Source organism: Longispora sp. NPDC051575, from assembly GCF_040681875.1.
Classification (GTDB): Bacteria; Actinomycetota; Actinomycetes; order Mycobacteriales; family Micromonosporaceae; genus Longispora.
The window spans coordinates 512,917-569,184 of sequence record NZ_JBFAZP010000004.1; the positions used below are offsets into that span (position 1 = coordinate 512,917).

Annotated in this window: 50 protein-coding genes (2 of these 50 cut by a window edge); 28 read left to right on the plus strand and 22 right to left on the minus strand. The window is 73.1% G+C overall.

Features of this window, described 5'->3' with window-relative positions; genetic code table 11:
* Positions 1-2,933: the 3' portion of a BTAD domain-containing putative transcriptional regulator gene (locus AB0M43_RS13185; protein ID WP_363724117.1), read on the plus strand. 97 nt of this gene lie to the left of the window's left edge; 2,933 of the gene's 3,030 nt are visible here — the last part of the coding sequence; the start codon falls outside the window, past its left edge; its stop codon occupies positions 2,931-2,933.
* A 140-nt stretch (positions 2,934-3,073) separates the two neighbouring features.
* Here the strand turns inward: AB0M43_RS13185 and AB0M43_RS13190 are convergent, their stop codons facing one another.
* Entirely contained in the window at positions 3,074-5,521 is a 2,448-nt protein-coding gene (locus AB0M43_RS13190) for a glycoside hydrolase family 15 protein (protein ID WP_363724119.1), read from the minus strand.
* A 308-nt stretch (positions 5,522-5,829) separates the two neighbouring features.
* Between AB0M43_RS13190 and AB0M43_RS13195 the strand changes: the two genes are divergently transcribed.
* The 4 genes from AB0M43_RS13195 to AB0M43_RS13210 all read left to right on the plus strand — a co-directional run bounded on the left by AB0M43_RS13195 (position 5,830) and on the right by AB0M43_RS13210 (position 10,165).
* Positions 5,830-6,915, plus strand: coding sequence for a substrate-binding domain-containing protein (locus AB0M43_RS13195; protein ID WP_363724121.1), 1,086 nt, complete (start codon positions 5,830-5,832; stop codon positions 6,913-6,915).
* Positions 6,916-6,973: 58 nt separating this feature from the next.
* Positions 6,974-7,729: an ATP-binding cassette domain-containing protein gene (locus AB0M43_RS13200; protein ID WP_363724123.1), complete on the plus strand. Its 756-nt coding sequence runs from the start codon at positions 6,974-6,976 to the stop codon at positions 7,727-7,729.
* A 74-nt stretch (positions 7,730-7,803) separates the two neighbouring features.
* The gene (locus AB0M43_RS13205; RefSeq protein WP_363724568.1) at positions 7,804-8,958 is read left to right on the plus strand and encodes an ABC transporter permease; all 1,155 of its coding nucleotides are present in this window, start codon (positions 7,804-7,806) and stop codon (positions 8,956-8,958) included.
* Positions 8,959-8,986: 28 nt separating this feature from the next.
* Positions 8,987-10,165: an ROK family protein gene (locus tag AB0M43_RS13210; RefSeq protein WP_363724125.1), complete on the plus strand. Its 1,179-nt coding sequence runs from the start codon at positions 8,987-8,989 to the stop codon at positions 10,163-10,165.
* Positions 10,166-10,397: 232 nt separating this feature from the next.
* Here AB0M43_RS13210 and AB0M43_RS13215 read toward each other — a convergent pair whose 3' ends face one another.
* The 3 genes from AB0M43_RS13215 to AB0M43_RS13225 form a co-directional block, all read right to left on the minus strand.
* Positions 10,398-11,198 (minus strand): hypothetical protein, encoded by an 801-nt coding sequence (locus tag AB0M43_RS13215; RefSeq protein ID WP_363724127.1) that lies wholly within the window; start codon positions 11,196-11,198, stop codon positions 10,398-10,400.
* 10 nt (positions 11,199-11,208) lie between these two features.
* Positions 11,209-11,781: a papain-like cysteine protease family protein gene (locus tag AB0M43_RS13220; RefSeq protein ID WP_363724129.1), complete on the minus strand. Its 573-nt coding sequence runs from the start codon at positions 11,779-11,781 to the stop codon at positions 11,209-11,211.
* A gap of 350 nt (positions 11,782-12,131) precedes the next feature.
* A complete protein-coding gene (locus tag AB0M43_RS13225; protein ID WP_363724131.1) occupies positions 12,132-14,933 on the minus strand; it encodes an NACHT domain-containing protein in 2,802 nt (933 codons plus the stop codon).
* Positions 14,934-15,287: 354 nt separating this feature from the next.
* Between AB0M43_RS13225 and AB0M43_RS13230 the strand changes: the two genes are divergently transcribed.
* From AB0M43_RS13230 to AB0M43_RS13250, 5 genes are read left to right on the plus strand one after another with little or no spacing between them, the layout of a single operon-like run.
* A complete protein-coding gene (locus tag AB0M43_RS13230) occupies positions 15,288-16,292 on the plus strand; it encodes an ABC transporter substrate-binding protein (protein ID WP_363724133.1) in 1,005 nt (334 codons plus the stop codon).
* The gene (locus AB0M43_RS13235; protein ID WP_363724135.1) at positions 16,292-17,077 is read left to right on the plus strand and encodes an ABC transporter ATP-binding protein; all 786 of its coding nucleotides are present in this window, start codon (positions 16,292-16,294) and stop codon (positions 17,075-17,077) included. Before AB0M43_RS13230 ends, AB0M43_RS13235 begins: the two co-directional genes overlap by 1 nt.
* Entirely contained in the window at positions 17,070-17,870 is an 801-nt protein-coding gene (locus tag AB0M43_RS13240) for an ABC transporter permease (RefSeq protein WP_363724137.1), read from the plus strand. The genes AB0M43_RS13235 and AB0M43_RS13240 overlap by 8 nt, the downstream gene beginning before the upstream one ends.
* A complete protein-coding gene (locus AB0M43_RS13245) occupies positions 17,867-19,183 on the plus strand; it encodes an LLM class flavin-dependent oxidoreductase (protein WP_363724139.1) in 1,317 nt (438 codons plus the stop codon). The genes AB0M43_RS13240 and AB0M43_RS13245 overlap by 4 nt, the downstream gene beginning before the upstream one ends.
* Positions 19,180-19,911, plus strand: coding sequence for a malonic semialdehyde reductase (locus AB0M43_RS13250; protein WP_363724140.1), 732 nt, complete (start codon positions 19,180-19,182; stop codon positions 19,909-19,911). The genes AB0M43_RS13245 and AB0M43_RS13250 overlap by 4 nt, the downstream gene beginning before the upstream one ends.
* 158 nt (positions 19,912-20,069) lie before the next feature.
* Here the strand turns inward: AB0M43_RS13250 and AB0M43_RS13255 are convergent, their stop codons facing one another.
* Positions 20,070-22,403, minus strand: coding sequence for an HAD-IC family P-type ATPase (locus AB0M43_RS13255; protein WP_363724142.1), 2,334 nt, complete (start codon positions 22,401-22,403; stop codon positions 20,070-20,072).
* 280 nt (positions 22,404-22,683) lie between these two features.
* Between AB0M43_RS13255 and AB0M43_RS13260 the strand changes: the two genes are divergently transcribed.
* The 3 genes from AB0M43_RS13260 (at position 22,684) to AB0M43_RS13270 (ending at position 23,851) form a co-directional block, all read left to right on the plus strand.
* Positions 22,684-22,884, plus strand: coding sequence for a hypothetical protein (locus tag AB0M43_RS13260; RefSeq protein ID WP_363724143.1), 201 nt, complete (start codon positions 22,684-22,686; stop codon positions 22,882-22,884).
* Positions 22,885-23,025: 141 nt separating this feature from the next.
* Positions 23,026-23,442 (plus strand): DNA-binding protein, encoded by a 417-nt coding sequence (locus AB0M43_RS13265; protein WP_363724145.1) that lies wholly within the window; start codon positions 23,026-23,028, stop codon positions 23,440-23,442.
* 22 nt (positions 23,443-23,464) lie between these two features.
* Complete coding sequence (locus tag AB0M43_RS13270; RefSeq protein WP_363724147.1) at positions 23,465-23,851, plus strand: hypothetical protein; 387 nt, start codon at positions 23,465-23,467, stop codon at positions 23,849-23,851.
* Here AB0M43_RS13270 and AB0M43_RS13275 read toward each other — a convergent pair.
* Positions 23,821-24,192 (minus strand): immunity 22 family protein, encoded by a 372-nt coding sequence (locus AB0M43_RS13275; protein ID WP_363724149.1) that lies wholly within the window; start codon positions 24,190-24,192, stop codon positions 23,821-23,823. The two genes, AB0M43_RS13270 and AB0M43_RS13275, sit on opposite strands and share 31 nt — an antisense overlap.
* Positions 24,193-24,330: 138 nt before the next feature.
* Between AB0M43_RS13275 and AB0M43_RS13280 the strand changes: the two genes are divergently transcribed.
* Positions 24,331-25,035, plus strand: coding sequence for a hypothetical protein (locus tag AB0M43_RS13280; RefSeq protein ID WP_363724151.1), 705 nt, complete (start codon positions 24,331-24,333; stop codon positions 25,033-25,035).
* A 39-nt stretch (positions 25,036-25,074) separates the two neighbouring features.
* On the opposite strand, the gene AB0M43_RS13285 is transcribed toward AB0M43_RS13280, so the two are convergent.
* A complete protein-coding gene (locus tag AB0M43_RS13285) occupies positions 25,075-25,749 on the minus strand; it encodes a response regulator (protein ID WP_363724153.1) in 675 nt (224 codons plus the stop codon).
* Positions 25,750-25,982: 233 nt separating this feature from the next.
* Here AB0M43_RS13285 and AB0M43_RS13290 point away from each other — a divergent pair, with 233 nt between their 5' ends.
* From AB0M43_RS13290 to AB0M43_RS13300, 3 genes are all read left to right on the plus strand, one after another.
* A complete protein-coding gene (locus AB0M43_RS13290) occupies positions 25,983-26,465 on the plus strand; it encodes a glutathione peroxidase (RefSeq protein ID WP_363724155.1) in 483 nt (160 codons plus the stop codon).
* Positions 26,466-26,642: 177 nt separating this feature from the next.
* The gene (locus AB0M43_RS13295; RefSeq protein ID WP_363724157.1) at positions 26,643-27,203 is read left to right on the plus strand and encodes an NADPH-dependent FMN reductase; all 561 of its coding nucleotides are present in this window, start codon (positions 26,643-26,645) and stop codon (positions 27,201-27,203) included.
* A gap of 303 nt (positions 27,204-27,506) precedes the next feature.
* Positions 27,507-28,292, plus strand: coding sequence for an ATP-grasp domain-containing protein (locus AB0M43_RS13300; RefSeq protein ID WP_363724159.1), 786 nt, complete (start codon positions 27,507-27,509; stop codon positions 28,290-28,292).
* 65 nt (positions 28,293-28,357) lie between these two features.
* Here AB0M43_RS13300 and AB0M43_RS13305 read toward each other — a convergent pair whose 3' ends face one another.
* The 5 genes from AB0M43_RS13305 to AB0M43_RS13325 form a co-directional block, all read right to left on the minus strand.
* Positions 28,358-28,888 carry a hypothetical protein gene (locus tag AB0M43_RS13305; RefSeq protein ID WP_363724161.1) on the minus strand — a complete coding sequence of 177 codons (531 nt, stop codon included), beginning with the start codon at positions 28,886-28,888 and terminating at the stop codon, positions 28,358-28,360.
* A gap of 116 nt (positions 28,889-29,004) precedes the next feature.
* The gene (locus AB0M43_RS13310) at positions 29,005-29,703 is read right to left on the minus strand and encodes a zf-HC2 domain-containing protein (protein ID WP_363724163.1); all 699 of its coding nucleotides are present in this window, start codon (positions 29,701-29,703) and stop codon (positions 29,005-29,007) included.
* Positions 29,700-30,242 (minus strand): sigma-70 family RNA polymerase sigma factor, encoded by a 543-nt coding sequence (locus AB0M43_RS13315; RefSeq protein WP_363724165.1) that lies wholly within the window; start codon positions 30,240-30,242, stop codon positions 29,700-29,702. Before AB0M43_RS13315 ends, AB0M43_RS13310 begins: the two co-directional genes overlap by 4 nt.
* Before the next feature lie 57 nt (positions 30,243-30,299).
* Complete coding sequence (locus AB0M43_RS13320; RefSeq protein ID WP_363724167.1) at positions 30,300-31,175, minus strand: DUF1996 domain-containing protein; 876 nt, start codon at positions 31,173-31,175, stop codon at positions 30,300-30,302.
* 142 nt (positions 31,176-31,317) lie between these two features.
* Positions 31,318-34,116, minus strand: coding sequence for an AAA family ATPase (locus tag AB0M43_RS13325; RefSeq protein ID WP_363724169.1), 2,799 nt, complete (start codon positions 34,114-34,116; stop codon positions 31,318-31,320).
* Positions 34,117-34,232: 116 nt separating this feature from the next.
* Here AB0M43_RS13325 and AB0M43_RS13330 point away from each other — a divergent pair, with 116 nt between their 5' ends.
* The gene (locus tag AB0M43_RS13330) at positions 34,233-34,772 is read left to right on the plus strand and encodes an RICIN domain-containing protein (protein WP_363724171.1); all 540 of its coding nucleotides are present in this window, start codon (positions 34,233-34,235) and stop codon (positions 34,770-34,772) included.
* Positions 34,773-34,847: 75 nt separating this feature from the next.
* Here the strand turns inward: AB0M43_RS13330 and AB0M43_RS13335 are convergent, their stop codons facing one another.
* Together AB0M43_RS13335 and AB0M43_RS13340 are read right to left on the minus strand one after the other, a co-directional pair.
* Positions 34,848-35,630, minus strand: a complete 783-nt coding sequence (locus AB0M43_RS13335) for an isocitrate lyase/phosphoenolpyruvate mutase family protein (RefSeq protein WP_363724173.1) — start codon at positions 35,628-35,630, stop codon at positions 34,848-34,850.
* Entirely contained in the window at positions 35,627-36,604 is a 978-nt protein-coding gene (locus tag AB0M43_RS13340; protein ID WP_363724175.1) for a cytochrome P450, read from the minus strand. Before AB0M43_RS13340 ends, AB0M43_RS13335 begins: the two co-directional genes overlap by 4 nt.
* 66 nt (positions 36,605-36,670) lie before the next feature.
* Here AB0M43_RS13340 and AB0M43_RS13345 point away from each other — a divergent pair, with 66 nt between their 5' ends.
* Positions 36,671-37,342 (plus strand): winged helix-turn-helix domain-containing protein, encoded by a 672-nt coding sequence (locus AB0M43_RS13345; protein ID WP_363724177.1) that lies wholly within the window; start codon positions 36,671-36,673, stop codon positions 37,340-37,342.
* Positions 37,343-37,478: 136 nt separating this feature from the next.
* Here AB0M43_RS13345 and AB0M43_RS13350 read toward each other — a convergent pair whose 3' ends face one another.
* Together AB0M43_RS13350 and AB0M43_RS13355 are read right to left on the minus strand one after the other, a co-directional pair.
* Entirely contained in the window at positions 37,479-37,979 is a 501-nt protein-coding gene (locus tag AB0M43_RS13350) for a hypothetical protein (RefSeq protein ID WP_363724179.1), read from the minus strand.
* 147 nt (positions 37,980-38,126) lie between these two features.
* On the minus strand, positions 38,127-39,044 hold the full coding sequence (locus tag AB0M43_RS13355) for a hypothetical protein (protein ID WP_363724181.1): 918 nt from the start codon (positions 39,042-39,044) through the stop codon (positions 38,127-38,129).
* Positions 39,045-39,137: 93 nt separating this feature from the next.
* Here AB0M43_RS13355 and AB0M43_RS13360 point away from each other — a divergent pair, with 93 nt between their 5' ends.
* The 7 genes from AB0M43_RS13360 (at position 39,138) to AB0M43_RS13390 (ending at position 48,013) form a co-directional block, all read left to right on the plus strand.
* Positions 39,138-40,118 (plus strand): GNAT family N-acetyltransferase, encoded by a 981-nt coding sequence (locus AB0M43_RS13360; protein WP_363724183.1) that lies wholly within the window; start codon positions 39,138-39,140, stop codon positions 40,116-40,118.
* A gap of 109 nt (positions 40,119-40,227) precedes the next feature.
* Positions 40,228-40,929 carry an AAA family ATPase gene (locus AB0M43_RS13365; protein ID WP_363724185.1) on the plus strand — a complete coding sequence of 234 codons (702 nt, stop codon included), beginning with the start codon at positions 40,228-40,230 and terminating at the stop codon, positions 40,927-40,929.
* A 154-nt stretch (positions 40,930-41,083) separates the two neighbouring features.
* Positions 41,084-41,803: a response regulator transcription factor gene (locus tag AB0M43_RS13370; RefSeq protein WP_363724187.1), complete on the plus strand. Its 720-nt coding sequence runs from the start codon at positions 41,084-41,086 to the stop codon at positions 41,801-41,803.
* Between the two features lie 169 nt (positions 41,804-41,972).
* Positions 41,973-43,505 carry a HAMP domain-containing sensor histidine kinase gene (locus AB0M43_RS13375; RefSeq protein ID WP_363724570.1) on the plus strand — a complete coding sequence of 511 codons (1,533 nt, stop codon included), beginning with the start codon at positions 41,973-41,975 and terminating at the stop codon, positions 43,503-43,505.
* A gap of 22 nt (positions 43,506-43,527) precedes the next feature.
* The gene (locus tag AB0M43_RS13380; protein WP_363724189.1) at positions 43,528-46,053 is read left to right on the plus strand and encodes a glycosyltransferase family 39 protein; all 2,526 of its coding nucleotides are present in this window, start codon (positions 43,528-43,530) and stop codon (positions 46,051-46,053) included.
* A gap of 169 nt (positions 46,054-46,222) precedes the next feature.
* Complete coding sequence (locus tag AB0M43_RS13385; protein ID WP_363724191.1) at positions 46,223-47,494, plus strand: bifunctional glycosyltransferase family 2/GtrA family protein; 1,272 nt, start codon at positions 46,223-46,225, stop codon at positions 47,492-47,494.
* A gap of 120 nt (positions 47,495-47,614) precedes the next feature.
* Positions 47,615-48,013: an ACT domain-containing protein gene (locus AB0M43_RS13390; protein WP_363724192.1), complete on the plus strand. Its 399-nt coding sequence runs from the start codon at positions 47,615-47,617 to the stop codon at positions 48,011-48,013.
* Between the two features lie 87 nt (positions 48,014-48,100).
* Here the strand turns inward: AB0M43_RS13390 and AB0M43_RS13395 are convergent, their stop codons facing one another.
* Complete coding sequence (locus AB0M43_RS13395; protein ID WP_363724193.1) at positions 48,101-48,571, minus strand: Lrp/AsnC family transcriptional regulator; 471 nt, start codon at positions 48,569-48,571, stop codon at positions 48,101-48,103.
* A gap of 110 nt (positions 48,572-48,681) precedes the next feature.
* On the opposite strand from AB0M43_RS13395, the gene AB0M43_RS13400 reads away from it, so the two are divergent.
* Positions 48,682-49,842: an aminotransferase class I/II-fold pyridoxal phosphate-dependent enzyme gene (locus AB0M43_RS13400; protein WP_363724195.1), complete on the plus strand. Its 1,161-nt coding sequence runs from the start codon at positions 48,682-48,684 to the stop codon at positions 49,840-49,842.
* Between the two features lie 140 nt (positions 49,843-49,982).
* Here the strand turns inward: AB0M43_RS13400 and AB0M43_RS13405 are convergent, their stop codons facing one another.
* Entirely contained in the window at positions 49,983-50,381 is a 399-nt protein-coding gene (locus AB0M43_RS13405; protein ID WP_363724197.1) for a nuclear transport factor 2 family protein, read from the minus strand.
* Positions 50,382-50,461: 80 nt separating this feature from the next.
* Positions 50,462-50,938, minus strand: coding sequence for a GNAT family N-acetyltransferase (locus AB0M43_RS13410; protein ID WP_363724199.1), 477 nt, complete (start codon positions 50,936-50,938; stop codon positions 50,462-50,464).
* Between the two features lie 259 nt (positions 50,939-51,197).
* On the opposite strand from AB0M43_RS13410, the gene AB0M43_RS13415 reads away from it, so the two are divergent.
* Positions 51,198-52,103, plus strand: coding sequence for a (2Fe-2S)-binding protein (locus AB0M43_RS13415; protein WP_363724202.1), 906 nt, complete (start codon positions 51,198-51,200; stop codon positions 52,101-52,103).
* Positions 52,104-52,184: 81 nt separating this feature from the next.
* Here AB0M43_RS13415 and AB0M43_RS13420 read toward each other — a convergent pair whose 3' ends face one another.
* The 3 genes from AB0M43_RS13420 to AB0M43_RS13430 all read right to left on the minus strand — a co-directional run.
* The gene (locus tag AB0M43_RS13420; RefSeq protein WP_363724203.1) at positions 52,185-53,024 is read right to left on the minus strand and encodes an NAD(P)H-binding protein; all 840 of its coding nucleotides are present in this window, start codon (positions 53,022-53,024) and stop codon (positions 52,185-52,187) included.
* Positions 53,025-53,141: 117 nt separating this feature from the next.
* Positions 53,142-54,575, minus strand: a complete 1,434-nt coding sequence (locus AB0M43_RS13425; RefSeq protein ID WP_363724205.1) for a phospholipid carrier-dependent glycosyltransferase — start codon at positions 54,573-54,575, stop codon at positions 53,142-53,144.
* 9 nt (positions 54,576-54,584) lie between these two features.
* Positions 54,585-56,268 carry the 3' portion of a tetratricopeptide repeat protein gene (locus tag AB0M43_RS13430; protein ID WP_363724207.1) on the minus strand. The gene runs 1,274 nt beyond the window's last position, so 1,684 of the gene's 2,958 nt are visible here — the last part of the coding sequence; its start codon lies beyond the right edge, outside the window — the gene reads right to left on this strand; it ends in the stop codon at positions 54,585-54,587.

The window sequence follows — 56,268 nt, forward strand, 5'->3', positions numbered from 1 at the left end:
TCCTGCACCCCGGCGAGGTCGTCGCGACCGACCGGCTGCTCGACCTGCTGTGGGACGGCGACGGCCCCGACCTGGCCCGGTCCTCCCTGCACAGCATGGTGTCCCGGCTGCGCGCGCTCGTGGGCCGGCACCGGCTCGTGGCGGAACGCGGCGGCTACCGGCTCGACGTCGACCCCGCGCACACCGACGCGGGCCGGTTCCGGGCCCTCGTCGCCCGGGCCGACGCGGAGACCTCCCCCGGCCGGCGCCGCGACCTGCTCCGGGACGCCCTGGACCTGTGGCGCGGCGAACTGCCCGAGGACCTCGCCGCCGGCGGCCTGTTCGCCGCGCTCACCGCCGAACGGTTCCGGGCCACCGGCGACTGGTTGGCGGCGGGCCTCGAACTCGGCCGGCACGCCGAACTGCTGCCCGAACTCACCCGGCTGGCGGCGGAACACCCCGACGTCGACCGGTTCACCGCGCTGCGGATGCTCGCCCTGCACCGCTCCGGCCGCACCGCCGAGGCGCTCACCGCCTACGAGGAGACCCGGCGCCGGCTCGCGGCCGACGCCACCACCCCGGGCGTGCGACTGCGGGAAACCTATCTCTCGGTACTGCGCGACGAGGCCCCCGCCACCACCCCCGCTCCCCCGGCCCGCCCACCCGCGCAACTGCCCGCCGACCCGGCCGGTTTCGTCGGCCGCACCGCCCCGCTCCGGGCCCTCGACCGCCTCCGGTCGCACCCCGTCGTCCTGGTCACCGGCCCGGCGGGCGTGGGCAAGACGGCGCTCGCGACCCGGTGGGCGCGCCGCAACGCCCGGCGGTACCCCGACGGTCAACTGCACATCGACCTCCGCGGGTACGACCGGCCGGTGCCGGCGCTGGAGACCCTCGGCCGGTTCCTCCGCGCGCTCGGGGTACCCGCCGACCAGGTGCCCGGGGAGGTGACCGAGGCCTCGGCGGCGCTGCGGGGCCGGCTGTCGGGTACCCGGACCCTCCTGGTCCTCGACAACGCCAGCTCCCCCGAGCAGATCCGGCCGCTGCTCCCGGACTCGCCCGGCTGCCTGCTCCTGGTCACCAGCCGCGACCGCCTCCCGGCCCTGGAACGTCCACCCGGCGAGGCCCCGCCCGCCGCCCCGGGTTCAGCAGCCCTTTCCGCTGGCCCGGCCAGGGAGGGGCCCGAGGGCCTCCGCCCGCTGGCCGTCGGGGCCGCACTCCCGGAGCTGGACGTCGGGCGGTTGGGGTTGGAGGTGCTCGGGGCAAGGGAGGCCGAGGAGCTGCTGGCCCAGATCGTGGGGGCCGAGCGGTTGCGGGCAGAGCCGGAGGCCACGGCCGGGCTCGTGGCCGTCTGCGCCCGGTTGCCCCTGGCGCTGCGGATCGCCGCCGCGCACCTCGCCGACCGGCCCGGGATGACGGTCGCGGAGCAGCTCGCGCAGTTGCGGGAGTCCGACGCGTTGGCCGAGTTGGCGATCGACGGGGATCCGCAGAGCGCGGTGCGGGCGGCGTTCGACCAGTCCTACGCGAGCCTGGAGCCGGACGTGCGGCGGATGTTCCGGCTGGTGGGGGTGCTGGCGGCGCCGGACTTCGGGGTGGCGAGCGCGGCGGTGCTGGCCGATGTGGAGGAGGTCGAGGCGGGGCGGCTGCTGGAGCGGTTGGCGGGGGCGCACCTGATCTCGGAGCGGGCGGACGGGCGGTACACCCGTCACGACCTGATGTTGTCGTACTCCCGGCAACGCTCGGCCGAGGAACCTGGCCTCGCCCCGGCCCGGACCCGGCTCTACGAGTGGCAGGCTCGAACCGCCGCCTCGGCGGCGGTGAGGTTCCCCGAACTCACACCGCTCTCCTTCACGGTGCCGCAGATCTCCGGCTTCGATGACCTGGAGTCCGCGCTGAGCTGGCTGGACGACGAGAGTCCCCAACTCTGGCACAGTGTGACCGAGGCCGCGGGTCACGGTCACCCGGCTCTGGCATGCGTGCTGGCCGAGGCACTCAGGCCGTATGTCGAACGTCGCGGCGAACCGTCGAACATGCTCGAGGTCTCGGAGGCCCACGTCTCCGCCGCTCACATGACGGGAAACGTGACCGCGGAGGCGACCGCGCTCGCCAACCTCGGTCAGGCCAAAAGAGAGATCAACCGCCTCGGTGAGGCCGTGGAGCACTTCGACCAGGCTCAACACCTACTCGGCGTCGCCGGAGACCGACGCGGGCAGGCTTCTCGCATGATCACCTTGGGCATCATGTTGCGCAACCACGGCCAGATGGCCAGGAGCATCGAGATCCACCGTCGGTCGTTGGCCATCCAGATCGAACTGGACGTTCCCGTCGACGCATCCGTCACCCGGACGAACATCGCTCACGCGCACGCCGAGCAAGGGCGGGCGGAAGAAGCTCTCGCGGTGGTCACTGAGTCGGTGCGCACAATGCGCGAACTGCGGAGTCCCGCCTACCTCGCGGGCGCGCTCCTGATGTCGGGCAAGGCGAACGTGCTCCTGGGGAGGCATGACCAGGCGATCGTGGAGTTCACCGAGTCGGTCACGATCTACCGTGGTATGCACCTCCGGATGCTGACAGGTTGGGCGATGGCCCAGTTGGCCGAAGCGCTCGCGCTGGGCGGTCGGGGCGACGAGGCCAGGGACATCATCGACATCGCGTTGGAACACCTCGAGCCGCGCGGCGCGATGCACCGGGCCCGGGGGGAGATTCTCGCGGGCGCGACCTTCCGTGAGTGCGGCGAACCCGATCGAGCGCGTCGACATTTTTCCCAGGGGCTCAGCCTCGCCCGCGCGGCGGGGACGCCCTATATGGCGGCGGACGCACTCGTCGGCCTGGCGGGGGTGACCTCGGGCACCGAGTCCCGTGCGCACGCCGAGGCCGCCTTGGCGATCACGCGCGAGTACGGTTACGCCAGGCTCACGGCCGAAGCCGAGCGCGTCCTCGCCGGAACGTGCGTCTGATCATCGAATCGGTGGTCGTGTTGGCGGGCCCGGGGCGGGGCGGAGCCCCGGGCCGGGCTGACGCGGAACACGGAGCGCCCTGCCCGCAGGTCACCCCGCGCAGGAGCCCCTGCGGGAACCACCCGGCTGCCGGGGCCGGGCTAGCACCAGTTCGCCACCGTCACCGCGATCGGTGCCCCCGACAGCACGGCCGACCGGTTCGGGATGTCCCCGCAGGTGGCGTCGCGTTCCACGGTCGCCCACGTCCCCCGGGTCAGCTTGAACTGCAGGGTGGCCCCGTTCGCCGGTAGGGTCACCGTCCAGTGTGTGGCGTCCACCCTGGTCAGCGCGATGCCGGCCGGGTCCCAGTCGGACATTCCCGTGCCGAGGACGCTCAGGGTCCCGGCCAGGTGGACGGTGCCGGCGGTCGACGCCGGAACGGTGGCGGTGAGGACCACGGAGCCGACCGGTCCGGCGTAGCGCGCGGCCACGACCGAGGGCCGTTCGACCGGCTTCCCCGCGTCGATGGACAACGCGAGCCGCACGAACTGCGCCATCGACCAGGCCAAGGGTGTCGCCGAGTCGGTGCCCTCGCCGAACACGAACCCGGAGGACGACGCCCGGTCCCACGCCTGCTCCGGGATCATGTAGCCACTGTTGGCGGAGGCGGCCATCGTGGCCAGGTGCGACGCGGCGGACCGCCCGGCGGCCAGCTCGTACTCGCCGCGTTCCCCGGACAGCAGCGGCCACAGGCGACCGGTGCCGCCGGTGCCGACGTACGGGCCGCCCGACGAGGTCTCGCCGTACGCGTCGTGGTTGTACCGGTACCACATGGCGCCGTTGGGGGTGTCGACCTTGAGGGTGGCGTCGAGTTCGGGCAGGGACGCCAGGATGGTCGGGTCGTCGGCGCGTTTGACCCCGAGCCGGACGAGGTCGAGGAAGCCGCCGTCGACGACGTCGCGCTCGTCCCACGTCCCGCCGCCCGAGTTGATCTCCAGTGGCTGCCCGTCGTTCGGGTTCCCGTTGGCGTCGACCCGCTGGTAGTAGCGGCCGTCGCCGAGGTGCCCGGAGGTGGTGAAGGTCTGGGAGTCGAGCGCGGCCCGCCAGGCGTCCGCAGTGGTCAGGTAGGACGGGTCCCCGCCGAGGGCCGCCGCGCACACCAGGCCGGCGATCTCGGCGGCGATGGTCGAGGGCGAGTAGCCGGCCTCCTCCTCCCAGCGTTCCTGCGGGCTGTGGGTGCCCCGGGCGCGGAGGAAGTCGGCGGACTTCTTCAGTTTCGGCCACGCGTCGGTGCGGCCGAGGTGCCAGGCGAGGATGATCGGGTACGCGACCTCGTCGAGTTGCAGGCTGCCCCAGACCGGGGTGCCGTCGAGGCGGGTGTTCTGCGGGAACGAGCCGTCGGGGCGCTGCTGGACGGTGAGCAGGTAGTCGAGGGAGCGGTTCGCGGCGGCGGCGTCGCCGGCATAGAGCTGGGCGGTGGCGACCTGGTAGAGGTCGCGCGCCCAGACCGCGTGGTAGCCGGCGGTGCCCGGGTTGTCGGCGTTGATCGCCTGGCCCCAGGGCACGGTGAGCGAGGCGACGTTCGCGCCGAGGTAGGTCTTGTCCTCGTGCGCTTTCAAGATCATCAACGCGACGTGGTACTGGGTCCCCAGCCCCGTCGACGTCACGCTGACCGGGGCGGCGTTCAGCCCGGACAGGTACGCGTGCCAGCCGGCGGCGTACGAGCCCACGACGGCGGTGAACCCCGCGGCCAGGGAGCCCGAGGCGGCACCGGACGCGGCGGTGCGGTCCGCGCCGAAGCCGAGCGCCAGGGTGAACGTCGTGTCCGTCCCGACGGGTACCTGGCCGACCTGCACGAGGTTGCCGGGCGAGCCGGCGGAGTCGTAGCGGTTGTCGAGCGTGTGGTTGCCGCGCAGGTCCACGTACCCGTCGGAGGGGGTTCCGCTGTAGCCGCTGGTCAGGGCCGTGAAGCCGGTGGACGCGGCGAGGGCGCTGGCCACGGGGCCGTCGCTGGCGACGAGCTGGCCGGCGGACGTGGCCCCGGTGTCGCCCGTCCCGGAGTTGTTCAGGGACGGGTTGTACAGGACGTAGAGCTTCAGCGGGCCGCCGGAGAGGACCTGGAACCTGGTCCGGAGCAGCATCGTCTGCCGGGCCGGGTCGGCGGCGTAGCTCTTGGTGATCCGGTACCTGCCGCTCCTCGCGGTGTTGACCTGGTCGTAGCTGAGCGAGCGCGGGTCGGTGAGCGTGGTGGCGTGGCTGGTGGAGTCGCGTTCCAGCTCGGTGAACGTCGCGCCGTCGCTGACGACGAACTGCAGGTCCTGGACGTTGGCGGTGTCGACGGTCGGGTAGTACACCTCGTGGGTGATCCCCTGGCCGAGGGTGAACCAGACCTTGGAGCCGGTCGTGGCCGAGGTGCCCAGGCCGTCCTTGGCGCCGGTGGTCCAGGCGGAGCCGACTCCCGGGGCTCCGGGAGCCGGGGCCGCTGCGGCGCGAAACGCGAGGCGCCCCTGGCCGAGCGGCTGAGCGCCCCCGGCGGCGTGGCCGGGGGTGGGGCCCAGCAGTGCCGCACCGAGCGCGACGACCACGGGTAGGGCCGTGCGGGTTCTCATAGCGTTCTCCATCCGGGGGGTGATGGTTGCGCCGCAGAACATATTGCACTTTCGATGCGTTGAACACCCCTCCGGAACGCCAACTTCACCTGTGGGCAACAAACGTGAAACGTCCTTTGCGAGGTGGAGATGCCCCATCTTGGTCATGGGATGTTTCGGATCCGTTTCCGAATCGTTACTCAGAACAACGTTAGTTCTCCGTTGTTCGGCTGGTGTCGGGCGTCACAGGGGCCTATGTTGTCGGCAGCAACATATCCCCCCGCAGCGCCGGGCCTTACCCGACGCGACTTGATGAAAGGACCCGGGCAATGCGCAAGGGACTCCTAGGGTTCACCACCGCCTGCGCGGTCATGGCCCTCGGCCTGACCGGCTGTGGCGGCTCTGACGACAAGGCGGCCGACGCCAAGAAGCCGAAGATCGGCGTGATCCTCCCCGACAGCAAGTCGTCGGCCCGCTGGGAGACCGCCGACCGCAAGTACCTGACGGAGGCCTTCAAGGCCGCCGGCGTCGACTACGACATCCAGAACGCCCAGGGCGACAAGAGCGCGTTCCAGACCATCGCTGACCAGATGATCACGAACGGCGCGACGGTCCTGATGATCGTCAACCTCGACTCGGGTACCGGCAAGGCCGTGCTCGACAAGGCGAAGAGCCAGGGCGTCGCCACCATCGACTACGACCGGCTCACGCTCGGCGGTGGCGCGCAGTACTACGTCAGCTTCGACAACGTGAAGGTCGGCCAACTCCAGGGCGAGGGCCTCGGCAAGTGCCTGACGGACATGAAGGCCGTCAAGCCGATCGTCGCCGAGCTCAACGGCGGGCCGACGGACAACAACGCGGCGCTGTTCAAGAGCGGCTACGACGCGGTGCTGGACCCGAAGTACAAGTCGGGCGACTACGTCAAGGGCCCGGACCAGTCCGTACCCGACTGGGACAACACCCAGGCCGGCACCATCTTCGAGCAGATGCTGACCAGCCAGCCGACCATCGGCGGTGTGCTCGCCGCCAACGACGGCCTCGGCAACGCCGCGATCTCCGTGCTGAAGAAGAACAAGCTCAACGGCAAGGTCCCGGTCACCGGCCAGGACGCCACCGTGCAGGGCCTGCAGAACATCCTCGCGGGCGACCAGTGCATGACCGTCTACAAGGCGATCAAGCAGGAGGCCGACGCGGCCTCGAAGCTGGCCATCAGCCTGGCCAAGGGTGAGAAGGGCTCCACGACCCAGACGGTCAAGGACCCGACGGCCGGCAAGGACGTCCCGTCCGTGCTGCTCACCCCGCAGGCGATCTTCAAGGACAGCGTCAAGGACGTCGTCGCCGACGGCTTCGTGACCAAGGCCGAACTGTGCACGGCCGACTTCGCCGCCCTGTGCGACGCGGCCGGCGTCAAGTAGCAACCCCGTGGGCGGGCCCCCTCGCACCTGCGAGGGGGCCATCACTAGAGGAGCGGTTATGCAGCCCGTGGTGGAACTCCGTGGGATCAACAAGAGTTTCGGAGCGGTGCACGTCCTGCGGGACGTGAACTTCTCCGCCTATCCCGGGGAGGTGACCGCGCTCGTCGGCGACAACGGCGCCGGCAAGTCGACCCTGGTCAAGTGCATGGGTGGCATCCACCCCATCGACTCCGGCGACTACCTGTTCGAGGGTCGCCCGGTGCACGTGCACAGCCCCCGCGACGCCGGCGCCCTGGGCGTCGAGATCGTCTACCAGGACCTCGCGCTGTGCGAGAACCTCGACATCGTCGAGAACATGTTCCTGGGCCGGGAGAACACCAAGGGCCTGATCCTCGACGAGCCTTCCATGGAACAGCTGGCCACCGAGACGCTGGCCAGCCTGTCCGTGCGGACCGTGCGCTCCATCCGGCAGAAGGTCTCCAGCCTGTCCGGCGGGCAGCGCCAGACCGTCGCCATCGCCAAGGCCGTGCTGTGGAACAGCAAGGTCGTCGTCCTCGACGAGCCCACCGCCGCGCTCGGCGTCGCCCAGACCGCCCAGGTGCTGGAGCTGGTCCGCCGGCTCGCCGACAGCGGCCTGGCCGTCATCCTCATCTCGCACAACATGAACGACGTCTTCGCGGTCGCCGACCGGATCGCGGCGCTGTACCTCGGCCGGATGGCCGCCCAGGTCAAGGCGTCCGACGTCACCCACAGCCAGGTCGTCCAGCTGATCACCGCCGGAAGCAGCGCGGGCATGAACGGAGCCTCCTCGTGACCACCAACGAACTCGTCAAGGAGCGCCCGGTCAACCCGGTGCAGGCGTACGTCGACAAGGTGCGCGGCGGCGACATGGGCGCGCTGCCCGCCGTGTTCGGGCTCCTCGTCCTGTGCACCGCGTTCACGATCCTGCGCCCGGTGTTCCTCACCCCGGGCAACATCGCGAACCTGTTCACCCAGGGCGCGGCCGTGACCGTGATCGCCATGGGCCTCGTGTTCGTGCTGCTGCTCGGCGAGATCGACCTGTCCGCCGGGTACACGAGCGGGGTGTGCGCCGCCGTCCTCGCGGTGCTGCTGACGAACCACGGCGTGCCCTGGTACCTCGCGGTCCTCGCCTGTCTCGTCACCGGCGTCCTGATCGGCTTCACCCTCGGTTTCCTCCGGGCGAAGGTCGGCATCCCGTCGTTCGTGGTGACGCTGGCCGCGTTCCTGGCGTTCCAGGGCGTGGCGCTGCTGCTGGTCAAGGGCGGCTCCAACATCGCGATCCGCGACCAGGTGATCCTGTCGATCGCGAACCGGAACGTGCCGCCGCTGGTCGGCTGGGGCCTGGCCGCGGTGTGCGTCGCCGGGTACTCCCTCGTCCAGCTCGTCCAGATCCGCAACCGGGCCCGGCGGGGGCTCGTCCCGACCCCGGTGCCGCTGGTGGCCGCCCGGATCGCCGGCCTGGCCGTGCTCCTCGCGGTCGGCGTCTGGGTGCTCAACCTCGAACGCAGCCGCAACGCCGCCTTCGTGTCGCTCAAGGGCATCCCGATCGTGGTACCGCTGATCGCGGTGCTGCTGGTGGTGGGCACGTTCGTGCTGGCCAGGACCAAGTACGGCCGGCACCTCTACGCGGTCGGCGGCAACGCCGAGGCGGCCCGCCGCGCCGGCATCAACGTCGACCTGATGCGGATGTCCGTGTTCGCCGTGTGTTCGACCATGGCGGCCGTCGGCGGCATCATCGCCGCGTCCCGGGCGAACTCGGTCGACCCGAACACGGGCGGCAGCACGGTGCTGCTGCTGGCGGTCGGCGCGGCCGTGATCGGCGGCACCAGCCTGTTCGGCGGCAAGGGCCGGGTGCTCGACGCCGTGCTCGGCGGGGCCGTGGTGGCCGTCATCGAGAACGGGATGGGCCTGCTGGGCTACAGCGCGGGCGTGAAGTACGTGGTCACGGGGCTGGTACTGCTGCTCGCCGCCGGGGTGGACGCCCTGTCGCGGCGACGTGGTTCCGTCGCCGGATTGCGCTGAGTAGTCACTCCCACGGAGAATCCAGCCGATGCGCGCGGGACCGAGCCAGGAGGAGATCCGCAGGTACAACCTCGGGTCTCTACTCCGGCACGTCCATGTGCTGGGCCCGACCTCGCGGGCCCAGCTCACCACCCTGATGGGGCTCAACCGCAGCACCATCGGCGCGCTGACCGCCGACCTGGTGGCCGCCGACCTGGTCCGCGAGGAGCTGCCCCGGGACCGGCAGGGCGCCGGCCGCCCGTCGCTCGTGGTGCGCCCGGTCTCCGAGCGCGTCCACGTCTACGCGTTCCACGTCGGCGTGGACCGGGTCGTCGCGTCCCGGGTCGGCCTGGGCTGCGTCGTCCTCGACCGGCGCGAGATGATCCACCCCCGGGGCGCGTTCAGCCCCGACGACGTGCTGCGCACCGTGGCCGGGTTCGTGGAGCAGATGCGCCGGTCCGTCCCGGCGGACGCCGTCTGCGTCGGGGCCGGGGCGTCCGTCTCCGGCCTCGTCCGGCACGTCGACGGCATGGTCAGCTTCGGCCCGAACCTGGGCTGGCGGGACGAGCCGTTCGGGGACCGGCTGTCCGGCCTGGTCGGCGAGCGGGTGATGGTCGGCAACGACGCGGACCTCAGCGCCCTCGCGGAGCACCTGCGGGGCGTGGCCACCGGCTCCGCCGACGTCGTCTACCTGCACGGCGACGTGGGCATCGGCGGCGGCATCATCGTGGCGGGCCGACTGCTCGGCGGCCACGAGGGGTACGGCGGCGAGGTCGGCCACATGGTCGTCAACCCGGCCGGCGGCCCGTGCGGCTGCGGTTCGCACGGCTGCTGGGAGACCGAGATCGGCGAGCGGGCCCTGCTGGTGGCGGCCGGCCGCTCCCCCGACGACGGCCGGCAGGGCGTGACCGCGCTGATCGACTCCGCTTCGAGGGGCGACGCCGACGCGCAGGAGGCGCTGCGCCGGGTCGGTGACTGGCTCGGCTTCGGGGTGGCCAACCTGGTCAACATCTTCAACCCGCAGACCGTGGTGTTCGGCGGGCACCTGCGCGACGTGTACCTGGCCTCCGCCGCCCAGGTCCGGGGCCGGCTGAACCGGATGGGCCTGCACGCCTCCCGCGAGCCGGTGAAGTTGCGCACCCCGTCGCTGGGCGAGGATCTGCCGCTGATCGGGGCGGCCGAGCTGGCGTTCACCCGGCTCCTCGAGGACCCGCTCGGCACTCCGTGACCCAGAGCCCCGCCCCGGCCCGGCCAGCCCCGCCCCGGCCCGCCCCGGCCCGGCCCGCCCCGGCCCACCTCGCCTCGGCCAGGCCCCCGCGGATCCTGACCACGACCGCCGTGACGCACCCTGAGGGAGGTGCGCCACGGCACGCGGGGCCGACCGGCCACCCGGCCCCGCACGCGGAGGGACCGGCGGCCGCCCTCTGGGAGGTTGGACGACCACCGGCCCCTCAATCACGTCAGGCCGTTTCCCTCCGGCGGCGGCTGACGATCAGCACCGCGCCGACGACGGTCGAGGCGGTGAGCACCCCGATCCCCGCGTACGCGGCACTGTTGTCGGTCGTCTCCGGGGCCGCCACCCCGAAGCCGCCGAGCTTGCCCTGGTTCACGTAGTCGGAACCGGGGAGTTTGTCGCCGTACCGGGCGCGCACCACGTCCTGGTAGCCGGCGACGGTGACACTGGTGGTGCCGACCACCGAGCGGGCCATGTCGTTGAGGGGGACGACCCGGCCGTTGTGCACCTTGTACCAGGCGTTGACCTGTGGTTCGGTGAACACCAGGTCACCGGACGCCTGCCGGGGGTACGACACCTCGTCCACCGTGGACGAGATGTTGACGGCCTCCCACGCCGTACCCGCCGGCTGGGCGATCCAGACCGACGCGCGCTGCCCGCTGGTGGAGCGCGCCTCCACCGTGGCGTAGGCGAACAGGGCCACCGGGGCGGACCGGTCGCCGGCCACGAAGGCGGGGTTGAGGGAGTAGACGGCCTCGGCGGCACCGGTGAGGGTGGGTGCCTTGCCGGCCGCCGCCCGGTCGGCCGCGCCCCCGTCGAGCGACACGGACCGGCCGGCCGCGTGCTCGTCGAGCTGGACGAAGAACCGGGCGATCCGGGTGGGCGCGTCACCCTGGGTGGCGGCGGAGCGCGCGGTGGCCAGTTCGGCGGCCGACGGTCCCGGCACGCCGGGGGCCGCGGACGCGGGGCTGGCCAGCAGGAGGACGGTGGCGGCACCGACGGCCGCGGCGAACGTGTGGAGTCTCATGTCCGTCTCCTCACAGACCGATCCGGTACAGCGACTGCGCCCAACGGAACTGGCCGTTGCTGACGTAGTAGCTGTGCGACGCCTGGCTGTAGCGCTGGCTGCTCGGCCACGGGTCGCCCCAGAAGATGGAGTTGGTGGCCGTGTCGTAGCCGTAGATGACCTGCGCGTGGCCGCCGCCGGCGGTCCAGTAGATCCCGGTCTCGATCGGCCGGTTCCCGTTGATCTCGGTCTGCACGCCGGTGTAGGACAACGCGCCGGTCACGGTGCCGGGCCGCAGCCCCAGCGCCTGGAACGCGCGCTGCACGTTGGACAGCTCGGCGGGCTGGTTCGGGCACGTCGTGCCGGCCGGGTAGCCGCGCCCGTAGTCGCAGAAGGTGTTCTGGCTCGTGCTCGCGCCGTAGCCCAGGTACCGGGCGATGGTCAGGCCGCTGGCGGCCCAGCACCACTGGTTCTGCGACTGCACCTGCTGCGTGATGCCCAGTTGCTTGCTCGCGGCGAACGCGGGCGTGGCGGGCAGCGTGGTCACGAGCAGGGCGGTGAGGACGGCCACGGCGCCGCCGAGGCGTCGTCGGGTCTTGTGCATGGTCACTCCTTTCGGGAGCGGACACCGGGGAGGGGTAGGTGGAACAACCCGGAGTGCACATCACGTTAGGAGTCGACCAACATCAATGGAACGGGAACCAACCCTTGTAAAACCCTTTCTTCGGGTACGGCCTCACACACCGCCCGAAAGAGGCGCGCACGCCCGGGGCGCCCTCACGGAAGAGGGCCGACAGTCGGGATGACGGTCGGCCCACGGTTTCCGGCGGGGTGGCGGCGCCGTTCACTGCGCTCGACCCTAGAAGGGTTACCGAATCCGGACAACCCTTGCGAACCCCTTCCAACCCACCATTTCCCCTGGTACGCGTCCTATGTATCCAAATTACATTCCTGTTATAGGGTTCCCCCGCCTGGCACCCGCCCCTCGATCCACTCGGCGAACAGCAAATCCGCCTCAAGGGGCAGCTCCAGGTCTGCGAGCAGGCGACGGGCTGTGGCGCGCTGCGATGGTTGGTTGTGCGCGCGCAGGATCGTGGCAACCTCACCGGGGTGGATCGAGCATGCTGGTTCCAGCAGCACGTCGGCCGCTGCAATCAGCAGGAGAACGGCGCGAAACTCCGGCGGTTTGTCCAGCCGCCTCCACGAGGCTGCTTCGAAGTCCATGCCGAGAAGTGGAGAGCTTTCCCCGGCGACGAGCGGCTGGAACCCGGCCAACACTTGGGGATACAGACCAACGATCAGATCGACTGCCTCTTTGCGGCGTCGACCTGGCGGGAGAACGGGAATGCCGTGCAGGATCCAGTCAGCCTGAGACTCGGTGCTCAACCATCCAGTGGAGATCCGGTCGAAAAGGCTGTGGAATCCACCCTCGTGGAGGCGCTCCTGCGTTAGCCGCTCCAGACAGCGCCGCCACCGCGCCGCCGCGCGCGGGACGTCGGCCCCGAATCTGTCCACAAAACGGTCACCCATGCGAATCCTATAGCTGGCGCTCGCGAGGGCCTGTTCCGCAAAGCTGGCGTGCACCATTCCCGCTGACGGGTATTCGTACTCGGAAGCCCGCACCGCCCGCTCGACCGTCTCCACCACGACCGTGGTGATCCGCTCATAGTTGTCTGGATTGACGACCTTCAGAACCTCCAACAGCGGTAGATCGCACCAGTCGTTGTCGTATTGCGAGGTAGAGATCCTGGCTGACAGCGGCACCGAGCATGCCAGCAGGACCGCTCGCTCCACCAAAGCCCGGGTCACCCTGAAACCCGGCGATACCGTACCCAGCGTCCTGGCCGCGAAAAGCAACACCGTTGACGACCGTGCAACATCGGCATCGCTCTCAACCATCGCCAGGCGAAGCAGTTCATCCGCGCCGCCTTCATGGGCGCGGTCGAGGATCTGGACGGCGAGTTGGGAGACAACACTCCATGACGACTCGAACAGGTGCCCCTTCAGCTGTTCCCACACGGCAGCGGGGTCAGGCTTCCTCTTCACCAGCTGAGAAGCCGCGAAGTACTCCAGAAAGGTCCGGTGGACGAAGCCGTACTGAGGCTGGATCGCGTCGACGCCCATGTCCGTCAGGACCCACGCGCGGCCAGCACAGAAATCCAGAAAGTCCTCGGCGGCCTGGACTGCCTCGTCCGGATCCTCGAAGCGCTTCGTAGCCAGGTACTCGGCAAGGCTCCGGCTCAGCTCCGCGCGGGGCAGCACCTGGCGGCCGGCCGGGTCCGTGAACAACTGCCAGGCGAGGCGCTGCACTGCGGGACGGACGAAGGACGAGAAGCGGTGCGGGACCTCGATGTCTCGGGACTTGTCCCAGGTGACGAAGAGGAGCTCGGCGCAGCGTTCGTAGATCTCGGGGCGGTTGCGCGGGATGTAGTGGGTGCTGGAGTAGAGCGTGCACAGCAGTGACAGCATCAGCGGGTTCGCGCACAGGTCGCGGGCGTCCGCGCTCTCCCGGAGGAAGTCACCGGCGAGGCTCCCGCCCTCCTCGGAGGACCGGTCGGGGTCGAGGGCGAACCACTTCGTCACGTACTCGGCGATCTGGTCCTTGGTGAACGGTGCGACCGAGGACACCGGGAACAGACCCCGTTCGAGGGGAGCCTCGTAGTAGCCCACGACACGGGAGGTGACGACGACCCTGGTCAGGGGGTAGCGGTGGACGAAGCCCTCGACCATGCGGGCGAAGGAGCGGCGGTGCTCCGCGGTGCCGAGTTCGTCCAGACCGTCGATGACGACGAGCGCGCGGCCGTTGAGGAGGAGGTATTCGAGCGCGTCGGGCGGAGGTACCAGATGATGGGGCCTGCGGCAGACCGCCTCCAGATAGCTGACCAGGGTGTCGTGGCCGTGCCGCAGGCCGGCCGTGTGCTCGCGGACCACCAGCAGCAGCGGCACGAGCCCCTCCAGGCCGGGTACCTCGTCGGCGGCCACGTCGTGCACGAGCTTGGCCGCGAAGGTGGACTTGCCCGCACCGGGGTCGCCGGTCACGACCGTACGGAACCGGTCGGCCATCACTTCGGCGGCCGTCGACGGGTCCTCCTCCGGGTCTTCGAGCAGCCGGAGGTGCGGCGCGACGTAGAGCCTGGAGTAGTCGACGAACCGGGACTCGCCGGTGTGCTGAAGACGCAGTCGGGTGTGCTGGGCTCTGGCGGCCTCGCGGAGTGACAGGGCGAAGCCGTCGATCTCGACCAGAGAGTCGATCCGGAGCAGCAGGTCGGCGTTGCGCACTCCGGCGGCGGCCACATCGGCGCCGATGGCCAGGGTGTGCCCGTCGAGTTCGGGAACAGCGCCGTCAGGGTCGTGCACCGCGACCTGTACCAGGTGCACGACGAGATCGGTGACCTCGAAGCAGATGTCGTCGCCGAACACTCCGGTGTGCCGCAGGCTGTATCGGATCTGGTCACGCAGCGCGGTGCCGGCCTCGTCCGACGCCGGTCGGGCCGAGTAGACCAGTGCCTGCCGCACCATCTGGGCGAACACCGGGCCGTGCAGATAGTCAGCCAACGTTCGGCGTTGATCGGCGGACAGTCGCTCGGCGAGGTCCGCGCTCCCGGCAGGCAGCATCACCGTCTGGGCGGCGTCGGCGGCGCGGGCCGCGAGGCGGCGGCGGGAACGGCCCGAGGCGCGGGCGTGGACCACGTCCCCCGTCACCTGCGTGACCATCGCGCCGACATATCCCAACAGGGTGGTGAGGACGACTGACACTGTTCTCCTCGGGCACGAACCGGCCAATCCTCGAACATAGCCAGACAGGCCACCCGGCGCTGTCGGCTGGGCGACCGGGGTCACACGGGTATTCCCTACTTAAGCGCTAGGGATAGTTGCCTTTATCTGCCGCGAGCCACTAGCCTCGGTCCCATGAGCCCCCACCCGAGCACCCGCGCGCACTGCCGCACGCGATGTTCGCGCTGACGTAGGCGCTCCCCTCCGCCCGTTCCGGGCCACCGCCCCACCCTTCCCACGCCGACCGCGACCCTCGCGGCCGGCCGCCACGGCCCGTGCGTCCGCCCGGCCGTCCGGAAGCCCCCACCTCGTTCCATCCAGTAAGGAGAACCACCCGTGCGTCGTTCACTCGCACTTCTCACAGCCCTCGCCCTGCTCACCGCCGGGGCCGGCTGCGCCAGTCGGGGTGACGCCGCGGCGGGCGCCGAACAGCGCGTGCTGCGCTACCAGGGCGCGGTCGGCACGGTGACGCTGCCGGAGCTGGCCGCCGACCTCGGGTACCTCGACGATGTGTCGTTGAAGTGGATCGGCAACACGACCAGCGGCCCGCAGGACATCCAGGCCGCCACCACCGGGGATGTCGAGTTCGGCGGCGCGTTCAACGGCGCGATCGTCAAGCTGAAGGCCGCCAAGGCCCCGATCCAGGCCGTCATCGGGTACTACGGCGTCAACGAGCAGGTCTACGGCGGCTACTACGTCCTCGACGGCAGCCCGGTGAAGAGTGCCCGGGACCTGATCGGCAAGAAGATCGGCATGAACACGCTCGGCGCGCACTACGAGGCGGTGCTGAAGACGTACCTGGTCCGCAACGGCCTGTCCGACGAGGAGATCAAGAAGGTCGAGCCGGTGGTGGTCCCGCCGGTGAGTACGGAGCAGGCACTGCGCTCCGGCCAGATCGACGTCGCGGTGCTCAGCGGCACCCTGCGGGACAAGGCCCTGGAGAAGGGCGGCATCCACCCGCTGTTCACGGACTTCGAGCTGCTCGGCGCGTTCACTGCCGGCAGCTACGTGTTCCGCACCGAGTTCCTGAAGAAGAACCCGACGACGGTGCGCACGTTCGTCACCGGGGTGGCCAAGGCCATCGAGTGGACGCGGACGACGCCCCGCGAGCAGGTGATCGCGAAGTACGCGGAGATCCTGAAGAAGCGGGCCCGCAACGAGGACGACAGCCAGCTGAAGTTCTGGAAGAGCACCGGGGTGGCCGGCGCGGGCGGGCTGATCAGCGACCAGGAGTTCAGTACGTGGGTGGACTGGCTGGACCGGTCGGGCGAGCTGAAGAACGGGAAGCCGGCGCTGAAGGACGTGTTCACGAACCAGTACAACGGCTACAAGGCGGCGTGATGAAGATCCAGCTGTTGGACGTCACGAAGACCTTCGGGGACTTCACCGCGCTGAGCGACATCAGCCTGGACATCCGGGCGGGCGAGTTCGTGGCGCTGGTCGGTCCGAGCGGCTGCGGGAAGTCCACGCTGCTCGACCTGCTCGGCGGGCTCAGCCGGCCGACCGGGGGCCAGATCCTGATCGACGGGAACCCGGTCACCGGGCCGGGGCTGGACCGGGGCGTGGTGTTCCAGCAGTACGCGCTGCTGCCGTGGCGGACCGCGCTCGGCAACATCGAGTTCGGGCTGGAGGCCAAGGGCATCGGGCGCAGGGAGCGCGCGGAACGGTCGCGGCACTTCCTCGACCTGGTCGGGCTCGACGGCTTCGGGGACCGGTACCCGCACGAGCTGTCCGGGGGCATGAAGCAGCGGGTCGCGATCGCGCGCAGCCTCGCGTTCGACCCCGAGGTGCTGCTGATGGACGAGCCGTTCGCGGCCCTGGACGCCCAGACCCGCGAGTCGTTGCAGGACGAGCTGCTCCGGATCTGGGAGCGCACCGGCAAGACGATCGTGTTCATCACGCACGGCATCGAGGAGGCCGTCTACCTCGGCCAGCGGGTCGCCGTGATGACCTCGCGGCCGGGGCGGATCAAGCGGGTGGTCGACATCCCGTTGGACTCCCGCACGAGTGGCGGGGACCTGCGCGCGGACCCGGAGTTCGTCCGGCTGCGCCACGAGATCTGGGAACTGCTCCGCGACGAGGTCCGCGCGGCGCAGGCGAGTGAGAGGGAGTCCCGCGTTGGCTAGCATCTCGGTACCGCGCGTCGCCGGCCGGCGGCCCCGCGTACCCGTCGTCGGTTGGATCTTCCGTCGTTTCGGGGTCCTGGCCCTGCTCGTGGCCGTGTGGGAGTTCGTGCCCCGGCTCGAACTCGTCGACCCGACCTTCCTGCCGCCGCTGTCGGAGGTGCTCGCCGCGTGGTGGGACCTGGCCCGGTCCGGCGAGCTGTGGAACCACATCGAGATCAGCCTGATCCGGTCGCTGAGCGGGTTCGTGCTGGCCATCCTGGTGGCGATCCCGCTGGGGCTGCTGATCGGCTGGTACAAGCCGGTCGCCGAGGCGCTCAGCCCCGCGCTGGAGCTGTTCCGCAACACCTCCGCGCTGGCGCTGCTGCCGGTGTTCATCCTGATCCTCGGGCTCGGCGAGACGTCCAAGATCTCCCTGGTGCTCTACGCCTGCTCGTGGCCGATCCTCCTCAACACCATCAGCGGGGTACGCGGCGTGGACCCGCTCCTGATCAAGTCGGCCGTCTCCCTGGGGCTCAGGCCGGCCCGGCTGTTCCAGAAGGTGATCCTGCCGGCGGCCGTGCCCACCGTGTTCACGGGCATCCGGCTCGCCGGCGCCTACTCGATCCTGGTCCTCGTCGCCGCCGAGATGGTCGGCGCCAAGGCCGGCCTCGGTTACCTGATCAACGCCTCGCAGTTCAACTTCGCGGTCCCCGACATGTACGCGGGCATCCTCACCATCTCGGCCATCGGCCTGGCGTTCAACCAGGTGCTCGTCACCCTCGAACGCCGCTTCTCGACCTGGAGAACCTCATGACCCGGCACCTGCACCTCAACGCCTTCCTGATGGGCGTCGGGCACCACGAGGCCGCGTGGCGGCACCCGAGCACCGACGCCCGCCGGGTCCTCGACGTCAAGCACTTCCAGGAACTGGCCCGGATCGCCGAACGCGGCAAGCTCGACTCCGTGTTCCTCGCCGACGGCCTGTTCGTCGGCCCCAACGCCCGGCACAACATCCTGTCCGTGTTCGAACCGCTCACCCTGCTGGCGGCGCTCGCGGCCGTGACCGAGCACATCGGACTCATCGCGACCGTGTCGACCAGCTACCACGAGCCGTTCAACGTGGCCCGCAAGTTCGCCTCCCTCGACCACATCAGCGGCGGGCGGGCCGGCTGGAACATCGTCACCTCCGCCACCGACGGCGAGGCCCGCAACTTCAACCTGCCCGGGGTGGCCGCGCACCGCGAACGGTACGACCGGGCCGAGGAGTTCGTCGACGTCACCCTCAAGCTGTGGGACAGCTGGGAGGACGACGCGCTGCGGTTCGACGTCGAGGCCGGGGTGTTCGCCGAGACCACCAAGCTGCACGCCATCTCGCACGTCGGCGAACGGTTCCGGGTCGACGGGCCGCTGAACACGCCCCGCTCACCGCAGGGCCGGCCGCTGCTCGTGCAGGCCGGGTCGTCGCGGGACGGCAAGGACTTCGCCGCCCGGTACGCCGAGGCCGTGTTCACCGCGCAGCAGACCCTCGCGGAGGCCCAGAACTTCTACGCCGACCTCAAGGCCCGCGCGTACGGCTTCGGCCGCGAGGTCCGGATCCTGCCCGGGATCGCGCCGGTGATCGGCTCCACCGAGGCCGAGGCGCTGGCCCTGGCGGCGGAACTGCAGGACCTGATCGTCACCGACTACGCCGTCACCCAGCTGTCCCAGATCCTGCAACTGGACCTGGCCGGGTACTCCCTCGACGGGCCGCTGCCGGCGCTGCCCGACTCCACGACGATCGAGGGCATGCAGAGCCGGTACCAGCTGGTCGTCGATCTGGCCCGGCGGGAGAAGCTCACCATCCGGCAGCTGCTCGGCAGGCTGGGCGGCGGGCGCGGGCACCGGGTGGTCGCGGGCACGCCCGAGCAGATCGCCGACGAGATCGAACTGTGGTTCCGGTCCGGGGCCGCCGACGGGTTCAATGTCATGCCGCCGGTGCTGCCGGCCGGGTTGGAGGATTTCGTGGACCATGTGGTGCCGGAGCTGCGCAGGCGCGGGTTGTTCCGGGAGGAGTACTCCGGGGCGACGCTGCGGGAGCACTACGGGCTGGCCCGGCCGGCGAGTCGGTACGCGGCGGTGGCGGTGTGAGCGGGCGGGAGGCCCACGGGGCGGGGGCCGGCCCGACCGGCCCGGAGGTCGGCGCGACCGGGGCGGGACCGGTGGCCGACCCGGCGGACGTGTTCGACGCGTTCGACGCCGGCCTGTCCCCCGACGCGCAGCACGTCGCCGGGCTGGGGCTGGCCGCCGACGCGCAGGACCTGCTGTTCCGGCGGGCCCGCACCGCGAACACGTTCACCCCCGAGCCGGTGACCGACGACCAGATCCGGGCCATCTACGACCTGGTCCGCTTCGGCCCGACCGGCGCCAACGCCCAGCCGCTGCGGATCGTGCTGGTCCGCTCCCCCGAGGCGCGGGCCCGGCTCGTCGCCCGGGTCAGCGCGAACAACGCCCCCAAGGTGACCGACGCCCCGCTGGTGGTGATCCTGGCCGCCGACACCGGCTTCCACGAGACCCTTCCCCGGGTGTTCCCGCACAACCCCGGAGCCCGCGACTGGTACGCCGACCCGGCGTTCCGCGAGTCCCAGGCCCGGTTCAACGCGGCCATCCAGATCGGGTACTTCCTGGTCGGCATCCGGGCCGCCGGGTTGTCCGCCGGGCCGATGGGCGGGTTCGACGCGCCGGGGGTCGACAAGGACTTCTTCCCCGACGGCCGGCTGCGTTCCCAGCTCGTGGTGAACATCGGGCGGCCCGGCCCGGACGCCTGGCAGGACCGGTTGCCCCGGCTCGACGCGGACGAGGTGATCAGCACGGTGTGACGTGGTGGCGGCCCCGCCGGGGCCGCGACCGGGTGGTGACTTCCGTGGTGCGCAGGGCCGGGGACCGGAATCGGGGTGTGGGCCCGACCCCGGCCAGGCGGCCACGGCCTACCGGTGGCGCGTCCGACCTGTGACGGACGCGCCACCGGACAGGCTTCTCAGCCCTTCTTCGACCGCAGACTCAGGCTGTCCAACCACCGGTCCAGCCGCAGCAGTACGGTCAGCAGCACCGCCGCCACCGCCGCCAGCCCCACCCCGGTCAGGTTGTTGCGCAGGTTGTCGAACCGGAGCAGGAAGAAGTCCCGGGTGAACGGCACCGCCACCACGAACGCGAAGATCCCCGCCATCACGGCGACCAGCCCGGCCCGCCACCACGTGTACGGCCGCGCGACCAGCGCCAACGCCCACAACGCCACCAGGAACAGCGTCAACGCGGCCGTGGTCCGGTCGGCGTCGAGGCTGGAGGCACCGTTGACCCGGGCCAGCCAGTACGCGGTGAAGGTGGCCAGCGCGCACACCAGACCGGCGGGGATCGCGAACCGCAGCACCCGGGGCACGAACCCGGGCCGGGCCCGTTCGGTGTTCGGCGCCAGCGCCAGGAAGAAGCCGGGGATGCCGATGGTGAGCGCGCCGACGAGGGTGACGTGCCGGGGCAGGAACGGGAACGGCAGCCGCACGACGCCGACCAGCACCGCCAGGGCCACCGAGTACATGGTCTTGACGAGGAACAGGTTCGCGACCCGTTCGATGTTGCCGAGCACCTTGCGGCCCTCGGCCACGACGTAGGGCAGCGTCGCGAACCGGTCGTCGAGCAGCACCACCTTGGCCACGGCCCGGGTGGCCGCGCTGCCGGAGCCCATGGCCACGCCCAGGTCGGCGTCCTTGAGCGCGAGCGCGTCGTTGACCCCGTCCCCGGTCATCGCGACCGTGTACCCGCGCGACTGCAACGCCCCCACGAACGACCGTTTCTGCTGCGGCGTGACCCGCCCGAACACGGACCGCTCCTCCAGCACGTCGGCGAGCGCCCCAGCCTCCGTGGGCAGGGTCCGCGCGTCGACCGGCTCCTCCGCCCCGGCCACGTCCAGCGAGGCGGCCACCGCCCCCACGGACACCGCGTTGTCCCCGGAGATCACCTTGACCGTGACGTCCTGGGCCCGGAAGAACCGGAGCGTCTCGGCCGCGTCGGGCCGGATCCGCTGCCGCAGCAGGACCAGCGCCGCCGCCCGCACGGTACCCAGCTCCGTGGTCAGGGTGTCGACCTGCCCGAGCGCCAGCACCCGCATCCCGGTGGAGCCGATGTCCTCGGCGAGCGCCCGCTGCGGGTCCCCGGCGGCGAGCAGCACGTCGGGCGCGCCCAGTACCCAGCTGCCCTGCCCGTCGAACGTCACCCCGCTCCACTTGCGCGCCGACGAGAACGGCACCTGGTCGGTGACCGGCCAGCCGGGCGCGGTCGTCGTGCCGGCCGCCGCCACGAGCGTCGGGTTGGGCGTGGACTCGGCGGCGGCGAGCGCGGCCAGTACCCCCCGAAGGTGTTCGGTGGTCTGACCGTCGCACGCCCGCACCTCGTCGAGATCCATCCCGGACTCGGTGAGCGTCCCCGTCTTGTCCAGGCACAACACGTCGACCCGGGCCAGCCCCTCGACGGCCGGCAGCTCCTGCACCAGGCACTTGCGCCGCCCGAGCCGCACCACCCCCACCGCGAACGCGATCGTCGTCATCAGCACCAGCCCCTCGGGGATCATCGGCACGATGCCCGCGACGCTGCTCACGATGGCCTGCGCGAGCCCCTGATCGGCCCGCAACTGACTGAAGATCAGGAGAATGCCGACGGGTACGATCAGCCACGTCACCCACGTCAGGATCCGGTTGATCCCCGTCATCAGCTCCGAGCGCACCAGGCTGAACCGGCTCGCCTCGGCCACCAGCTTGTTCGCGTACGAGTCGCCCCCGACCTTCGTCGCCGTGAACGCCCCCTCCCCGGCCACCACGAAGCTCCCCGACATCACCTCGGCCCCGAGCTCCTTGTGCACCGGATCGGACTCCCCGGTCAGCAGCGACTCGTCCACCTCCAGCCCGCCGCTGATCACCACGGTCCCGTCGACGGGGATCTTCTCTCCCGCCCCGAGCAGGATCAGCTCGTCGAGCACCACCGCGTCGGGGGCCACCTCCTGGTCCGTGGCGTCCCGCCGGACCCGGACCGGGGCCTGGCCCAGCAGCGCCAACTGGTCCAGGGTGCGCTTGGCCCGGAGTTCCTGGATGACGCCGACCGCGCTGTTGAACACGATGACCAGGCCGAACACAGCGTCCTTGGGCGAGCCGAAGACCAGGACCAGGGCCACCATCGGGGCGATGATCGCGTTGAACCGGGTGAACACGTTGGCACGGACGATCTGCGCCAGGGAGCGGTTGTGCTCGCGGCTGGCGACGTTGACCTGGCCGTGGGCGACGCGCTGGGCCACCTCGGTCGCACTGAGCCCCTGAGTCAGATCCATACGCACCATCTTGTACGTTTCGCCTGGCCGGCGGGGCGGATCTGGGTGACCGTGGCCAGGGCGGGGCGCTGGGCTGCCGCTCCGAGGGTGGGGCTGCCTGGGGAGGGGCTCTCCGGATGCGGGTCTCCCTGGGTGGGAGCTCCCTGGGTGGGGGCGGATCCGGGTCGGCCCCCTGGCAGGACAGGCCGCGCGCGGGGAGGTCGTCTCGCTGTCGGTGTGATCCCGGCGCGGGCGGGGGCTCATTCACCGCTCGTTCATCGCGGGGTGCTATCGATGGAACATGATTCTTCTCGGTCTGATCGTGGTCGTACCCGTGGTCATCGGGGTGGTCGTGTGGCGGCTCGGCTTCCGTGGGCGGATGGTGGCCCCGGCGACGGAGTTCCGGAGGGCGGGCGTCGACGAGTCGGTGTCGCAGGGGGACGCGTTCCGGCGGGCGTCCGGCGAGAACGCGTGGATGCTGCCGAGCGGCGGCGGACTCTGACCTCCCGACCCGCGCCGCTGGATCTCACCGACGACCACCGGCAGCGCACCGAAGTCGTTCCACAGCAACGTCCACCCTGCTGAAGTACACCGTGCCATCTGGCACATCCGGGTGCCCGATTCTGCCGGTAACCTTTCCTTCATGAAGGACGATCCGCTGGCCGGCGGCGACCTCTCCGGTATTTGGCGTTCCCGGTACCACTACCACTCCGACAGCCGCGACCGAGACCTCACCGGCGAGCACGACATGGTGCTCAGCAGACACGGCGACAGACTCTCCGGTGCGAGCCTGCCCTCCGAGGAGGGTTCGAAGCTGACGCTGAACCTCACGGTCGACGGCCGGGTGGTGACCGGCACCTGGCGGGAGGTCACCGCCGCGGCCGGCCACTACCAGGGCGCGACGTTCCATGGCGCGATGCAGCTCGTCGTGAGCGAGGACGGCACCGCAATGTCGGGCCGCTGGGTCGGCTTCGACCGGCACCTCGCCGTCGACACCGACACCTGGGAACTGGTGCGCCCCACACGCGGCAACGACCAGCGACGCTCGACGTCACGGTGAACGAGGTCGGACGGTGATCGGTATGCGGATCGTGGACCCCGCCTTCATCGGCCCCGGCACCGACTACTGGTGGGACGTCGGGGTCGAGCACTCCCGGGACGCGTTGTCGCGGTTCTCCGCCGTCGAGTGGGCGGACCTGCTGGAGGGCTGGAGTTCGCAGAGCGGGGAGTGGCAGGACCAGCTCGCGTACATCCTCGGCGAGGACGGTTCCGAACGGGAGATCCGCCTACTGCTGGACATGGCCCGGTCGCCGCGCCCGGAGGTGGCGCTCCGGGCTCGGGAGTCCCTACGCGGGTTGCCGGCCGGGGCGATCCGGTCCGCCACACTGGCTGCGGGCCTGGCCGCCGTCGGCGTATCCGTCCAGGCGGAGGGGCAGTCTCAGGTCCGCACGGGGAACGCGCCGACGTAGCGCAGGGGTGTTCCCCCGGGATTCGTCACCACGTTCGGCGGGTAGACGCAGATCGCCGCGTCGGCCAGTTCGGCCGTGTCGAGGTCGGCCAGCCACTGGTCGGCGTAGGAGGCCTCCCGGAGCAGCTCCGCCGGTGCCACGGGACCCGGATGCCCCAGGTCGTCGATGTGGACCGCCTCGACACACTCGGGGGTCAGCTCGACGATGCCGGCCTGCGCCATGAACGTCGAGGGTTCCGCGTCCCCGTCCGGTGACCACCGCTCGTCCAGGTAGGCCCGCAGCTCCGCCTCCGAGGGGAACTGGCCGAGGGCGAGGAACACATGCACGACACCATCGTTCACCGCACGATTGTCCCCGACGCGTGGCCGGCCCCACAGCCGACTGCCGGCGCCCGTGTCGAGGCCCCGGGACCTCCGAGCCCGACCCGCTACCATCTCCCGAGCCCGCGACCACCTGAGGAGCGGCGGCTGGAGGTACCCGTGCGGGACGGCTTTTCCGAGGGTTTCTTCACCCGACGGGCGCACGAGAAGCATCCCGTGGACCTGATGTGCGCCTACCTGCTGCACGGCTCGGTCGAACGGATTCCGGGTCTCCTGGCCGCCCCGGAGACGTTGTCGTACGGGTACCTCAACCGGCACGTCGACGCCAGGAACCGCGCCAGCAGCGGCGACGCGGACATGTTCTCGCTCAGCGTCGAAAGGAAGATCCGGGGCCGGCTCTTCGGCGTGGAGTTCAGGGTCTACTTCGACTCCGGCGAGGCGTACGCCGACGCGGTGGTTCCCTACGGCGCACCGGTCGGGCTGGCCCGCTTCCTCCACCATTTCCGGGGAGATCACGCGTCGGGCGGAGACCCCGGCGACTGGGATTTCGACGTCTACACCGACGTCGGGTTCCTCCCCCAGGGCATCGTGCTGTTCGGCAACCGGCGCGAGGTCTGGTACACCGTCAACGGCCGCCGGGTGGACGTCGGCCGCCTGCAAGGCAACGTCTTCGGGGCGACGGCGCACACGGTGGCCGCTGGCGGGACGGTGTTTCCCGACCGCGATGCCGGCGTCGAGGGCACCTCGGCGGAGGTGCGCGCGTACCGGCGGCAGATGGCCAGGCTGGGCGGTCCCCTTCCGCTGCGCGCGGGACGGCGGCCCGGTCTGGAGTTCGGCGCCCGGCGGGGACACACCGCACGCTGACCGACGCCCGGCGGGCTCCAGACGCCGGCCACCCGCAGGCTACGGGGCGAACCGGTACCCCATGCCCGGCTCCGTCAGCAGGTGCCGGGGCCGCCCCGGATCCGTCTCCAGCTTGCGCCGCAACTGCGCCATGTACTGCCGCAGATAGTGCGTCTCCCCGACATACGTCGGCCCCCAGATGTCCGTCAGCAACTGCCGCTGGCTGATCAGCTTCCCCGGATTCCGCAGCAACGGTTCCAGCAGCTCCCACTCGGTCTTGGTGAGATGCGTGTCGGGCGTGACGGTCCGGTTGGCGAGATCCACCGTGTACTCCCCCACCCGCACCACCGGCGTCGACTCCACCGGAGTGTGCCGCCGGGTCACGGCCCGCACCCGCGCCAGCAGCTCGTCGACGCCGAACGGCTTGGTCACGTAGTCGTCGGCCCCCGCGTCGAGGGCCTCCACCTTGTCCTGGCTGCCGGCCCGCCCGGACAGCACGATGATGGGGACGTCGGACCAGCCGCGCAGTCCCCGGATCACGTCGGTGCCGTCCATGTCGGGCAGGCCGAGGTCGAGGACGACCAGGTCGGGGCGGTGGTGGGCGGCGGAGCGCAGGGCCTGGGAGCCGTCGGCGGCGAGGTCGACCGTGTACCCCCTGGCGGTCAGGTTGATCCGGAGCGCCCGGACGATCTGCGGCTCGTCGTCCACGACGAGGATCCGGGGCGAGCCGGTCATCAGCGCCTCCTCCAGGCAGGGGTCCCACGGTCGTCGGTCCGGCCGGGACCGGGTGGTCACCGATCGGGCCGGCGTCCCACCCGGTGTGCCCGCCGGAGCCGGTCGGGCCCGCGTCCCACCCAGTGTCCGCCCACCGCCGCCGGCCGGTCCGGGGCCCCACGCCCAGTGTGCGCCACGTCCGCCGGCCGAAGATCACAGACGGACATGTCGGGGGGTACTAGTAGTGTTGCCGCATGTCTCTGTTTGACGTGAACGTGAACACCCTCGCCGGCGGCCCCGACGCGCTCGGCGCCCACCGTGGCCGCACCGTCCTCCTCGTGAACGTGGCCTCCCAGTGCGGCCTGACCCCGCAGTACACGGGCCTGCAGGCTCTCGCCGAGCGGTTCGGGGACCAGGGCCTCGTCGTCCTCGGTGTGCCGTGCAACCAGTTCGGCGGCCAGGAGCCCGGTTCCTCGGAGGAGATCGCCGAGTTCTGTGACGCGAACTACGGCGTGACCTTCCCCCTGACCGAGAAGCTCGAGGTGAACGGCGCCGGCCGCCACCCGCTGTACCAGGCGCTGGTCGACACGTCCGACGCCGAGGGCCACGCGGGCGACATCCGATGGAACTTCGAGAAGTTCCTGGTCAACGGGGACGGGCAGGTCGTGGGCCGGTTCTCGCCGCAGACCACCCCCGAGTCCCCGGAGCTGGTCTCCGCCATCGAGAAGCAGCTCTAGCCGCTCGCGCGAAGCCCCGGGCCGAGCTCTGTCCGCCCGGGGCCGCCCGGTCGGGGTTCGTTCACCGGCCGGGTCCGGGCCGGCGAGGCTGCGCAGCTCTCTTCGGGTGGGCAACGTTTGTCCGGGCCGGTCGACGTTTCCGTTTCGTCGGCCGGACCCGCTCCGTACTGTGGGCGTATGACCGACATCACCGTTCTCGGCATCTCGGGCAGCCTGCGCGCCGGCTCGTTCAACACGGCGCTGCTCCGGGCGGCCCGGCAGCTCGCCCCGGCCGGCATGACCGTCGAGCTCTACGAGGGCCTGCGCGACATCCCGCCGTACGACGGGGACACCGACACCGAGACGCCACCGGAGCCCGTCGCCGACCTGCGGCGCCGGATCTCGCAGGCGGACGGGGTGCTGTTCGTGACCCCGGAGTACAACTACTCGGTCCCGGGCGTGCTGAAGAACGCGATCGACTGGGCGAGCCGGCCGGCGGGCCACTCGTCGCTCACCCACAAGCCGGTGGCCATCATGGGCGCCTCACCGGGCAACTTCGGCGCGGTCCGGGCCCAGCTCGCGCTGCGGCAGTCGTTCGTGTGGATCAACGCGCGGATGGTCGTCCAGCCGGAGGTGATGGTGTTCAAGGCCGGCGAACGGTTCGACGAACACGGCACGCTGACGGACACGACGACGGCCGCCCTGGTCCGCAAACTCCTCGACGCCCTCGCCACCACGATCCACACCCCGGCCCCCTGAGCCCCCTCCGGGCGGTGTCGGCGGCCGAGGCCGCCATGCTGGCCCGCGCGCCCCGACCACGTCCGCCGCCTCCCGCCGCCGCCGGACCCGGACAGCTCCACGAACGGGGCCAGTCGCTCGATGTCGGTCAACGGCATGCCAGCCCGCCAGGCGACCGCCACCTGACCGCCGGATCCGGTTCCGTTCTCATGATCACCAGTCTGTCGGACCACGGCCTGCCCCACCGGCCCTTTCGAGGCGCTCACCACGAGGGTGCGGAACACAGCTGCGCAAACCCCTGGCCACCGCAGGGAGAATCGACATGTGAACGCCGACCTGTTCGTCCTGCCCGCCCATGCCAACAGCACCGGCGAGCTCCTCGCCGACGCCGCCGCCGCGCGGGGCATGACCGTGGCCCGGCTCGCGGGTCCGTCAGTCCCCGATGAGCTGCGTGGCACCGGCGCCGCGCATCTGTACGCCGGCCCCCGGTTGGTCTCCGCGGTGGCCGGGGAGATCGGTGTCGCGCCCATCGAGCCGGTGGACTCGTGGCTGACCGATCTCCCGGATCCGGTCCGGGGCAGGCGGGTCCGTACCGCGACCCTGGGTGCGGCCCGGCGGCTGACCGGACCGGCGTTCGTCAAGCAGCCGAGGGAGAAGGGCCTGGCCGCGAAGGTGTACCCGGACGGCTCCCACCTGCCCGCCGGGGACCCTGACACCGTCGTGCTGGTCAGCGAAGTCGTGCGGTTCGTCGTGGAGTACCGGCTGTTCGTGCTCGACGGCCGGGTGCACACCGCGAGCCGCTACCTGACCTTCGGGCAGCTCGATCCCGTGCCTCTGGCGCAGAGCTCCCGCCGCGCGGACGTCGAGGACTTCGCGGCCGTGCTCCTCGACGGTCACAGCGACACCCTGCCCAGCGCGGTGGTCGTGGACGTGGGCCTGGTGGCCGCGGACAGGGACCGTGAGCCGTACTGGGCGGTGGTGGAGGCGAACATGGCCTGGTTCAGCCACGCGTACGCCGCTGACGTCGACCGGGTGCTCGACGTCGTCCTCCGCGCGGCCGGCCCCACGCGACGGCTCGCGGACTCCGACCGGCGCTTCGTGCGGGCATGAGGCACGGGGGGGGTGGGGCACGCTGAGGGCCCGGCCGTGGTGGCCGGGCCCGTCGGGAGCGCGGGTCAGTACGAGTAGCCGGCCTTGGTCGGGGTCGCCGCGGCCTCCGCCTTCTTGGCCTTCGCCCCGTCGGGCGCGATCGCGAACCACGTCCCGTTCCTGCCGTGCCCGGCGGTCTGGCCGAGGGCCTTGTCGTCCTTGTAGTAGTACAGCGGCCAGCCCTTCAGGGTGAGCTGCCTGCCCTCGGGGCGGTCGATGAGGGCGACCAGGCCCTTGTCGACGCCCTGGATGTCGATGGCGTCGCCGGGGCCGGCGAGGACGGGCTGCCAGTTCTCGGCGCACGCGTCGAAGCAGGTGGTCTTGGCGGGGTTGTTGGTGTCCTTGTCGAACCGGTAGATCGTGCGGCCCTTGGCGTTGGTGACGAAGGTGCTGAAGCCGTCCACAGTGGCCACCCGCAGGGTCTGCGGGGAACCGGCGGCGGCGGGGGCCGAGGTGGCCACCGGAGCCGGCGCGGCGGCGGGCTTGTCGTAGCCGTCGCAGGCGGTGAGGGCGAGGACGGTGCCGGTCAGGATGGCGAGTGCGGCGAGCTTCTTCATCGGATCCTCCATTGTGTCGGTCTCTACCCTCACTACGGACCGACAACGAGGACGGTTCACCATATTCGACAACAAAAAAGGCGCCCGATGAATCGGGCGCCCCTTCCGTGCCGGACCTACAGGGTCAGTGACGCGAACGTCCTGCCACTCGTGTTCACGATCTCCACCTTGGCGACGTCGCGCGCGTCGAGGGCGGCGGTGCCCTCCAGGGTCGTACCCCCCGAAGCGCCCTTCTCGCCCACGATCCAGCCGCCCGCGATCTCCCGGGTGCCGTCGCGGCCGACGAGGACGATCCGGCAGTTCTCGCCCTGGGGGACGCCGGCGACGGCGACGACGACCTTGACCCAGTTCGCGACGGGTACGACGCTCGCGGTCAGCCGCACGTTCGACACCGCGTCCACGGTGGTGCCGCGCCGGGTGCCCGGGGGCTGGACGGCGGCGGTGGCCGTGGGCTGGACCGCCACGGGCGGCGCGCCGGGGGCGGTGGCCCGGCCGACCGCGACGCCGCCGACCGCGACCCCGGCGAGGACGACGATGCCGGCGGCGAGGGCGTAGAGGCGGCGGCTGCGGGCCCGGGTGCCCTGTTCGGCGCGCAACTGGCCGAGGGTGCGGTCGAGAACGGCGTCGTCGTCGGGTGGGCCGTAGAGCAGGGCCTCCGGTGGCACCTCTCCGAGCACGTCCCTCACCTCCTCCAGCTCCCGGACCTCGCGCCGGCACTCCTCGCAACCGGTCAGGTGTTCGTCGACGCCCGCGCGGTCCCCGTCGTCGAGCGCGCCGAGGACGTAGGCGCCCAGCAGGCTCCTGTCGTGGGTCATCCCCCGACTCCTTTCAGCGCGACCGGCGTGGTGTCCAGCCAGTCCCGCAGGGTGCGCAGCGCGTAGTGGGAGCGGGATTTCACGGTACCGGAGGGTATGCCCAGCACCTCCGCCGTCTCGGTGACCGTGCGGCCCTGGAAGTACAGCTCGACCAGCACGCTGCGGTGCTCGTCGGACAGGGTGCCCAGGGCTTCGAGGGCGACCATCGAGTCGACCACCCGTTGGGAGTGGTCGCGTTCGACGGGTACGGCGGCGGGCGTCTCGGCGACCTCGGTCGGGCGGGCGGCCCTCGCGCGGTACCGGTCCGTGACGAGGTTGCGGGTCACCGTGAACAGCCAGCTGCGCACCGAACCCTCCGCCTCGGAGAGCGACCCCGCGTGTCGCCACGCCCGGATCAGGGTCTCCTGGACGACGTCCTCGGCGGCGGCCCGGTCACCGAGCAGCCGGGTCGCGTACGCCAGCAACGCCCGGCCGTGTTCCTCGTACAGCGAACGGACCAGTGCCTCGTCGCTGGATGGCTGCCGTCTTCGCGGCCACATCGCACCCGCCCCTTCCTACTGTTCCCACCTGGGGTACGCACGCCGGGCCGGAACGGTTCAACAGTTTCTTCCCGAGTTCAGACAGGAGACCACGGTGGCGGTCAGCGGGTCGGGCAGCACGGTCACCAGGTCGGCGTGGTCGGTGCGCGGATCGCCCTTGAGCTCGGGGAACGTGTCGATCGAGTACTCCGCGCCGCGCAGGTCGTAGCTGACCGTCATCCGGAGCCGGGGGACAGCGAAGGTGCTCGGCGGGCACGCGCCGTTCGCGGCCGGGAACACCAGGTGGTCGCGGTGGTTGGGGCTGTCGGTGCGGCGGCCGTCCCAGCAGCTGGGGAAGTCGTACACCCGAAAGGTCTCTTTCTTGCATTTTGGGTACTTCGTGGTCAGCCGGTCCGTCCGGCCCTCGCACGTCCACGACGCCCGGACCAGGGGGCCGCCCTTCGCGTCGCCGGTGCTGGCCCGGGTGAACCGGGGCAGCGGCAGCACCGGGGACGTCGGGTTGCCGTGGTAGACGAGCCGCACCGACGTCGGGGGCCGGATCGGGCCGTGGTGCGGCTCGCCGGTCCGCAGCACCGGCCAGTAGTAGGTCGACAGGTCGCCGTTGCCGCAGGTGGTGGCCGCGCCGGCCAGGGAGGCGTCGGTCGAGGTCGCGTCCGTGGACAGGTTGCCGACGTAGTCGTGCACGTGGTGCGCCGCGCCGCGCTCCCCCGGGCTGGCGATCATGTTGTCGGCGTTGCGGTGCCCCTCGGCGTTGCGGCCGCAGTCCCAGGTGAACGTGCCGGTGGAGGCCCCGGGCTGGGTCGGCGGGGCGGGCGGGGCGGGCGGCACGTCGGCGAGATCCACCTGGTACGGACCGCCACAGCCGGCGGCCACCAGCGCCGCGAGCAGGACCAGGCGGCTCAGGGCGTGGCCCGTGCGCGGTAGGCGGCTCAAGGGGTGGCCCGTGCGCGGCAGGCGCCCCGTGACCCGGCCCGCGCGTGGGGAGCGCCCCGGGGGCCTCAGCTCGACGCTCACGCCCCGAGCTTAGGGCGCGGCGCGGTCCCGGGGCCACCTGGCTGGTGGCGGCCCCGGCGGGTCAGGAACGCGGGTCGAGCGCACCGCGCAGCGCGCCCCGGGAGTCGATCTCCAGCTTGCGGTACGTGCTGGTCAGGTGGACCTCGACGGTGCGCCGGGTGAGGAACAGCAGCTGGGCGATCTCCCGGTTCGTGGCCCCGTCGGCGGCCAGGGTCGCCACCCGCAGCTCGCCGGCGGTGAGGGAGTCGCGGCCCGTGAGCATCGGGCGCCGGGGTCGCAGGCCCATCGCGCGCAGCTCCTCGGCGGCCCGGGTGGCCAGCCCGTCGGCCCCGGACCGGGTGGCGGCGTCCAACGCCTGCCGGAGGGGGTCGCCGGCCCGGGCGCGCAGCCCCGCCCGGCGCAGCGCCGCCCCGTACTCCACCAGGGTCTGCGCCCGCGCGTAGTCGGTGTCGGCGTGCGCGACCGCCTCCTCCAGCAGCCCCAGTCCCGCCGGGCCGCCGGTGAGGAGTCCGCAGACCCGCAGGGCCGCGCACACCGGCTCGGCCGCCCCGAACGCGCGGGCCAGCCGCAGGTTCTCGGCCGCGAGCGCAGTGGCCTCCTCCGCCCGGCCGAGGGCGTGGGCGGCGAGCGCGGCGTCGATCCGCCACGGTGCGAACCCCGGGTTGAGGTAGCCCCGGCCGGCGAGGGCCGCTCCGCAGCCGGCCAGGTCGGCCAGCGCCTCGGCGGATCGCAGCTGGCGCAGTCGGAGCCGGCCCCGGGCGATCATGCCGAAGTGGTTGATCAGCACCCCGATCTCGTGCCCCTCCTCCAGGCCGCCGGCCGTCAGCGCCCGCTGGGCGTCCCCGAGGCGGCCCCGGGCGGTGAGGGCGTTGACCAGGGTGGCGGCCGCCTCCGGGTTGGGGCGCCCGGCCGTCCCGGGCTCGGTGTCCGTGGCGGCCCGGGCGTCGCCCTCGGCCTCGGCCAGCCGGCCGGCGAACAGGCACTGGTGCGAGCGCAGCATCATCATGAACTGGTACGCCGCGAGCGCGCCCAGGCCGCGCGCCACGTCCAGGCCCCGGTCGATGAGGTCGAGGGACTCCTGGTGCATGCCGGACATCGACAGCGCTCCGGCGGCCATCCCCAGCAGCACGGACTGCTCCCCGTCCGGCAGGGGGCCGCTGACCGCCAGCCGGGCGAGCCGGACGACCTCGGCGGCGGGCCGGTCGCCGGTCGCGGCGGCGGCGAAGGCCAGGGAGGCCAGGATGCTCCGGTCCACGGTCCGCTCGGGCGACAGCCGGGGCGCGACCCGGTCCAGGACCGCGATGATCACGGCCGGTGGGCGCATGGTCAGCAGGCCCGCGCCGGCCAGCCAGGAGATCAGGGGCAGCGGCAGGTCGGCCGGGTCGCGGTCGATCGCCCGGTAGGCCAGCTCGAACGCCTCGACGGTCCGGTCGGCCCGCCCCGCGCGCAACATCGCGAACCCGAAGTCCAGGGCCGTCCCGATCCGGTCCAGGGGCGCTTCGGTGAGTTCCAGGGCCCGCCGGTAGGCGGCTGCGGACTCGTCGGGGCGGTGCGCCAGGCCCAGTACCCGGCCCAGTTCGGCGTGCAGGGGCCCGGTGTCGGCCGCGACGGGTGGCTCGCGCAGTGCCCGGTTCAGGCACGCGGCGGCGGACTCGGGCGCGCCCCGGGCCGACGCGGCGTGCGCCGCCGCGCGCAACGTGTCGACCACCCACGGGTCGGCTGCCGGCTCGGCCAGCAGCAGGTGCGGCGCGAGGGCACCGGGGGCCCGGCCGTCGCCCGCCAGGACCCGGGCGGCGCGTTTGTGTTCGGCGGCCCGCAGTACCTCGCTCGAGTCGGCGTACACGGCGGTGCGGACCAGCGGGTGGGTGAAGTCGAGGGGGCGCCCCGGGCCGACGATCGCCTCCCGGGCGAGCAGGTCCGCGAGCTCGGCGGCCCGGTCGACGGCGAGCCCGGCGAGGCCCGCGGTGTGCCGCAGGTCGGCGGACGGGCCGAGCACGGCCAGCGCGCGGGTCAGGTTCCGGGCCTGCGGGCCGAGCCGGGCGATCCGGGTCAGCACGGCGCGGGCCACGGTGTCGGGGCGCAGGCTCTCCAGCCGCCACGCCTCGGCCGCCACCGGTTGCGCCCCCTCGGCCCGCAGGCTGCGCAGGGCCTCGGTGAGCAGGAACGGGTTGCCGCCGCTGGCCCGCGCGCACGCCGTGCAGAACTCGTCCTCGGCGTCGGCCGCGAGGTCGTGGCGGACCAGGGCTCCGACGCCGGCGGGGCTCAGTGCCCGTGGTCGGAGCAGCTCCGGTTGGGTGCCGCCCAGCGCACCGCCCACGAACCCGTCGAACGACCGCCCCGGCCGGCCGGCGGCCAGCAGGAGCACCGGCAGGTCGGTGATCCGCCGGGCGAGGTGGGACAGGAACCGCCCCGACGCGTCGTCGATCCAGTGCACGTCGTCGACCGCGAGGAGCAGCGGCCCGGCCTCGGTCAGGTTGGAGCACAGCCAGTACAGGCCGTGCACGACGTCGCCGAGCTGGTCCGGGTCCGCGCCGGCGGTGGGGGCCTCGAACACCGGCCCGGCCAACGATGCCGCGCCGGCGGTCAGCTCGGCCCGTTCCGTCGGGGCCACCGAACGCAGCACGGGCTCGAACAACTGGCGGACGACACTGAACGGCAGCTCGCGGTCCAACTCGCCGCCGACCGCGCCCAACGCCCGCACCCCGGCGGCGCGGGCGTGCGCTCCGGCGGCGGCCAGCAACGCCGTCTTGCCGATCCCCGGCGGCCCCTCCACCAGCAGCACGCCGCCGTGCCCGTCGGCCGCCGCGTCCAGCCTGGCGGCGATGGCGGCCAGTTCGTGCTCGCGCTCGATCAGTGCCATCGGTCCCCCGGGGAAAACCTAGTGGTGGGTACCACGATGCCGGAGTGACCCCATCGGCGCGAACCTATTTCCATGCCGCGGATCGGACCCGCGGCGTCCGTCCTGAAGGGATCATCATGTTCACCACGCTCCTGAGAAAGTCCCTCGCCCTGTTCGCGGTGGCCGCCGCGGTGTTCGCCGTCACCGGCCCGGCGGCGGCGGCCCCCGGGTCGGGCACCCCGAGGTCGGTCACGTACTACGAGGTCAGAGCCCAACACAGCGGCCAGTGTCTGGACGTGTGGCAGCGGAACCCCAACTGGGGGACGCCTGACGTGCAGTGGCCCTGCTACGGCGGGTCCGGCCAGCTCTGGGAGAAGGTGCCGGTGTACTCCAGCGGCGGCCACGTCTGGTACGCGCTCAAGGTCCAGATGAACGGCCTGTGCCTGGACGTCAGGGACGGCAGCCGGGCGGCCGGCGCGGTCGTGCAGCAGTGGGCCTGCAACAACACCCTCGCGCAGCAGTGGGAGGTCTGGGCGGTCGGCGGCAACTACGTGTCGGTGGTCAACCGGGGCAGCGGGATGTGCCTGGACGTGAAGGACATCAGCACCTACAACGGGGCTGCCATCCAGCAGTGGCCCTGCTGGAACAACCCCGGACAGCACTGGTGGTTCGCCTGAGCGGTGCGGCGCGGTCCTGGTCCAGGGCCGCGCCGCACCCGGCTGTGCGCCCGGCGTCAGGGCTCCCCGGCCGGTTCAGGAGCTCAGGCTCTGGATCTCCGCGTAGCCCCGGACCGGCCCCGGGACCGGTTCGCCCGCCCGGACCGCCGCCGCCGCGTCCAGCGCCGCGCCCAACGCCACCCGGAACAGCAGCGAACCGAGGCTCACCCGGGACACGCCCAGGTCGCCGAGCTGCGCGACGGTCGGGCCGGTCGGGGAGAACAACACATTGAGGGGTACGTCCAGCCCCGCGACCAGCGCCGCGATGTCGTCCGGCCCGGACAGGCCGGGGACGAACACCCCGTCGGCGCCGGCCTCGCGGTACGCGTCCAGCCGGGCCCGGGTCTCGGTGTCCCGGCCGCCGACGCCCGCCCCGACGCCCAGCCAGTACGTGTCGGTGCGGGCGTTGACGAACAGGTCCGGCGCGGCGGCCTTCACGGCGGCGATCTTCGCGGCGTGCGTCCGGGTGGGCGCGAGGCTGCCGTCGGCGCGGCCGTCCTCCAGGTTGATCCCGACCGCCCCGGCGTCGGCGAGCGCGCGGGCCAGCTCGGCCACCTCCGCCGGGTCGTCGCTGAACCCGCCCTCGGCGTCCACGCTGAGCAGGTACGGTCCCCCGCCGAGCCTGCGGGCCAGGGCCAGGGTCTGCTCCCGGGTGGCGGCCGTGCCGTCGGGCAGTCCGGCGGCGGCGGCCACCCCGAGGCTGGTGGTGGCGATGGCGGCGAAGCCCAGTCCGGCCAGGGCGGCGGCGGACGCGTGGTCCCAGGCGTTGGGCAGCAGCAGCGGCGTACCGGTGCGGTGCAGGTCGGCGAAACGCGTCATGACGGGGTCCTCTCGGAAGGTGTGCGGGCGCCCTCCAGCACCCCGGCGGCCAGGGCCAGGGCGTGGGCCCGGGCCGGGCAGACCCGGGGGGCGCCGCCGAAGGTGAGCGGGTCGGGGCCCCGGCGGGCGGGGTCGAACGTGTCGGGGTCGGCGAACAGTGCCGGGTCGCGGTTGGCCGCCGCGATGTCGAGGGTGACCGGGGTGCCGGCCGGGACCGGGACGCCGCCGATCTCCGTGTCGGCCGCCGCGACCCGGCGCGTCACGGGAACGGGCGGGTCGTGCCGCAGGGTCTCCCGGAGCAGGTCGTCGACGCCGACGTGCGGGCCGCTCCCGTCGGCTGACCGGGTCCCGGTGCCGGTGCGGCGGGCGTTGGCGATCAGGCCGGCGGTGGCGTCGCACGCCTGGATGAGCAGGCCGATCCGGTTGGCGGCGACCTCCAGCGTGTCGGCGTCGGCCGTCCCTCCGGTCGGGACCGGGTCACCGGGGAGGTCGCCCTCTCCGGCCGGGTGGTTCACGTCCTGGCCACCGGCGCCCCCGGGCCCACCCGCACCACCCCCGGGCCCGTCGGGCGCCCCCGACCCGGGCCGGGTCATCCGGGGCAGGAGCCAGGCCACGGCCGCGTCCGCCGCCGGATCCTCGCCGCCGAAGTACGTGCCCGCCGCGACCGTCACCGCCTCGGCGACCGCGTCCGGTTCGGCGAGGCCCAGGGCGGCGGCCAGGGTGCGCAGGACCGCGTGCCGGGGGTCGCCGGGGGCCGTGGCGGCGGCGGTGCGGAGCGCCGCCGGGTCCAGCGCCGACAGGTCGGACTCCAGGAGCGCCCTGCGGCGGGCGTGCGCGTCGCCGGCGCTGAACCGGGCCACGGTCGCGCGGAGCCAGGCCATGGTGCCGGGGCGGCCGGGCCCGGCGGGTACCGGGACGAGGCGCGGGTCGGCGAGGGCGGCGGTGACGTCGGCGTACCGGTGGAACGTGGTCATGCCCATCACCGTAGGGCCGGAACGCTTCGGCGCGCGCCGAACTGTGCCGGGGGGCATGATGGAGGCATGTCGCTCGCCGAACTCGCCGGACTCCTCGCCGACCGGACCCGCGCCACGATCTGCGTGGCCCTCCTCGACGGCCGGGCGTGGACGGCCGGTGAGCTGGCGAAACTCGCGAAGGTCGCGCCGTCCACGGCCAGCGGGCACCTGTCCCGGCTGATCGCGGGCGGGATCCTGGCGGAGGAGCGCCAGGGCCGGCACCGGTACGTGCGGCTGGCCGGCCCCGAGGTCGCCGCCCTGATCGAGGACCTGTCGTCGTTCGGCGCGCCGCCCCCGGCCCGGTCGTTGCGCGAGTCCAACCGGCGCCGGGCCGAGGCGCGCGCCCGGACCTGCTACGACCACCTGGCCGGCCACCTGGGCGTGGCGGTGGCCGACGCGATGGTCCGCGACGGGCTGGTCGCCGACGACGCGGGGCTCGCGGTCACCCCGGCCGGGGTGGCCTGGCTGGACCGGCTCGGCATCGCCCCCGCCCCGGCCCGGGGCCGCCGCCCGCTGGTGCGGTCGTGCCTGGACTGGACGGAGCGGCGTACCCATCTGGCGGGCACTGTCGGCGCGGCCCTGTGCGCTGCGGCCCTGGACCGGCACTGGGTGGAGCGGGCCGGCGGGGGCCGGGCGCTGCGGATCACCCCGGCGGGCACCACCGCCTTCCGCACCCACCTGAACATCGAACTCCCCTAGAACCACGGACCCTTTTCCGGGTACCGGCGCGGCGGCGCCCGCGCGGACCACGGAACACCCGTCGGGGCCCGTCTCCCGGCCTGGTCGCGCCGCCGGCACACCGACCACCGGCGCGGACCCGGCCACGGGTGCCGGTTCAGTCCGGCGGGTCCGGCCGTTCGACCGGGGGCAGCGGGCGGGAGGTGGCCGGCCACGGCTCGGCCCTGGGCCAGCTGGCGGACCAGACACCGATCGCCGGGTACATCGACACGAAGAGGGGAAGGATCAGTCCCCAGAGGACCTCGTCCGGCACAGTCCCGTCGTCCGCGCTCAGGGCGGAGCCGCAGCACGTCAGCAGGAGCAGGACCACCGTGGGCAGGGCGAACAACAACGGCGCGCGCAGCCGCAACGCCCACGCCGCCAGCGGACCGGTCAGGGCCAACAGGACCGGGACGGCCAGCAGGCCCGGCACCAGTCCCTCGAGACAGAACACGTGCGGATCGCACCGGTCGAACGTCGCGGCGGCCAGGTGACCGAAGCCGAACGCCCCGGCGCCGGCCACGACCGGCGCGATCAGCCCCACGACGGCGCCGCGCAGCCCCGCCCGGACCCGGTGCGCCGTGCCGGTGACCCCGGTCGGGGGTGAGTGGTCGGTCATCCAGGAAGTATCAGGGCCGGACGACGGCCCGGTGGGGGCCGCGGGCGTCCGCCGGACGAGCGTTCGGCGAACCTCCGGCCACGGCCGCGCGAAGATCGGACCGCCCCCCGCCAGTACCCGGAGAGCGGTCCTTGATCTGGGGGTGGGTCAGAGGTAGGCGTTGCGGGTGTAGGCCAGGCTGAAGGTGCCCTCGCCGTTGAAGTAGGCCGCGACGAGGCGGGCCGGGTCGGTGGCCAGCAGGCCGCGTTGCAGGTCGGAGCCGTCGTTCTGGTCGTCCCAGCCCCAGGGCGCGTTGGCGGCGTTGGCCTTGCCGTTGTCGCCCCGGAACGTGCCGAACGACGCGAACGTCTCCGCGTTGTTCCGCCGCGCCCACAGGCCGCCGGCCGCGAACACGTCCACCAGCTTGTAGCCGACGGAGCGGTCGTTGCCGTTCGAGGGGGTCTCGGCGACGCCCGACGGGAAGTAGACGACGCCGTCGCCGCCCGGGAAGGCCGCGCCGTCCCACGCCTTCAGGCCGTGGCCCTTGGCCTCCTGCCGGGTGGTGGGCCGGGACTGGCCGCCGTAGGACTGCAGGATGACCGGGCCGTCGATGGACTCGCGGCCGTCGACGTAGGGGCTGCCGGCGGGCGTGAACGAGTAGAAGTCGCTGTGCGCGACCGTCACCATGCCCTCCAGCTTGCCGTAGGTGCTGCCGTCGCGGCGGACCGACAGCACGAGGCCCTCCATGTCGTTCTCGTGCGAGCCGCACAGAACCGAGTCGCACCAGTCGCGGGGGTGGAAGAAGCCGTACCCGACGAACCAGTGGGTGGAGGTCTCCACCACGGAGTAGGAGACCGTGCCCAGCAGGGGGGACGTCGGCTGGTGCTCCCAGTTGTCGAGGCCGTTCCAGTTGCCGTCGAAGTCCACGGCGGACAGGTAGTCGGCGTCGTGGTCGGTGGAGTCGGTGTCCTGGTAGTGCACGGGGGCCCAGCGCTGGGCGAGGGCGAGATCGGAGACCTGGGCGGCGGCGGGGGCGGGGGCGGCCAGCACGGTGGCGAGCAGCAGCACGGGGAGGAGGCGTCGCATGACGGGCACGCTATCGAGCCATGACTTTCAGGTACATCTATGTTTGGTGAAATCCGGGCGACGGCCGGGGGGCCGCTCTCGTACAGTCCGGCTGTGACGACTCTCCTCCGTACCGTGGTGGCCCGGGACGACGCCGCCGACCTCCTCGACGCGCTCGCCGCGTGGACCCCGGTCGGGACCCTCGCCGACGGGCTGCACCTGGGCGACGTGGGCTGGTTCCTCCGGTTCGACGCGGAGGAGTGCGCCGGGCGGCTGCTGCTGTGGACGGCGGTCACCGACGGGGTGCGGGAGCCGGTCGCGGCCGGCTTCCTGGACGGTCCGGTGCTGCGGCTCGCCCTGCGCCCGGACGCGGCCCCGGCCCGCCGTGCCCCGGCCTCCGCCGGCATGGAGGTGGACGGCCCGCCCGCCGATCCGGAGCTGGTCGGCGCGCCCGACGCCGCCGGGCTGGACCGTGCGCCCGCCGACTCCGGGCTGGTCGATGCGCTCGCCGACGACATCGGTCTGCTGCTCGGCGACGCCGAGGCCTGGTGCGACGCCGCCGACGGCACCGCCCTGCGCGCCGCCCTGGTCTCCCGGGGCTGGCTGGACGAACGCGACGCCCCGTGGCCGCTGCTCGTGCACCCGCTGTCCCCCGCCCCGCCCCGGCCGGCGGGCGCGCGCCCGGTGGCGGAGGCCGACGCCGCCGACCGGGTGGCCGTGCAGCGGGCCGCCTTCGAGGGTTCCACGTTCACCGTCGAGCGCTGGCGGCTGATGAAGGACTCCGTCGCCGGGCCGTTCGCCGTGGAGGCGCTGGTCCGGACGCCGGACGGGGAGGCGGCCGCCGCCGCGACGGGCTGGTTCGCCGGCGCCGGCCGGTGCGCGATCCTCGAACCGGTCGGCGCGCACCCCGACCACCGGGGCCAGGGGTACGGCCGGGCGGCGGTCCACGCGGTCTGCGCGGCCCTCGCGGAGCGCGGCGCGTCGGCGGTGGCCGTGGCGACCCCGGGCGACAACCGTGCGGCCGTGGCGCTGTACCTGTCGGCGGGCTTCGTCCACCAGCGCGACCTGCACGACCTGTACCGTCCGGCGCCCTGAGGCCCTTCGCGGGGCGGTCACGCTGAGCGGGTACCCGGCGCGCTGAGGGGTTTCTCACTCCCCCGCACGACCCCCCACCTGGAACGATGGTCCGGTGATCATCGAGGGCGTGTCGATTCCCGACTTCCCGGACGCCGAGCCCCCGCTCGCCGCCCGGCAGTGGCCGATGACCGTCCCGGCGGTGGCCCAGATCTTCCGCGAGGGCCTGACGTTCGACCAGCCGGTCACGTTCCTGGTCGGGGAGAACGGGTCCGGCAAGTCCACGGTCCTGGAGGGCATCGCGGAGGCGTACGGGCTGGACGGGCGCACCGGGCACGCCGGCCGCAAGTACGCGCAGGACGACCTGCCCGGCGTCCTCGGCCAGCGGATGCGGCTCGCGCGCACGAAGGCGGGCAGCCGGATGCTCGGCCGGCGCGCGAAGGGCTTCTTCCTGCGCGCCGAGACCGCCTACGAGCAGTTCGTGAAGATGGGGTACGCGACCCCCGAGGTCGTCTCGCACGGCGAGAGCGTGCTCCAGGTCCTCGACGGGCGGTTCACGGACGTGGGGCTCTACCTGCTCGACGAGCCGGAGGACGGGCTGTCGTTCAGTTCGTGCCTGCGGCTGCTGGCCCAGTTCTCGCTGCTGGTCGAGGAGGGGGCGCAGGTGATCTGCGCGACGCACTCGCCCCTGGTGGCGGCGTACCCGGGGGCGACCGTGCTGGAGGTGGGCAGGCACGGGATCCGGCCACGGGCGTGGCGGGACCTGGAGCTGGTGGACCACTGGTCGCGGTTCATGGCGCGCCCGGACGCGTACCTGAAAGGCCTGGTCTGACGCTCTTCGAGCCCGGCGGGTCGACGGCCCGACACGGCCCGGCGCGGATCGGCCCGGCGCGGATCGGTCTGACGCGGCCCCGCCCGGTGCCGGACACAGCCCGTTCACAGGTTTCGCACAGCGGGGGCACAGTGCCTGTGGGCACAATGCCCGTATGACCGCAGCCGACCCGCGCCGCCCCGACGGCGAACCGCCCCGGGTCCTGGTCGTCGACGACGAACCCACCCTCGCCGACCTGCTCACCCTGGCCCTGCGCTACGAGGGCTGGCAGGTCCGCTCGGCCCCCGACGGCGCGACGGCCGTCCGGCTGGCCCGGGAGTTCCGCCCCGACGCGGTGGTCCTCGACATGATGCTGCCGGACCTCGACGGCCTGGAGGTGCTCCGCCGGCTCCGGAACGACAAACCAGATATTCCTGTACTTTTCCTGACAGCGCGCGACGCCGTCGAGGACCGGGTCGCGGGCCTGACGGCCGGGGGCGACGACTACGTGACCAAGCCGTTCAGCCTGGAGGAGGTCGTGGCCCGGGTCCGGGCCCTGCTCCGCCGGGCGCTCCTGCACACGGCGCGCTCCGAGGCGCTGCTCACCGTCGGCGACCTGACCCTGGACGAGGACTGCCGGGAGGTCCGCCGGGCGGGTGAGGAGATCGTGCTGACCGCCACCGAGTTCGAACTGCTCCGGTATCTGATGCGCAACCCGCGCCGGGTGCTGTCGAAGTCCCAGATCCTCGACCGGGTGTGGAACTACGACTTCGGCGGCCAGGCCAACGTGGTCGAGTTGTACATCTCGTACCTGCGGAAGAAGGTCGACGCCGGCCGGCCGCCGATGATCCACACGATGCGCGGGGCGGGATATGTCCTCAAGCCGGCCGACTAGGACCTGGTGGCGGGCCCGCGCGCCGCTGGCCGGCCCGCCGGCCCCGCCCGGGTCCGGGTCGCCGCCGAGCCCACCCGGGTCCGCGCCGCCGCCGGCTCCGCCCCGGCCCCGGTCGGCGCTGGCCCCGCCGCGCGCCTGGTCGTTGCGGGCCCGGCTGCTCGCCGGCCTGATGGTGCTGCTCGCCGTCGCCTGCCTCGTCGTCGGGGCGACCACCACGCTCGCCCTGCGCCGGTTCCTCGTCGCCCAGGTCGACCAGCAGCTCGTCGCCGCCGGGCACCGCTCCGCCTCCCAGGCCGGCCGGCCCCCGCCGCAGGACCCGTCCCGGCCGGCGCCCGCCGGGCTGGAGTTCCTCCTCGGTCCCGGCCAACAGATCGGCACCGTCGGCGCCCGGGTGGTCGACGGCCAGGTCACGGTCGCCGGGGTGCTGGAGGCCGACGGGACGGTCAGGGCCATCCCCGCCGACCAGCGGGCCCCGTTCGCGGGGGTCGCCGCCGACGACCGGCCGCACGACGGCGACCTGCGCGACCTCGGCGGGTACCGGCTGATCGCCGAGCCCGTCCGCACCGGCGGGACCGTGGTCACCGGGCTGCCGCTGTCCGCCGTCGACGCGACCGTGTGGTGGCTCGTCGCGTTCGAGAGCGCCGTGGCCGTGGCGGTGCTGGTGGCCGCCGCGCTCGCCGGTACCGGCATCGTCCGGCTCGCCCTGCGCCCCCTGCGCCGGGTCGCCGCCACCGCCGGCCGGGTCGCCGAACTGCCCCTCGACCGGGGCGAGGTGGCCCTGTCCGAACGGGTACCGGACGCCGACACCGACCCGCGGACCGAGGTCGGCCAGGTCGGCGCCGCCCTGAACCGGATGCTCGACCACGTCGGCACCGCCCTGGCCGCCCGGCACGCCAGCGAGACCCGGGTCCGGCACTTCGTCGCCGACGCCAGCCACGAGCTGCGCACCCCGCTCGCCGCCATCCGCGGGTACGCCGAGCTGACCCGCCGGGGCCGCGACCAGGTCCCCGAGGACATCGCGTACGCGCTGAGCCGGGTCGAGTCCGAGAGCGCCCGGATGACGACGCTCGTGGACGACCTGCTGCTGCTGGCCCGCCTCGACGCCGGCCGCGACCTCGCCACCGGGCAGGTCGACCTGTCCCGGCTCGTGGTCGACGCCGTCAACGACGCGCGGATCGCCGCCCCCGGGCACGTCTGGGCGCTGGACCTGCCGCCGGAGTCCATCGTGGTCACCGGCGACGGCGCGCGCCTGCACCAGGTCCTCGCGAACCTGCTGTCCAACGCGCGCACCCACACCCCACCAGGCACCCGGGTGACCACGACCCTCACCCGGGGGAACCCGCCCGACCGGGCGACGCACGGGACACCGGGACCCGACACGCCACCGGTCCTGGGACCGACTCCACCACCCGGCCGGGCCGCCGGCCCCACACCTGCCTCCACGGCCAACGGGATCACGCTCACCGTCGTCGACGACGGGCCCGGCATCCCCGAGGGGCTGGAGGTGTTCGAGCGGTTCGCGCGCGGCGACAGTTCCCGGTCCCGGGCGGCCGGCAGCACCGGACTGGGGCTGGCCATCGTGGCCGCCGTCGTCGCCGCGCACCAGGGCACGGTCGAGGTGACCAGTGCCCCGGGCCGGACCGCGTTCACGGTCCGGCTCCCTTCACAGCCGGCGCACAGTCCGACCACAAGCCCGGCATAGCCGCCCCCGCCAGGGTGGCGGGATGAGACTCCTGCGAACCCGGTGGCCGCTGCTCGTCCTGCTGCTCGGCACCGCCGCGCTGTACCTGTGGGGCCTCGGCGCCTCCGGCTGGGCCAACGCGTTCTACTCCGCCGCCGCCCAGGCCGGCTCCCAGTCCTGGAAGGCGTGGTTCTTCGGCTCGCTGGACTCGGCCAACGCGATCACCGTGGACAAGCCGCCGGCCTCGCTGTGGCTGATGGGGCTGTCGGTGCGGCTGTTCGGGCTCAGCGCGTGGAGCATCCTGGTCCCCCAGGCGCTCCTCGGCGTCGGCACGGTCGCCGCCGTCCACGCCACCGTCCGCCGCTCCTTCCGCACCCTGGCCCCGGGCGCCGACACCTCAGGAGCCGCTGGGCCCGCTGCCGCACCCGGAGCTTCCGCGCCGGGCGACGACGTGCCGCGCGCCGCCCCAACGGACGAGCCTCCCGTGGCCCGGCGCCCATGGTGGAACTCCGGGGAACTGGCCGGGCTCGTCGCCGGGGCCGTCCTGGCGCTCACCCCGGTCGCGGCGCTGATGTTCCGCTTCAACAACCCCGACGCGCTCCTCGTGCTGCTCATGGTCCTCGCCGCCTACGCCACCGTCCGCGCCGTCGAACGCGGCTCCACCTGGTGGCTCGTGGCGGCCGGCACGTTCGTCGGCTTCGGCTTCCTCACCAAGATGCTCCAGGCTCTCCTGGTACTGCCCGCCCTCGCGCTCGCCCACCTCCTCGCCGCCCCGGGCCGGATCTGGCGGCGACTCGGCCAGCTGCTGCTCGCCGGGGCGGCCCTCGTGGTGTCCGCCGGCTGGTGGGTACTCGCCGTGGAACTGTGGCCGGCCTCCTCGCGCCCGTACATCGGCGGGTCGCAGGACAACAGCGTCCTGGAGCTCACGCTCGGCTACAACGGGCTCGGGCGGCTCACCGGGGAGGAGACCGGGAGCGTGGGCGGCGGGGCGGGGCGCGGCTGGGGCGACACCGGCTGGGACCGGATGTTCGGCACCGACATCGGCGGCCAGATCGGGTGGCTGCTCCCGCTGGCCCTGCTGTTGCTCGCGGTCGGGCTCGCGGTGACCTGGCGGGACCGCCCGGCGCGGGCCGGCTTCGTCGTCTGGGGCGGCTGGCTGCTGGTGACCGGCGTCGTGTTCAGCGCCATGCAGGGCATTTTCCACCAGTACTACACGGTGGCCCTCGCGCCGGCCGTCGCCGCGCTGGTCGGGATGGGCGCGGCCGTGCTCTGGGCGCGCAGGTCCTCGTGGTGGGCGCTGGCGGTGGCGGCCGTGGGCGTGGGCGGCACGGCCTGGTGGGCGGCCGTCCTGCTGGGCCGGAGCGCCACGTTCCTGCCCTGGCTCCGGCCGGCCGTCCTGGCCCTGGGCGTCGGCTCCGCCCTGGCCCTGGCCGCCTCGGCCCTCCTGACCCTCGGCCCGCTCCGCCCCCGCACCGCACCGGCCCCCACCAGCGACATCCGCGTCCTGCCCACCCCGACCGGGGCCGGCCCACAACCAGAAACACCAGACGGGTACGCCTGCGCGGACGGCCTGACATCCGGCGGCCCGTTGCCCGACGGCCGTCAGCCCGGACCTGACGCGGACAACCCCGGAGCCGGGGAGTACGGCGGCCCTGGCGCGACCGTTCAGGATCGGAATGATGCGATGGCTGAACCGAGGGCGCGGGGCCGGGGCGCGCGGATCGGGGCGCGGCTCGTGCTGCCGGCCGCCGTCGCGGGGCTGGTCGCGGTCCTCGCCGGGCCGGCCGCGTACGCGCTCGACACCGTCGCGACCCCGCACACCGGGGCGATCGTGACGGCCGGGCCGGCGGTGTCCGGGGGCCGGGGCGGATCGGGTGGCTTCCCCGGCGGTGGCCCGGGTGGGACCGGTGGCCCGGGCGGGACCAACGGGCCCGGCACGCGCGGCACCGGCGATGGTCGCGGCGGCGCGGGCTTCCCCGGAGACGGCACCGGCGGCACTGGCCAACCGGGCGGAGCGGGTCAGCGCGGCACCGGACAGCCGGGCGGCACGGAGCCCGGTGGAACGGGGCAGCGCGGTACCGGTCAACCCGGCGGCACCGGCGTCCCCGGAGGCACCGGCCCGGATGGCGGCGTTCCCGGCGGAGCGGCCGGAGCACCCGGCGGCGGCTCGGCCGGACCCGGCGGGCGGGGCGGCACGGGTGGCCTGCTCGGCGCGCGCGAGCCGGGCGCCGCGCTGGTGAGGCTCCTCGCAGCGGACGCGGACCGGTACACCTGGACGGCCGCCGCCGTGGGGGCCAACAACGCGGCGGCGTACCAGTTGGCGACGCGGCGGCCCGTGATGGCCGTCGGCGGCTTCAACGGCAGCGACCCGGCCCCGACCCTGGCGCAGTTCCAGGCGTACGTCGCCGCCGGCCGGATCCACTACTTCCTCGGCGCGGGCACGGGCGGCGGCATGGGCGGCCCGATGGGCGGCAGCAGCGCGTCCCGGGAGATCGCCGCCTGGGTCACCACGACGTTCACCGCCACCACAGTGGACGGCACCCAGGTGTACGACCTGACCGCCCGCTGACCACGCCACCCTCCAGGGGAGGTGCCACCGCCCACCCGGGCCCCGGCACCTCCCCTCCGTGCGCCCGGGGCGTTGCCAGTGGCCCGGGAGTACCCGGAAAAGGGGGTTTCATAGGTCTCGCACAGGGTCGGCACAATCCCGGCACAGTCGCGGACGGGACCGTCGACGGATGACGATGCTCACCGCTGCCGCCGTTCTCGACGTCGTGATCCCGGTGTACAACGAGGAGGACGACCTCGGCCCGTGCGTCCGCCGCCTGCACGCCTTCCTCGCGGCCACGTTCCCCTACCCGTGCCGGATCACGGTCGCCGACAACGCGAGCACCGACCGCACCCCGGACGTGGCCGCCGCCCTCCGCGCCGAGCTGGGCGTCCACTACGTCCGGATCGAGGCGAAGGGGCGGGGCCGGGCGCTCAAGCAGGTCTGGCTCGCCGCCGAGGCCCCGGTGCTCGTCTACATGGACGTCGACCTGTCCACCGACCTGGCCGCCCTGCCGCCCCTGGTCGCGCCGCTGCTGTCGGGGCACTCGGACCTTGCGGTCGGCAGCCGGCTGTCCCGGGGCGCGCGGGTGGTGCGGGGACCGAGGCGGGAGTTCCTCTCCCGGGCGTACAACCTGCTGCTGCGCGGGACGCTCGCCATCGGGTTCTCCGACGCGCAGTGCGGGTTCAAGGCGATCCGGCGCGACGCGGCCCGCGAGCTGCTGCCGCTGGTCGAGGACACCGGCTGGTTCTTCGACACGGAACTGCTGGTGCTGGCGGAACGGTCCGACCTGCGGATCCACGAGGTACCGGTCGACTGGGTCGACGACCCCGACAGTCGGGTGGACATCGTGGCCACCGCGCGGGCCGACCTGGCGGGCATCGTCCGGCTGGTGCGGCACATGGGATCGCTGCCGCTCGGGGAGCTGCGGGCCCGGCTGGGGCGCGCGCCGCTGGAGGCCGCGTTGCCGGTCGGGCTGGCCCGGCAGCTGGTCCGGTTCGCGGCCGTCGGCGCGGCCAGCACGTGCGCGTACCTGGCGCTGTACGCGCTGCTGCGGGTCGGGCTCGGCGCGCAGGCAGCGAACCTGGTGGCCCTGGGCGTGACCGCCGTGGCGAACACGGCCGCGAACCGGCGGCTGACGTTCGGGATCTCGGGGATGCGGAACGCGGCCCGGCACCAGGCGCAGGGGTTCGCGGTGTTCCTGGTGTGCCTGGCGGTGACGGGCGGGGCCCTGGCCGGGCTGCACGCGGCCACCGGGACGCCGCCGAGGGCGGTCGAGCTGGGTGTCCTGGTCGCCGCGAACCTGACGGCCACGGTCCTGCGGTTCCTCCTGCTGCGCGGCTGGGTGTTCCGCACGGCGGCCCCGTCCGGGCCGGGTGTCGCGGTGGAACCGGCGGATCCGGGCATTGCGGCGGGACCAGCCGGGCCGGGTGTCGCGGCGGCCCCGGCCCGTCCGTGTTGACCGTTTTCGGACCGGGACTCCGATTCGCGGCCGGTCCGTCCGGCGGATTCTCCGTGACCGATCGCACACGGCTCCGCGATCTCCTTCGCCCGGCGGCGGGGCCGGTCCTATTCTGACCGGATGATCGGAGAACGCGACCTGTCCCGCCTGCTCAGTGAGCTGGAGCCGGAGCTGCACCCGGGCCGCTACGTGTTCGTCAGCGTGCCCGGCAAGGCGCCCGCCGACGTGCACCCGGTCGTGACGGTCACCGAGGACGACGGCACGACGCTGGTGCTGAGCCGGGCGGAGGCCGACACCCACCACCTGGAGTACGACCTCGTGACCGCGTGGATCACGCTCACCGTGCACTCGGCGCTGGACGCGATCGGGCTGACCGCCGCCGTCGCCACGGCCCTGGCCGCCGAGAGCATCCCGTGCAACGTCGTCGCCGGTTACTACCACGACCACCTGTTCGTGCCGTACGACCAGGCGCAGCGTTCCATGGAGACGCTGCGGGCGCTGGCGGCGGGCACCCTGTAGGGCGGCCGCCCACGCGCCGGTCAGCGGACCCGGCGGCGCGGCCTGCGGCCCGGAGACGGCCGACGGCACGGACCCGCGCCGTCCCGGTCAGCCGGCCGTGATCCCCACGCCCCGGATGTGCTCGAAGATCAGGCTCGTCTCGGCGTGCGCGATCGACGACCGGGTCACCAGGTGGTCGAGCACGAAGTCGCGCAGCGCGTCGGCGTCCGGCACGGCGACGTGCAACAGGTAGTCGGTCTGCCCGGTCACGTGGTAGACCGCGAGCACGCCCGGCAGCTCCGTGGCGAGCGCGCGGAACCGGTCCACCTGGTCGCGGCCGTGCCCGGCGAGCCGCACGGACACCAGGGCCTGGAGCGCGTAGCCCAGGGCGGCCAGGTCGACCTCGGCGTGGAAGCCCCGGATCACCCCGGAGTCGCGGAGCGCGCGCAGCCGGGTCAGGCAGGTGGACTGGGCGATCCCGCACGCCTCGGCCAGGGCGGCGTTGGACATCCGGCCGTCCTGGGCGAGCAGGGTGACGATCCTGCGGTCGGTGTCGTCGAGGCGAAGATCCTTCGGCATGACCCCATCATGCACCCCTGATTCCGCAGATCAAAAGCACAGACACGCAACCATCAGAATTAAGTACCAATGGATTGCGCTTCTTCCTTTGATTCTTCATTCTTCGGGGTATGACCAGCCTCGACACCCTGGCCGTGCACGGCGGCCGCGCGGACCTCGCCGCCCTCGGCGTGCACGTGCCGCCGATCGACCTGAGCACCACGTACCCGCTGCCGGACGTCGAACTCGGCGGCGACTCGTACGAGGCCCTCGCGACCGGCGGCCGGCCCGTCGACGGCGGCAGCCTGGTCTACCAGCGGCTGTGGAACCCGACCGTCGCCCGGTTCGAGGAGGCCCTCGCCGGCATGGAGGGTACCGCCGAGGCGGTCGCGTTCGGCTCCGGGATGGCCGGGCTCACCGCGTGCCTGCTGGCCACCGCCGCCGAGGGCAGGCGCAACATCGTCGCCGTCCGCCCCCTGTACGGCGGCACCGACCACGTCCTCGCCCTCGGCATGCTCGGCACCACGGTGACCTGGGCGCTCCCGCACGAGGTGGCCGGCGCGATCGGCCCCGACACCGGCCTGGTGATCCTGGAGACCCCCGGGAACCCGACCCTCGACCTGATCGACATCGCCCGGGTCGTCGAGGCGGCCGGGGACGTGCCGGTGCTGGTCGACAACACGTTCGCGACCCCGGTGCTCCAGCGGCCCGTCCTGCACGGGGCGACGCTGGTGCTGCACTCGGCGACCAAGTACCTCGGCGGGCACGGCGACGTGATCGGCGGCGTGGTGGCCTGCTCCGCCGAGTGGGCGGCCCGGCTGCGGTCGGTGCGCGCGCTCACCGGCGGGCTGCTGCACCCCCTCGCCGGGTACCTGCTGCACCGGGGGCTCCAGACGCTGCCGATCCGGGTCCGCGCCCAGCAGGACGCCGCGGTCAAGCTCGCCGACGCGCTGACGGCGCACCGCGCGGTCTCCGAGGTGTACTACCCCGGCCTCCGCGACCCGCAGGCCCTCGTCGGCCGGCAGATGTCCGGCCCGGGCGGGGTGCTCGCGTTCTCGGTCCAGGGTGGCTACGACGCCGCCGTGCGGGTCGCCTCCGCCTGCTCGATGATCACGCACGCCGTGTCGCTGGGCGGGGTGGACACCCTGATCCAGCACCCGGCGGCGCTCACCCACCGGCCGGTGGCCGCCGACGCCCGGCCGCATCCGTCGCTGCTGCGGGTGTCCGTGGGGCTGGAGGACCCGGCCGACATCATCGCCGACCTGGTCACGGCCCTCGACACGGTCCTGTAGCCCCACCGGTCGCCGTTGACCGCCAGCCCTGCCGGGCGCCTCGCGGGCGCCGGGGACCGCCCGCCCCCGGACGGGTCGTCCGGGGCATGACCACTCCCGTGCCGGGCCCGCCGCCCGCCGGCCCGGCACGGGAGAGCACGTCAGGTGTCGGCGCCGTCCATCCGCGTGGTCCAACGGGCCCGCCAGTCCGGGGCCGGGAACGGGGCCGCGTAGTAGCGCGTCTCGCGGACGATCCGGCCGTCGCGGAACTCCACGATGTTCGACACGTGGAAGATGTCGCCGCCGTAGTCGCTGACGGCCTCCATCACGAAGAGGTCCCCGTCGCCGACGATCCGGCGGATCCGGATGCTCGGCGGGGCCGGGTACGCCTCCTGCATCTCCCGCATCGCGTCCCGGCCCACGATCCGCTCGCCGGACTGCGGCATGTCCATCACGTAGTCCTCGGCGCGGACCTCGTACTCGTCCTCGGCGGACAGGGCCATGATCCCGTCGCCGCCGAACAGCCGTTCCAGGATCCGCCGGTTCTCCCGCTCACCCACGACAACCTCCCCGATCCGGGTACGCCACGCCGGCTCCATTCTCCCAGCCCGGCCCGCTCGGGGGCCCGGATCCGCCGGGGTCAGAGTTCCTTCGTGAAGTAGACGAGGGTCCAGTGCGGGAACGTCGAACGGCCGGCCTCGGTGTAGCCCAGGCCCCGGTAGAACGCGACCACCTCGGGCTGGTTGGTCGTCGTGTCGAGGAACATGCCCCGGAAGCCCAGTTCGGCGGCGCGGTCCTCCAGCGCGGCCAGCAGCGCCCGGCCGACCCCTCGGCGGCGGACGGCCGGGTGGACGCGGACCCGCAGTACCTCCGCGTGGGTGTCGCTCCGGGGTTTGAGGCCGCCCATGCCGACGAGGTGGCCGTCGGTCTCGACCACGAGGAACTCCAGGAAGGAGCCGGCGATGTCGCCGAGGTCGGGGAACGCGACCGGCGGGGTGCTCTCGGGCGGCAGCGCCAGGGGGACGGAGTCGTCGGCCGTCGCCCCGAGAGGGGGCACGTTGTTCAGCGCCCAGACGGTCGGCGCGTCGGCCGGGCGGAACCTGCGGACGGTGATCACGTCCCACTGTGGCCCGACCGTCCCCGGTCGCACAACCGTTTCGCGGCGGATTCCCGGGCCGTGGACGTGGCCCGAACAGGCGCGGTGCCGGATTGGAACACTTTCCTACCAGTCCGGCCGCTCCGTGCCCGCACCGGCGGGGGCGCACCGGGCAGGTCGTCGTCCACGCGCCGGTCACGTCGTGGAAACGGACACGTGGTCGTTCACACTCTCCCGCCGACGGGGACCCTTAGGGTAGCCTCACCTTAAGGAGGTGGCCGTGACCGTCGTGATGGGTGCGCCCCGGCTCGACGTGGCCGACGCGCTCACCCGCGCCTGGGCCCTCAGCGGTTTCTACCAGACCCTGCCGCCCGACGCCCCGGACCTGGTCCCGCTCGGCACGCTGCTCACCCCGGAGTCCCTGGCCGACCTGCTCGACCGGGCCCGGACCGCGTGCGGCGGCTGCCGGACCCGCCCCGCGCGCACCGCCGCCGCCATCATGCTGGCCAGCGAGTTCTTCTCGGTCCTCGCCGCCGGGTACGCGGGCCTGCTCTTCGCCGACCGGCGCGGCCTGCTCCTGGCCCCCGACAGCGTGGCGCTCCGGTCCGACGGCGAGGGCTTCGACGCCCTGACGGGTACCGGCACCCTGCTCGTCCTGCCCGGCGACCCGGCGTACGGACACCCGGGCACCGAGGCGGTCGGCACGCTCCCGGAGCTGCACGCGCGGCTCGGAGCGTCCTATGCGGACCTGCTCACCCCCGTCGTCGAGGGGATCTCGGCCCTGACCCGGCGCAGTCGCAGGGCACTGTGGATGGAGGCCGCCGACCGGTTCGCGGGGGCGGCGCTGGTGGCGTCCCGGGCGGAGGCGGCCCGGCGGGCGCGCGGCCCGGCGCCGGGAGCACCGGGCGCCCTGGACCTCGGCCCCGGGCCGGCCGACCTGCGTTCCGAGGTCGACGCCGTCCTCTCCGTCGCCCCGCCCGTCCTGCGGCACTCCGTGAGCTGGATCGACGTGACCGCCGGGTGCGGCCGGGTCACCTGGAAGCGGCGCGGCACCTGCTGCCTGACATACCAGACGCCCCGGTGGACCGGCGAGTACTGCACCACCTGCCCACTCATCCCCGAGGAGGAGACGGTGCGGCGGGTCGCGGAGTACCTCGACGGCCTGGACGGCCAGACCGGCGCGTAACCCGGGTATCGACCCCCGGCCGCGCCGGTTTTCGGCCCGGGGCGGCACCGGGGCCCAGCCGGGTGTCGACCCGGGGCCCGGTCAGGCCAGCGCCCGCACCGCCTCCGCCATCGTCCGCGGCGCCCGCCCGAGCAGCTTCTCCAGCTCCCCGGTCACCTCCGCGAACCCCCCACCGGCGATCGTCGCGTGGATGTCCAGCAGCACGCCCACCAGCCCCTCGGGGACCTCCTCGGCGCGCAGCAGCCGGGCGTACTCCCCGGGCTCGACCGCCTCGTGCGCGAACTCCCGACCCGCGACGGCGGACAGTTCGGCGGCCAGTTCGGCCTGGGTCCAGGCGGTGGGGCCGGTGAGGTCGTACCCGTCGCGGTCGTGGTTCTCGTCGGTGAGCACGATCGCGGCCGCCTCGGCGAGGTCGTCGCGGAGCGCGCTGGCGACCCGGCCGTCCCCGGTGGCGGTGACGAGACCGGGCTCGTCGAGTACCCCGTTGAGGAAGTTGTCCGTGTACAGCGGGTGCCGCAGGAACGTGTGCCGCAGCCCCGAAGCGATGATCATGGCCTCGGTCTTCCGGTGCACCTCCCCGATGCTCGCCGGGCTGGCGGTGCTCAGGCTCGTGTAGACCAGGCTCTCCACCCCGGCGGCGACCGCCCCGGCCGTGGCCGCCTCGTGGTGGGCGAACCGCAGCGCGTGCGGGTTCGCGCCGGAGGAGATCAGCAGCATCCGGCGCACCCCGGCGAACGCGGCCGGCAGGGTGTCGGGCTCGTCGAAGTCGCCCCGGCGCACCGAGACCCCGAGGGCCGCCAGGTCGGCGGCGTCGGCGGGTTCGCGCACGCTGACGGCGAGTTCGGCGGCGGGGATCCGCGTGAGGAGGTGGGCGACGACCCGTCGGCCCAGTTGACCGTTAGCTCCGGTGACCAGCAACATGCGCCGAAGGCTACGGCTCCCGACCAGGCGTTCGAGGCCCTCGGGGCAAGCTGTGCCATGACCGTGGCCGGCCGGTGATCAAGGCCCGGCACATTCCCGAAAGGACCGGACAGGCCGTCACACCCAGTGGCTGCCCAGCCACATCCGGGCCCACCACGCGGCGTTGCTGATCGGCGTCCCGGTCAGGACGGGATAGAAGTACGCGAAGCAGACGGCGACCAGGCCCAGGTACGCGCCGACGGCGGCCGCCCCCGCCGACCGCCACCGCCGGGCCACGGCGCCGAGGACGAACACGACGGCCAGGATGAGGAACGGCTCGCTGGGGGCGGCGTAGAAGTAGTACATGGTGCGGGTGGTGAAGGCGAACCACGGCACGATCCCGACCAGCGCCCCGACGAGGATCGTCCAGGCGCGCCAGTCCCGCCGGCTGATCGCGAGCCAGGTGAGCGCGGCGAGGGCGGGCAGGAAGGACCACCACAGGATCGGGGTACCGAGCAGCAGCACCACCGAGGAGCACTGGTCGGCCCCGCAGCCGGACGCCGACCCGCTGGCGAACAGCACCGGCCGGCTGAGCAGCAGCCACTGCATCGGCCAGGACTGGTACGGGTGCCCGCTGTCGAGTCCGGTGTGGAAGGTCAGCGAGTCGACGTGGTACCGGTACAGGTTGTACAGCGCCCCGAGCACCGGCCACTCCCCCCGGCCCTGGTCGCGCAGCCAGTGCCGGTCCCACGCGTTGTCGCTGGCGAACCAGCCGGCCCAGGTGGCCAGGTAGACGGTGACGGTCGCGCCGGCGTACGCGGACACGGCCCCGAGCAGGCCGAGGATCCGGGGGCGGGGCAGGGTCGCCGACCACCGGCCCCGGTACTCCCAGACGACGATCAGGACCACGAACGCGACCGCGTGGAACACCGCGCTCCACTTCACGCCCAGCGCGCAGCCGAGCAGCGCCGCGCTGCCGAGCCGCCACCACCAGTGGAACCGGGGCCGGGCGTCGGTCTCCAGCGCCACCAGCAGCCGGGCCCGGCGGTGGTCGCGGTCGGCGACGAGGCAGGCGAACGACCCGACCAGGAACGCGAGCAGGAAGATGTCGAGCAGCGCGAACCGGGACAGCACGAACTGGAAGCCGTCGAGGGCCATCAGCAGCCCGGCCGCGCAGCCGAGCACCGTGGAGCCGAACATCCGCCGGCCCAGCCGGGTGATCACGACGACGGCGGCGACCCCGGCGACCACCCCGGCGAACCGCCAGCCGAACTCGTTGCGCCCGAACAGCGCCTCCCCGGCCGCGATGCACCATTTGCCCAGCGGCGGGTGCACGACGAAGTCGGGGTAGTCGTTCTCGGTGTTCCACTCGATGCCCCGGTCGAGCATCGTCTGCGCGTGCTTGACGTAGTGCTGCTCGTCGAACTGCTGGCCCCGGGGCGTGGCGAGGCCGAGCACCCGGAGGACGGCGGCCACCAGGGCCACGGCCGCCGTCCACACCCAGGACACCGGATCCGGCGCGAGGAGCGGGGTCAATCGGCGGCGGACGATGTCCGGAGCGGTGGTGGCCATGCGGTGATCCTAGAGATCCCGGAGCGTGTCCCGCACCGCCTGCGCCTCCGGTACTCCGAGGTCCGTGAAGATCTCCAGCGCCGCCGTCAGGCACCGGCGGGCCTCCCCGGTGTCGCCGAGGGCGTGGTGGGCGTGCCCGGAGCCCTGGTGCGCGCGGGCCTGCTCGGCGCGTTCGCCCAGTTCAGAGGCGACGACGTGTGCCCTGGCGTGCCGGAGCAGGGCCTGGCGGGGCTCGCCGGTGGCGGTCAGGTTCTCGCCGAGGGCGTTGAGGATGCTCATCTCGAAGTACCGTTCGCCGGTCTCGCTGGCGAGTTCCAGGCCCAGGGCGTAGCTGTCCCGGGCGAGGTCGTGGCGGCCCCGTTCCCGGTGCACCATGCCGATGCCCTCGTGGGCGTTGGCCTGGCTGCCCCGGTCGCCGTACTCCTCGGCGATCACCAGTGCCAGCGCGTAGTGCTTCAGGGACTCGTCGTAGCGCTTGAGGATCCGGTACAGGTTGGCCATGTTCTGCAGGGTGATGCCCTCGGCGGTCCGGCTGCCGGCCCGGCGGAAGATGTCCAGCGCCGCCGCCTGCTCCCGCAGCGCCGACGGGTAGCGGCCCAGGCGCTTGTGCACGATCGCGAGGTTGCTCAGGGCGCGGGCCTCGGCGATCAGGTCGCCGGTCTCGCGGGCGATGACGGCGGCCCGCTCGTGGTGGTCGGCGGCCTCGGCGTACCGGCCCAGGCGCACCAGGACCACGCCCAGGTTGTTCAGGATGTTGCCCTCCGTCGCCCGGTCCCCGGCGTCCCGGGCGATCACCCCGGCCGCCCGGTAGTGCTCGTGGGCCTCGCCGTACCGGCCCTGGCGCCAGCACGTGACCCCCAGGAAGCTCAGCGACCGGCCGCGCTTGGCCGGGTCCGTACCGCGCAGCGCCAGGCGGTGCAGGGCCTCGGCCTCCCGGTTGTGCGAGCCGGTGTCGAGGTAGCGGGTCAGGATCAGCGACAGGTCCACGGTGTGCTCCAGCCAGCCGTGGTGCGCGGCGTGGTCGGCGGCGGCCAGCAGGTTGACCCGCTCGGCGTCCAGCCAGGCCACGGCGGCGGCCCCGTCGACCAGGTCCGGGGTCGGGGACCCGCTCGGCGCCACGGCGGGCCGCAGGTGCGCGTCCTGGGTGTCGTAGCGGTCCATGGCCCGCGACGCCGTGTGCCGGAGGTGGTCGAACAGCCGGGTCAGGGCGTCGTGCCGCTCGGCGGGGCCGGCGAGGTCCGCGGCGAAGAACCGCAACAGGTCGTGCAGGGTGTACCGGCCCGCCGCGCCCTGGGTCAGCAGGTGCGCGTCGACCAGCCCGTCGAGCAGGTCCTCGGCCGTCCGGTACGGGACCCCGGCGAGCGCGGCGGCGGCGTACACGTCGACGTCCGGTCCGGGGTTCGTGCCGAGCAGCCGGAACAGGGTCTGCTCCGCCTGGGTCAGGTCGGCGTAGGACAGCCGGAAGGCGGCGCTGACGTCCTGGTCGTCGACCGCCAGCTCGGCGAGCCGGCACCGTTCGGCGCGCAGCCGGTCGGCCAGCTGGGCGACGGTCCACCGGTCGCGGTGCGCGAGCCGGGCGGCGGCGATCCGCAGCGCGAGCGGCAGGTGCCCGCACAGGGCCAGCACCTCCCCGGTCGCGTCGGGCTCGGCCAGCGCCCGGTCCCCCACGATGCCCGTGAACAGCGCCCGCGCG

Excerpts from the sequence above, each read along its gene's own strand:
- AB0M43_RS13190 (WP_363724119.1), bottom strand. The coding sequence starts at position 5,521 with ATGAGAACCCGCACGGCCCTACCCGTGGTCGTCGCGCTCGGTGCGGCA.
- AB0M43_RS13195 (WP_363724121.1), top strand. The coding sequence starts at position 5,830 with ATGCGCAAGGGACTCCTAGGGTTCACCACCGCCTGCGCGGTCATGGCC.
- AB0M43_RS13200 (WP_363724123.1), top strand. The coding sequence starts at position 6,974 with ATGCAGCCCGTGGTGGAACTCCGTGGGATCAACAAGAGTTTCGGAGCG.
- AB0M43_RS13205 (WP_363724568.1), top strand. The coding sequence starts at position 7,804 with ATGGGCGCGCTGCCCGCCGTGTTCGGGCTCCTCGTCCTGTGCACCGCG.
- AB0M43_RS13210 (WP_363724125.1), top strand. The coding sequence starts at position 8,987 with ATGCGCGCGGGACCGAGCCAGGAGGAGATCCGCAGGTACAACCTCGGG.
- AB0M43_RS13215 (WP_363724127.1), bottom strand. The coding sequence starts at position 11,198 with ATGAGACTCCACACGTTCGCCGCGGCCGTCGGTGCCGCCACCGTCCTC.
- AB0M43_RS13220 (WP_363724129.1), bottom strand. The coding sequence starts at position 11,781 with ATGCACAAGACCCGACGACGCCTCGGCGGCGCCGTGGCCGTCCTCACC.
- AB0M43_RS13235 (WP_363724135.1), top strand. The coding sequence starts at position 16,292 with ATGAAGATCCAGCTGTTGGACGTCACGAAGACCTTCGGGGACTTCACC.
- AB0M43_RS13245 (WP_363724139.1), top strand. The coding sequence starts at position 17,867 with ATGACCCGGCACCTGCACCTCAACGCCTTCCTGATGGGCGTCGGGCAC.
- AB0M43_RS13255 (WP_363724142.1), bottom strand. The coding sequence starts at position 22,403 with ATGGATCTGACTCAGGGGCTCAGTGCGACCGAGGTGGCCCAGCGCGTC.
- AB0M43_RS13260 (WP_363724143.1), top strand. The coding sequence starts at position 22,684 with ATGATTCTTCTCGGTCTGATCGTGGTCGTACCCGTGGTCATCGGGGTG.
- AB0M43_RS13265 (WP_363724145.1), top strand. The coding sequence starts at position 23,026 with ATGAAGGACGATCCGCTGGCCGGCGGCGACCTCTCCGGTATTTGGCGT.
- AB0M43_RS13270 (WP_363724147.1), top strand. The coding sequence starts at position 23,465 with ATGCGGATCGTGGACCCCGCCTTCATCGGCCCCGGCACCGACTACTGG.
- AB0M43_RS13285 (WP_363724153.1), bottom strand. The coding sequence starts at position 25,749 with ATGACCGGCTCGCCCCGGATCCTCGTCGTGGACGACGAGCCGCAGATC.
- AB0M43_RS13290 (WP_363724155.1), top strand. The coding sequence starts at position 25,983 with ATGTCTCTGTTTGACGTGAACGTGAACACCCTCGCCGGCGGCCCCGAC.
- AB0M43_RS13295 (WP_363724157.1), top strand. The coding sequence starts at position 26,643 with ATGACCGACATCACCGTTCTCGGCATCTCGGGCAGCCTGCGCGCCGGC.
- AB0M43_RS13305 (WP_363724161.1), bottom strand. The coding sequence starts at position 28,888 with ATGAAGAAGCTCGCCGCACTCGCCATCCTGACCGGCACCGTCCTCGCC.
- AB0M43_RS13310 (WP_363724163.1), bottom strand. The coding sequence starts at position 29,703 with ATGACCCACGACAGGAGCCTGCTGGGCGCCTACGTCCTCGGCGCGCTC.
- AB0M43_RS13315 (WP_363724165.1), bottom strand. The coding sequence starts at position 30,242 with ATGTGGCCGCGAAGACGGCAGCCATCCAGCGACGAGGCACTGGTCCGT.
- AB0M43_RS13325 (WP_363724169.1), bottom strand. The coding sequence starts at position 34,116 with ATGGCACTGATCGAGCGCGAGCACGAACTGGCCGCCATCGCCGCCAGG.
- AB0M43_RS13330 (WP_363724171.1), top strand. The coding sequence starts at position 34,233 with ATGTTCACCACGCTCCTGAGAAAGTCCCTCGCCCTGTTCGCGGTGGCC.
- AB0M43_RS13335 (WP_363724173.1), bottom strand. The coding sequence starts at position 35,630 with ATGACGCGTTTCGCCGACCTGCACCGCACCGGTACGCCGCTGCTGCTG.
- AB0M43_RS13340 (WP_363724175.1), bottom strand. The coding sequence starts at position 36,604 with ATGACCACGTTCCACCGGTACGCCGACGTCACCGCCGCCCTCGCCGAC.
- AB0M43_RS13345 (WP_363724177.1), top strand. The coding sequence starts at position 36,671 with ATGTCGCTCGCCGAACTCGCCGGACTCCTCGCCGACCGGACCCGCGCC.
- AB0M43_RS13350 (WP_363724179.1), bottom strand. The coding sequence starts at position 37,979 with ATGACCGACCACTCACCCCCGACCGGGGTCACCGGCACGGCGCACCGG.
- AB0M43_RS13355 (WP_363724181.1), bottom strand. The coding sequence starts at position 39,044 with ATGCGACGCCTCCTCCCCGTGCTGCTGCTCGCCACCGTGCTGGCCGCC.
- AB0M43_RS13370 (WP_363724187.1), top strand. The coding sequence starts at position 41,084 with ATGACCGCAGCCGACCCGCGCCGCCCCGACGGCGAACCGCCCCGGGTC.
- AB0M43_RS13375 (WP_363724570.1), top strand. The coding sequence starts at position 41,973 with ATGGTGCTGCTCGCCGTCGCCTGCCTCGTCGTCGGGGCGACCACCACG.
- AB0M43_RS13380 (WP_363724189.1), top strand. The coding sequence starts at position 43,528 with ATGAGACTCCTGCGAACCCGGTGGCCGCTGCTCGTCCTGCTGCTCGGC.
- AB0M43_RS13385 (WP_363724191.1), top strand. The coding sequence starts at position 46,223 with ATGACGATGCTCACCGCTGCCGCCGTTCTCGACGTCGTGATCCCGGTG.
- AB0M43_RS13390 (WP_363724192.1), top strand. The coding sequence starts at position 47,615 with ATGATCGGAGAACGCGACCTGTCCCGCCTGCTCAGTGAGCTGGAGCCG.
- AB0M43_RS13395 (WP_363724193.1), bottom strand. The coding sequence starts at position 48,571 with ATGCCGAAGGATCTTCGCCTCGACGACACCGACCGCAGGATCGTCACC.
- AB0M43_RS13400 (WP_363724195.1), top strand. The coding sequence starts at position 48,682 with ATGACCAGCCTCGACACCCTGGCCGTGCACGGCGGCCGCGCGGACCTC.
- AB0M43_RS13420 (WP_363724203.1), bottom strand. The coding sequence starts at position 53,024 with ATGTTGCTGGTCACCGGAGCTAACGGTCAACTGGGCCGACGGGTCGTC.
- AB0M43_RS13425 (WP_363724205.1), bottom strand. The coding sequence starts at position 54,575 with ATGGCCACCACCGCTCCGGACATCGTCCGCCGCCGATTGACCCCGCTC.